This window comes from Pseudomonas syringae group sp. 243L2 (genome assembly GCF_032587875.1).
In the GTDB taxonomy this organism is placed as follows: domain Bacteria; phylum Pseudomonadota; class Gammaproteobacteria; order Pseudomonadales; family Pseudomonadaceae; genus Aquipseudomonas; species Aquipseudomonas amygdali.
Window position 1 is genome coordinate 1 of record NZ_JAWHPL010000010.1, and the last position, 57,671, is coordinate 57,671.

Genomic DNA, 57,671 nt, shown 5'->3' on the forward strand with positions numbered 1-57,671 from the left:
CAGGGGGTGAATGAGCGGCTGGATCGGCCGGATCTGGTGGCTGGGCGGTATGGGGCCAAGTACAAGGCAGCTGAAAAAACAGCGCCTGAAAAACGGAGCAGTGACCAGAAGGTAATAATCGATGATTCTGACACTTATCTTTATCGGCGCGACACCACTGACCCTAAAACCCACAGCCTTCTCATCCCTTTTTACTGGGGCTATCGAGCAGCACCTGAGGATATAAAACGCGATGATGCGGGCGACCCGCTCAGAATGCGCAATCAGTTTCAAGACATCAACGGCAACCGTCTGGATCGTCATTTTGCCAAGGGCGGTGGTTTTTTCGCCAACGCGACAAACAATTTACAAGAAATGTATGGAGAAGGCTTCGAGCCAAACTTCAAAACTCATTCAGTAGAATTCTTGAGTGCGGATAACTCTTTATACTTTGGAAAAGCGCCTTCAAGGCACTACTTTGTGCTGGCAGCGCATCGTTTGGCGATGCTGGTCCGCGAGATTCGCCGCCTATCGCCCGATGAAACCATCACCATCATGGGCCATAGCCAAGGCACGCTTATAACGTTATTGGCGCAAGCGTTGTTAGTCGATGAAGGCCAGCGTTGCGCGGACACTGTGATCATGGTTGACTCACCCTACAGTGTGCTGCCAGACGTAACACCCAAAGACCATGACACCCTCTCAACGCTGATCAATATCGTCAGCGCGGTTACAAAAAACCCTCACACACAGCCGCCATTGTCAGACCTGAGAAACCCCGCTACCTATGCAGGCAGAAGTGGGCCTAAATGGTCGCCCGCTCAAGGTACCCGAAAGAATAAGCTAGGTAACTTGACCGTCTTCCCCGAACGAGATAATCGCGGCAAAGTGTATCTCTACTTCTGTCCTGATGACACCACCGTGGCGCTGGACGATGTGCAGGGCATCGGCACATATGGCGTACCTGACGCTTTGCCGGATGGGCGAATGGCTATGATGATCCTGCAGGCAAGACGCTTTTATCAGCGGATGTGGACAAAACGCCATCGCGACGGAGAGCCGGTTTTGGTAGGCAAGACACCTCAGCCCGAGTTTCTGCGTGCGGAGGGCGAGAGCCGTTACCCAGGCGGTTCTTTCTTTGTCGGGCTTGTCTCTCAGGCACCCGTATCAGAAGGGCAAGAACGCCTGATCAATGCAGAGGCATTGAATCCCCCTCACGAACCGCAGATGTTTGGCGGCGAAGCAATCAAAGGGACACCCACGACCGCTGGCCGAGATAGGCCTGACGATGTCGGGAAAAGCGTTGCACTCGGCAAAGATGCGGCCACGTTTCTCTGGATACAGATGCCTGGTGAGTATGACCCGTACAAGATTGATAAGGAGCAAGCTCTGGCACGTTATAACAGCCTGTCCAATGACCCCGAAGAACATACCAGATCGGTACGCATCTCCAACAATCGTCGAAGCTTTCAGCGAGAAGAAACACCGTCCGAAGTCCGTAAACGTATGGAACACGACAACAGTACATGGGGAGACAACTCCTATCACTCCGGTTTGCTACGGAGTCCGGAGAATCACCGTTGGGTCACTGCAATGGACATAGCGATTGGCCAATGCAAAAGCCTGGACGACCCAGCAATGTGTGAATTGCTGGTGGCTATTGGGGACTGGCGAATGGATGCAAAAAAATTTCTCAATACAACCGAATCCCCAGCGTGGGGCCGTCTCAGTCCACGTGCCCAAGCATTGGTAAAGGCCAGTCATCAGTACTATCAAAAAGGTATATTTCCACCCTATGGAGTGGTCCCTCTGTCCCCACCGGCCTTGGTCAAGAATGTATTGAATAAAGGGGCAAAGCAGTGACGGACACCAAACAAAAATCTTCACTTCGCCCGTCACTAAGACCCTACCTCTGGACGATCGGACTAACGCTGGTGCTGTGGCTCGGCTTTGTCATCATTGTTTATTTGAAAGCACAGGAAACCGACGTGGAACTTCGTGATATACATTCAGTGGTACGCTGGAGTATTACAGGGATTTTGGCTGCTGCACTATTGGCGTACAGCGGGCATTGGTGGGGCAACGCGGTCGCTCATGAAAAAGCTGAACTGGCCGCTTATAAATCCGAAGTGATCACTCAGAATGCAGAACAGGAGGCTGCTCGACAGCGAACCTATTCACTGGAGATAAGAGGTGCCGGAATTGGCATCTATGAAGATCATCAGTCTGAAATCTGGGATTTCGTAAAAAAGAAAAACAATAATTTTGTCTCTATCTTTTCACGGGATCCCAAGGATTATGACCCCTCACTCGACGCTAGAGAGATCAGCGCAGATATAAAATTACAAGTCGCTTTCAAACATTCAGCGTCTGAATCCGTAGCCTATTGGCCGATTCCAGTCTTCGCGCTTGGCCCACCTAATCCATATGAAAAACCCTACAGAGCCGCAAACCTGATCAACGCCGGTCGCAATGCTGCTACTCTCGGCGTCACGCTATTCCTATGGCAGGACGATGAGAGCACGAGCAATGCTCAAGCCATGATTGAGCGACTTTTCAAGTTCTTCAACGATAATCCGCAGGTCCCACAAGCATTGATCGCAAGTCAGGACGGCGACGTCACACGAAATATTTATCGTAAACGTGGTACCCCCGGCCTGCCCAAAAATGCTCAGGTCGTACCGACCGTGTTCGAAAGCATGACAGGCCTACTTGTCACCCGTTCGGATCGTGTAGACCGGTATATTCGTCCTTATGCGATAAGCGAAAAAGAAGACAATCAAAACAAAAATACCGATCTGGGCAAACTTTGGGCTTTTTATTGGAGCCGTGATAAAGCATTTTCAGACTGGTACGAAAGCGCGGAGAGCGCCAAGGGGATTGAAAGCCCCTACGCTCCAGGCACCATGTCCACCGCCTACTGGCAAGCCCAGCTCCCTACCCTCTGGAAAACCATCAGCAATCGCGGCCCTGGCAACTTCGAGCCTTCCCCGTGGCTGCCGATTCGCTGGGGTCAGCATCAGGTCAAGGAGTTCGACGCTGCTCCAGTGCTCGGCTATCTGCATCGCCCGATCAAGGCGCCCATGCAGGATGAAAACGGCAAGCGCTTGAAACCTGCTTTGCAAGCCAAAGCCTTGCAAGCCGCATGGGTGCAGGCGTTGGATACCTTGCCCGACGGTCAGAAACCTGTACGGGTGTTCTACGACAGCACCAACAACCCGGAAGCGGAAATCGCTCTGAACAACGCCCTCCACGACCTGAACAAGGACGGACACGGTCTTGAGCTGGGCAATGTCGAAGAGGGCTACGACATTGGCCGCCGTCTGGGCAATACCGGGGTCAGTGGTGCGCTGGTCGAGATCAATCTGGCAACCATCGCCAGTTACAAGGATGGCGGCGTCAGCGCTGTGATCTACGCCGGCACCGATGGCAGCCTGACCGTACAAATGGTCCGCCCGCCCGATGAAGCCCGCAAGGCGAAGAACAGCCAGAACCGCGGCGCAGACCCGTTCACCTTTGGCTCGCCAACCGGCGGGGCACCTGCAGAGTGAGTTATCCCGTCTGTCTGGGCGACGCCACCAGCAGTGGTGGCCGAGTGGTGTCCTGCCAATTGGCAGGCACCCACACCCTCAACGGCAAGCCTCCAGCCGTGCTGGGTGACAAAGCCACCTGCCCGCTTCATGCCGGTGAATTTGCCTTTATCGAAGGCCACCCCACACGAAAGCTGAACGGTATTCCGGTGGTTCTGCACGGCCACCGACTGGCGTGCGGCTGCCAAGGTGTGGCCAGCCATGCCATGAACGTGCGAGTGGTCTAAGGATTTTATTTGTGATCAGGCCATACAACGAAGGCACAGTAAAACGATATTGAATTTCGTGACTTTAAAGAGGTGGGTACAACCATGCTCTACACGCAAAATCTGACCATCGCGCCTGTGCCCTATTCGGCTATGGGGTTTGAGAAAATCGGGAGTCGAGCCAGCTAGCGTGAACACAGGGCTATGAACTCCCCGACTAGATCGTCGGGAAGTTGATGATCCTCCTTGAAGCCTTAAGCAGCAGTAAGTCACCGAGAAAAAGTAATCGTTCAGATCGCTCAGTACCGCCGAAAACTCATACTGCATACAACCTTCAGGAGGATGTTAAACCCAGCGATCAGGATAGTCGAAGCTGCCCAATAGCCTGGAATTCGTGCCGCGCCCCGCCTGTCATGGCCTCATCAAATACCCCGCCAGCCCCTCCACCCGTTCAATCCACCGCAAAACACTCGGATACGCCCCCAGCTCCACACCGCCTTCCGGTGCCAGCACCACATACGGATAAACCGCACACTCGGCAATCGTAGGCCGCCCCATTGCCAGCCAGTCATGCTGTTCAAGGTGTTTGTCGAGTAGCCCCAACACAACAGACGATTTCTGCAGGGCCTCGGCCTTGTTCAGCGCAGCGCCGAATTTCTGCACCAGTCGCGCCGCGCAAAGGCTGTGCTGGATCTCGTTGCCGGCGAACGACAGCCATTGGGCGATTTCGGCCTGGCCTTGAGGGTGAGCGGGCCACCACGCCAGGCCGCCATATTCGCCAGCGAGGTAAATCAGAATGGCCTGCGAGTCGCGCAGGACGACCGGACCATCTTGTAGAACAGGTAATTCGCCCAGAGGATTGAGGTCAGACAGTGGTGGCTTTTTATGCTCGCCGTTCAGAAAGTCCACCGCGACCACTTCAAGCTCGATATGGGCCAGGGCAGCGAACAGGCGGACTTTGTAGCAGTTGCCGGAGGCTTGCAGATCGTACAGTTTCATTGTGTGTCTCCATCGACGAGTTGATTGAATTCCAGAACGTTGCCATCGGGGTCGCGGATGAACAGTGCAATTCGTCGCGGGCCGATGGGGTGCGGCCCTTCAGTGACGACAATCCCCTGCGCGTCGAGCCAGCGCTCTAGCGCCTGCAAGTCATCGACGATAAACGCCGGGTGCGTCATGCCGGGTAGTTTCAGCGGGGCATCCAGCAACACGTTGTGAGCACGGGGCACGCGAACGCCATTGAAGATCAGGTTGATGCGCACGCCGTCCGGGCTGAGCATCTCGTTGGCTTCGTAACGTGGAAAACGCGCACTCTCGACAAAACCAAGGGCCTGATAGAAGGCCAGTGCGCGGTTTTGGTCGCTGACGCGAATACCGATGTGGTCGTATGCGAGAATCCGGGCGGGGTTGGGTTGCAGACTCATTAGGTTGAAACTCCGGTTGGAAGCAGTTTCGCAAGTGTCGGCCACGACAGCGTTTTCACCTATGCTGCGGACCTGACAAGACCTATGCACTAATCGCACAAATCAGAAGGTGGCAATGGACAGGCTCAAGGCAATGGCCAATTTCGTGCGGATCGTCGACAGCGGCAGTCTGAGTTCGGCGGCGGATGTCACCGGGCAATCGGTTGCGTCGCTGGTCCGCTCGCTGGCCGCTCTGGAAAGTCATCTGGGCGTACGCCTGTTGAACCGCAGCACGCGACGCATGGCTCTGACCGATGAGGGCGAGGAGTATTTGCGCTGGGCCCGGCGCATGCTCGCGGACTTCGATGATATGGAACAGCGCCTTGATGGCCGCGACGGAATCGTACGCGGCCTTCTTCGGGTGACGGCACCTGTCGAGTTCGGGCAGCGTTATATCGCCCCGTTGGTAAACGCCTTTCTCTGCGAGCATCAGAACATCAACGTCGAGCTGAACCTCAATGACCAGATCGTGCCTCTGCTTGACGAGCGCCTTGATCTGGCGTTGCGCATCGGCCATCTCCCGGACTCGGCGATGGTCGCGCGCAGGATCGGGGCGACCCGGCTGGTGAGCTGCGCAAGCCCGGGCTACCTGCGCACCGCCCCGCTGCTGGACACCCCGAAATCCCTGCCTGAGCACGCGTGCATTACGCTGGCTTCGCACGGCCGGCAGTGGTACTTCCGGCATCAGGGCAAAGAGTTGATACAGGACATTATCCCCAGACTGGTCTGTAATCAGGTCCGCGCCGCCAGCCTGGCCTGCGTGCAGGGTCTGGGCGTGACCCGGCTGATGCATTATCAGGTTGCAGACGAACTGGCTGACGGTCGCCTGATCAGGGTACTCAACGACTTCGAAACGGCAGATCTGCCGATTCAACTGGTTTATCCGCACGCCTTGCAGCTCTCGCCACGGGTCAAGGCATTCGTCGAATGGGCAATTCCACAGCTGGAAAAATGCCTGCCTGATCCCTCTCTTCAAGACCGATAGCGCTGCCAAAAGCTCATCTGATGTACGGCACAGAGGCACCTGTGCTCGCAGTGGAAATGTGAAAATTTTGTTAACTATTTGTTCGCAGTGTCTTTTTCTGACAGAAACAACCTGCCACAATAATGCGAACAGTTATCAACATTATTATCATCCAGCCATGGACGGCTTCAGGGAGTGTCGGGTTCATGCCGGGCCAGCAATCGCAAAGCCGTTTTCTTTTTACCCCTGCCCTGCTGACAATGGGCATCTGGATCGCAACTTCTCACGCTGCCTACGGCGCTGAAACGCAAGCCACAGAAGCGTCATCGGCGACGACAATGGAGCTGGGCGCGACGCAAATCAGCAGCGACCAACTTGGCTCTACTACCGAAGACAGTCAGTCCTACACCACGGGCCCGATGCAGACAGCGACCAAATTGCCGCTGACCATCCGCGAAACCCCGCAGGCTGTGACCGTCGTCACTCGTCAGCGCATGGACGACCAGGCCATGACCAGCATCAACGACGTGGTGAAATACACCCCGGGTCTGTTTTTGGACCAATCCAGCGGACCGGGCCGGCAAACCTACACCTCTCGCGGTTTCGACATCGACAACATCATGTACGACGGCCTGCCCGCCTCCTACTCGGGCTACACGGCAGGCGTTCACCCCAACCTGGCCATGTTCGATCATGTCGAGGTGATCAGAGGCGCTACAGGCCTGGCGACAGGGTCTGGTAACCCTTCAGCGGCGATCAATATGATGCGCAAACGTCCTACCGCCGTTCCACAAGTCACCCTCACCGGCACGGTCGGGAGCTGGGACGACTACCGCGGCGTATTCGATGCCTCCGGACCACTGAACGATAGCCGCACGGTACGCGGCCGAATAGTCGGTTCCTACCAGGATGCCAACAGTTTCCGCGACAAGGAAAAAAGCGATCACGGCGTTTTCTACGGGGTGGTCGAGGCCGATCTGAACGATGCCACGACCGCCACTCTGGGCTTGTCTCGTCAGGAAGATCAGACCAATTACTTCTGGGGCGGTCTGCCCCTCGACACTGACGGCCATCACCTGAACCTGCCGCGCTCGACCTATTCCGGCTCGGATTGGGAAAACAAGAAAATCCGCATAGACACCGTGTTCGGTGAGCTGGAGCACCGTTTCGACAACGACTGGAAACTACGCGTAGCAGGCTCGAGCTCGTCGCTGGACGGTCTGTTTTCAGGTACTTACCTGTCGCGCTACAACGGCCCGCTGGAAACGACGGCCTATCAGTCCAAGCCTGAGGAGCAGCAGACTGCGTTCGATGTCTACGCCAGCGGACCGGTCGAAGCGTTTGGGCGCACCCATGAAGTGGTGGTCGGCACCAGCAGGCGCGTGTACGACAAGACCAGCAAGGAATACAGCCCCTACGACACAGGACTGCCGATTGGCGCGCCGAAGCCGGACTTCGTCCGCGATGGCAAGACGCATAGCATCGCCACTCAGGACGCGATTTACCTCACTACACGTCTGAGCCTGGCCGACCCGCTGACCCTGATCCTCGGCGGCCGTCTGGACTGGTACGACTACGACGATCGCTCTGGCGATGAAGACTACAAGGTCACCCGCAATCTGACCCGCTACGCTGGGCTGATCTACAAGCTGGATGAACACCATTCCCTGTACACCAGCTACACCGATGTCTTCCAGCCACAGAGCGCGCAAAGCTTGTCTGGCAAGGTGCTAGACCCCGTCGTGGGCGAAAACTATGAAGTCGGCATCAAGGGCGAATATTTCAACGGCGCCCTCAATGCCAGCCTGGCAGTGTTCCGGATCGACCAGAAAAACCTCAAGACCGAGTCACCGACCCAGGCGGGCTGCGCGGTCCTGACCTGTTACGACGCAGCCGGTCTGGTACGCAGTCAGGGCATCGAGATGGAACTGCAAGGCGCGCTGACCGAGAACTGGCAAGTCGGCGCAGGCTACACCTATGCCCGCACCCACTACCTCAAGGACACCGATCCGGCGAACAAGAACCAGCAATTCAACACCGACACACCTGAGCACCTGTTCAAGGTATCGACCGTCTACCGCCTGCAAGGCGCACTGGAAAAGATGCGCGTCGGCGGCAACGTCTACTGGCAGAGCCGCATGTACAACGACATCGCGCTCACCGATGGAAGCTATCGCCTGGAACAAGGCAGCTACGCCGTTGCTGATCTGATGGCGGGGTATCAAGTGAGCAAGAACCTCGACTTGCAACTGAACGCCAACAACATCTTTGACCGCACCTACTACACGGCGATTGGCGCAAGCTCGGTATGGGGCTCTACCGACGTCTACGGCAACCCACGCAGCTATGCGTTGACGGCCAAGTACAGCTTTTGAGCCTGAGCCACGCTGCTATCAGGCATGCTCGGTAGCAGCGTGGTTACGTCTCACACCCCAAACACCTTCGCCATACCGCCCACCCCTTTGGCCGTCAGCTTCAGTGCTCTGGAGTCCAGATGGCGGCTTACCCAGCCGCGCGTGAGCATCAGCTCCAGCAGCGCCGCCCCCAGAGCGCCACCAATGTGCGGGGCGCGTTCGCTCCAGTCCAGGCAGGCGTAGGCCAGACGTCTGCGTTGCTGACGTACTGCGTCTACGTCGATGCCCAGCGCATTCAGTGATTCGACACCCCGCTCACTGATCACATAGTCCTTGCCCTGCTCATTTAACCAGCCGGCCTTCAGTAAGGCATCGTGTAACTTGACGGCGACTTCACCGGCGCAGTGGTCGTAACAGGTTCGAGCCTGTCGCAAGGCCGAAGGCGTGTTGGGTTTGAAGGGCACGGCGCTGTGTTGAGTCAGTAACAGCAAGGCTTCCAGCGCTTGCGCCACCTGCGCATTGGCCAGTCGATAGTAACGATGCCGGCCCTGTACGAGCATTTCCACCAGCCCCTGCTCACGCAAACGCGCGAAATGGCCGCTGGCACTCGATGCGCCTATATCGGCCAGCGCCGCCAGCTCGGTCGCGGTTCGTGCGCGCCCGTCCAGTAGCGCGCAAAGCATTCGGGATCGTGCTGGGTCAGCAATGGCACCCGCCACTGCCGCCAGCGAGAGGTCTGCTGCTTCAACATCCATAGTTCAGCCATCCCTGAAGTGTTCTCGTAGGCGGTCATCATACTGCTGCCAAACCACTTGAAGGGATTCACCCATGCATCAATCGAGTTTTTTTGGCAGAAAAGTCGTCGCTGCTACATTTCTGATGGCTGTGTTTGGCTGGGGCATCGGCTTTTACGGTCCGCCGATATTCATGTATGCCGTGATTCAGAGAACCGGCTGGTCGACCGCGCTGTGCTCGGCTGCGGTCACGGTGCATTTTCTGGCAGGTACGTTGGTCGTGGTCAACCTGCCTGCGTTGTACAAAAGGTATGGCCTCCCGTGGATTACGGTTTCAGGGGCGGCAACCCTTGCTGTCGGTGTGTACGGCTGGTCGATCGCCAATCAGCCCTGGCAATTGTTCATCGCCGCGGCGCTGAGCGGATTCGGTTGGGTAACCATGGGCGCGGCAGCGGTCAACGCTACCATCTCGCCATGGTTTGTCAGCAAGCGTCCTGGCGCATTGGCGATGGCCTATAACGGCGCGAGCATCGGCGGTGTAGTCTTTTCATCGGGCTGGGTGTACCTGATTGACCGGTTCGGGTTCAGCCTTGCTGCGGTCGTGGTGGGTGTGCTTTCAACAGGTGTGATCGCGCTCCTCGCTTTCGGTGTGTTCCGCTTCAGGCCTGAACATCTGGGTCAGCACCCCGACGACATTCTCCAGATAACCACTGAGCTGCCTCCATTCCAGGACACTGCGCCCATAACGTTACGGAGTAACCGACCATTCCTCACGCTGGCGGCAGCCATGTCGCTCGGGCTGTTCGCACAGATTGGCCTGATCAGCCAATTATTCCTGCTGCTGATTGATCACGTCACACAGCAGACCGCAGGTATGGCCATGGGTGTCGCTACCTGCAGCGCTATCTTCGGCAGGTCTCTGTCCAGCAGGCTGTTAGCGCCAGGCACCTGTCGACGCCACATCGCCTGCCTGAGTTACGCCTGCCAGTGCCTGGGCTGTGTGGTGCTGATGTTTATAGGCACAAGCTCTGCCCTGTTATGGGCCGGCATGATTCTTTTCGGTGTGGGTATCGGCAATGCGACATCACTGCCTCCGCTAATTGCCCAAGCGGAATTTCCCAGGCATCAGGTTGCGCGCGTGGTGACGTTGATCGTCGCCATCGCTCAAGGCTGCTACGCCTTTGCGCCAGCACTCTTCGGTGGTGTCCGGACTTTATTCAACGGGCCTGACAGCGACCTGATAGCGCTGGCACTTGCTGCCAGTATTCAGGCGGCAGCGATACTTGTCCTCATCAGCATGCGGCCACATGGAAAACCGTAGCCAATGCCAAAAACAGAGTGATCACTCTGCTTTTAAAAAAGAATATTAATTTCTATAAAATAGTAAAAAACACTAATTTATTGCCTTAAATATGAATTTTATGGGATTAAATCAAAGTTAAATCCGTATAGTTGATACGTGAATTTACATACCATCAAATATATAAAATTGCATTCGTGTATTTTACCGTTCAGCAATTTTCTGCTTGTCACGCACGTTTTGAAGAACCTGTCGGCCGCCCCGAGCTGCCGACTTGCCTGTCTGCCTGTTTCATATTTCTATTTGGAGACTCTCCCGATGGCCAGCCCCCTGCTGCCTGTTGTTGCCACTTTACTGATGTCCCTCGCCGCCCTGCCGGTGTCTGCCGCTGACAGGCAGAACCCGCTGCCATCCACGTCGAGCGAGCGCCGCGCAGAGGTCGACGCTCAGCGTGAGCAGATCACCGGTGCCGACGCTGCCGTACAGAAAACGCCCAATGGCGCGCAAACGGTGGTGGATGCGCCGATCGACACTGCTGACGCCCCTGCCGGCAATGAAGACCACTGAGTGACCCACTGACTGCAACCGATCAACCTATGAATGACGTAAGGAATAACTCCGTGTCCATGATCAAACAAGGCCTGGGCCTGAGCCTGTTGGCGCTCGGTATCGCCCAGGCAGGCAGCGTGTTCGCTGTGACGCCGATGACAGGCAATGAAGTCGAAGCGCGCGTAGGCGCAATGCTGGACAACATGACGCAATCGGAAAAAATCAATTTCTCGCGCGTTGACGACGGCCGGATGATTCCGAAGCTGGACAAGTTCAACCTGCAGGGTACGGTCGCCTATGATTCGGCGATGGGCGTGCTGGTCGGCGGCAAGACGTTCGGTGCGCAGTACCCTTCCCCGTCAGCACTCGCAGCCACCTGGAGCATCAATCGGGCCAAGGAATTCGGTCTGGCTATCGGCTACGAAACCCGGATAGCGGGCGGGCAGCAAATGCTCTCGCCAGCCATCAACCTCTACCGTACGCCTTTCAACGGGCGAGCGGCTGAGTACATGAGCGGCGAAGACCCGTTTCTCGGTGCCGTATTGGCGCCTGCCGTGACCAACGGCATTCAGGTTCAGGGCGTCCAGGCGGCCGCCAAGCATTACCTGATGAACGAGCAGGAAGCGAACCGTCATTATCTGGATGTGAAGATTGACGAGCGAGCGATGCAAGAACTGTATCTGCCTGGCTTCGAGTCACTGGTCAAGAACGCCAATATCGCCTCGATCATGTGCGGCTACAACAAGATCAACGGCGAATACGCGTGTGAAAACCATCACCTCATCACCGACATCCTGAAAGGCCAATGGGGCTTTCAAGGTAACGTCATGAGCGATTTCAACTCGGTTCAGGACGCCTTCAAGGGTGCGTGGGCGGGTACCGATATCGACATGCCCAGCGGACTCCAGTTTACTGAAGCCAAACTGCTGCCTTATGTCTGGAATGGTCAACTGCATCAGAACGTGATCGACGACAAGGTGCGCAGAAACCTGAGAGCACTGGTCAGCTACGGCTTTGACAAAGGGATCAACAAGGCGCAGCCACTGGAGCATCGTGAGTACGGGCAACTGGCCGCATTGAACGTGGCCAGAGAGTCGATAGTTCTGCTGCGCAACCAGCCGGTAGACGGAAACAAGCCTCTGCTGCCACTGTCCAGAAACGCAAAGATAGCGGTCATTGGTGATCTGGCCATGCAGCCCCCGACCGCGCCGTTCGGTACGGCTTATTCGGCACCCGCAAGCTATGTCACTGAACTGAGCGGCCTCAAGCAACTGGCGTCGAATACATCCAACGTGGAATACCTTTCACAGATGAGCCTGAACCCGAAGTCGTCGGTCTGGTATCAGCCCGCTAAAGACCAACAGGCCATCAGCAATACCGGTGTAAAAGCCGAGTATTACGCCAATACCTCGCTGTCCGGCGACCCGGTTGCAACCCGCGTCGAACCCGGCATCAATCTGGACTGGATTACCAACACCAACCAGACCGATAACGGCACCAGCACAGTCAACGGCTATACCCCGTCAGCAGGCTCGTTCTCGGCGCGCTTCACCGGCAAGATCAAACCGACGATCAGCGGCCCTCAGGTGTTCAAGGTACGGGCGGACGGTGCCTATAAACTCTGGATCAATGACGAGCTGGTGCTTGAGGATGAGGGCTCGCAAGTCTCGTTCGACCTGATTCCAGTGGTGCCGCGCACTGTCAAAACGGCCAGTCTCAAGGCCGGTACCGAGTACAACGTGCGCCTGGAATATCGCCGGCTTAAAGGCAACTTCACTCCGGTGCTGGGTGGCATGAACGGTGTGCAGATGAGCTGGGCAGCGTTGCGTCCACCGAAGAACCTGGGGGATTACGACGCTGTCGTGGTAGCCGCCGGCAATAACTTCGAATACGAGGGTGAGTCGCTTGATCGGCCGTTCGAACTGCCGCAATTCCAGTCCGAGTTGATCAGCTTCATTCAGAAAGCCAACCCCAAAACCATCGTCGTACTGCACGGTGGCGGTGGTATGGATATGCAGCCCTGGGCTGACAAGGTAGCTGCGTCTCTGCACGCATGGTATCCGGGGCAACAGGGTGGTCAGGCACTGGCCGAAATTCTGTATGGCAAGGTCAACCCGTCGGGCAAGCTTCCGATCACCCTGGACAAGAAGGCGCAGGACAACCCCAGCTATGCTTCCTACTCGAACCCGGTGCCGTACTATTTCAGCAGCGCCAACCCTCCAGTTGAAATGACCTACAGCGAAGGCCTGTACCTGGGCTATCGCGGTTACGACAAGAAGCACACCAAACCGCTCTATCCATTCGGTTTCGGGCTTTCCTATACCACGTACGAGTACAGTGATCTGAAACTGTCGAGCAACGTATTGGCTCCGGGCGCGACCATTCAGGCCTCTTTCAAGGTCACCAATACTGGCGACAAGGCAGGTTTTGAAGTTGCTCAGCTTTATGTGCAGCCATCCAGGCCTCAGGTTGATCGCCCGGAGAAAGAGTTGAAGGGCTTTACCAAGGTTTACCTGAAGCCAGGCGAAAGCAAAACCGTCACGATTGCACTGGACTCGCGTTCTTTCGCTTATTACTCACCCGATTCGGTGAGCTGGAACGTCGACCCTGGCAAGTTCAAGGTCCTGGTGGGCAAGGACTCGGAAAACCTGGCACTCGACCGCACGGTAGTAGCGCTTTATCCGGAGCAACTGACCACACGAGATTCAAACCCCCTTCCAGTCCCCCTGCGCAAGGCAGTACAAGTCAAGGCAGAGCAGGCTTACTAAGCAACAGCCATTCTGAGTAGCGGTAATCGGTGGTCGATGCGACCACCGATTACTCTCATGCGATTGATCGTTGATCAGCGCCCTGCCAGTTCCTGCGCCAGTCGTTCGAGAAACCTGGCAAATGCGCTGTCTATCTGCACGTCTGCTGGCGATCGAAGCCACTGAATCTGCATGCCATCCATCATCGCAACTATCTCAAGGCTGATTTGCCTGACATCAACGTCCTGGCGAATTTCACCTGCCTGAGCCAGCACATTCAGATGCGTCTGAAGATGACTGTGCACAATCTGGAAACGCTCACTGAACCAGCGGTGTGCAGGGTGCGTGACCGACAGACTTTCAGTGTTGATGATCATCAGCGCCTGGCTGACGGAGGCGTCTTCGATGCTGAAACTCATGACCTGCTTCAGAAAGGCCATGAACCCCTCCAGCGAAGCGACTTGCCCGGCGTCCTGCAACCTGGCAGCAACGTACTGATCCCTATGTTCAAGAACAGCTTGCAACAACACCAGTTTGGTCGGGAAATGATGCAGCAATCCGACCTGAGAGAGACCTGCAACCTTGGCAATGTTAGACAACGAGGCCCCCGCATAGCCATCCCGGGCGAAGATGGTCATGGCTGCCTGAATGATCTCTGCCTTGCGCACCTCCCCTTTGGGAAGACGTCGCTTCACCGCAGGCTGCTTGACTGTGGCGGGTGTATCAGAACTGTTTGAATTCACGGACATACGAAGGGCACTGTTCGCACAACGAAAGGATAAATCGTAGCATGCGACCGGAAGAAACCCGGAAAAAAGGCCTGAGCACCGATATTGACGCCCTTTAAAGAAACCCGCACGCATGCCGATGCATACCGAAGCCCGACTGTATGTCGATAGCCATAGAGAGACATATCCAAAGTACGGCACCTGACACCCGGACGCTGAGGGGCACTGGCAAGCGTCGACCTCGACAGTGAGATTGCAGTGCGAAAAGCAGCCACGGGCAGCTGCCCGACCATGCAGACAATTAACGTGTGAGCCGGAGGCGCTCTGAAATACCTGACAAGAGAAGAGCTGGAAGCACAGGTCGTGCACCTGCGCGCAGCACTTGAAGAAGCCGGTATCGACGCCGGGCCGGAAAACGGCGCAGCAGCACTGCCCAGCCGGGAGGCGCGCAAGCGTGCGGCTTTTGACAGCGCGTTGGACTTTGCCATGATCCTCACGGATCCAGACGGCATCATTACCGACTGGAATCCGGGTGCAGAACAGGTGTTAGGCTGGTCCGCTGCACAAATGGTCGGGCAGGATGCGGAGTGTTTCTTCACGCCGGAGGACCGCGCCTGCGGCCGGATCGAACATGAAATGCAACTCGCTCTGAGCGTCGGCCGAGCGTCGGACGAACGCTCGCACCTGCGCAAGGATGGTCAGCTGTTCTGGGCGTCTGGCGAAATGATGCCGCTGTATGACGAGGAAAATACTCACCTTGGCTTCGTCAAGATCCTGCGCGACCGCACCCGGGAGCATCTGGTGGCACGCGCAACCGAAGAAGCCCAGGAACGTTACCGGTTGGCCGCCAAGGCTACCAATGACGCAATATGGGATTGGGATTTTACCGCCAACCACGTGCTCTGGAATGACGCACTGGAACAGGCATACGGCCACCCCCTGGCGACACTGGACACCTCCGGTAACTGGTGGATAGCCCAGATCCATCCCGATGACCAGACACGCATTTACCACTCTATCCATGCATTGATTGACGGCAGCGGCACTGCCTGGACCGATGAATACCGTTTTCGCCGATTCGATGGTACTTATGCCAATGTTCTGGACCGTGGTCATGTGATACGCAACAACGAGGGCAAAGCCGTACGCATGATCGGCGCGATGCTCGACATGTCACAGATGCAACAGGCAGAAAACGCGCTGCGCCAGAGCGAAGAGCGCTCCAGAGCCATGCTGGAGACCATCGAAGCAGCGTTCGCCATCATTCAGGTCAAGTTCGATGCAGACGACAGCCCGGTAGACTACCGGTTCATCGAGGTCAATCCTGCCTTTGAACGTCAGGCCGGTGTCGATTTGCGTGGCAAGTGGGTGACCGAGTTTGCTCCAGACCTGGAGCGTTTCTGGTTTGAAGCTTATGGCCATGTCGCCAAAACCGGCGAACCTGCCAATTTCGAGAATTACGCCAAGGCGTTCGAGCGCTGGTTTGAAGTCAGAGCGGTGCGTGTCGGTGAACCGGCTGATCGACAGATTGCAGTCATCTTCAGTGACGTGACGGAAAGACGCAACGCCGAGGAGCGATTGCGCACCAGCGAAGCCGTCGCACGCGCGAACGTCGACCGCGTTCAGCTCGCCCTCGCCGCGGGTGCGATTATCGGTACCTGGCATTGGGACTTGACGGCCGACCGCTTTACCGTCGACGAAGCCTTCGCCAAGGCGTTTGGTCTTGACCCCGCTCTGGGCTTCGATGGTTTGAGTCTGGAACAGGTCATTGCCACTGTTCATCCCGAAGACAAACAAGGCTTGATCGATGCGATCAACGCGGTCATCACCAGTGGGCGTGTTTATGCCCACCAGTATCGGGTCCGCCGTGCCGACGGCCTCTACTACTGGATCGAGGCGAACGGCCGCGTCGACCGTGCCGATGACGGCACTCCACTGAGCTTCCCGGGCGTGCTCATCAACGTCGATGAACGACGTGCTGTGGCGGCCGAGCGCGACCGGGCCACTGCAGCGCTGCGCTCGCTCAACGACACGCTTGAACAGCGCGTGGCAGCACGCACCGCGGAACTGATGCAGGCTGAAGAAAAGCTGCGTCAGTCGCAGAAAATGGAAGCTGTGGGGCAACTGACTGGCGGTCTCGCCCATGATTTCAACAACCTGCTGGCGGGCATTTCCGGTGCTCTGGAATTGATGAACACCCGTATTGCACAGGGGCGCTGGAACGATGTAGACAAATACATCGTCACCGCACAGGGCGCTGCCAAGCGCGCCGCGGCCTTGACGCACAGGCTTCTGGCCTTCTCCCGACGCCAGACACTGGACCCACAGCCGACCGACGTGAACAGGCTGATGAAAGGCATGACAGACCTTATCCAGCGCACGGTAGGCCCCAGCATCGTGGTCGAAACCATTGGCACCATAGGTCTATGGCCAACGCTGGTCGATGCAAGCCAGCTGGAGAACGCGCTGCTGAATCTGTGTATCAACGCCCGCGACGCGATGCCGGACGGCGGGCGCATCACGATCGAGGCCGACAACCAATGGATAGAAGGTGATGTGGCGCGGATGCACGATATGCCTGAGGGTCACTATCTGTCGCTGTGCGTGACCGATACCGGCACAGGCATGACGCCCGATGTCATCGCCAAGGCATTCGACCCTTTCTTCACCACCAAGCCCATTGGTCAGGGCACCGGTCTTGGTCTGTCGATGATTTACGGGTTCGCCAATCAGTCCGGCGGTCGGGTGCGCATTCAGTCGCAGGTGGGCAAAGGAACCTCGATATCCCTGTATCTGCCACGTTACGACGGTACAGCGACAAGAGACGAGAGCGATGTGCACCAGGCGCCGTTCGAGTTTACCCAGTCTGGAGAGACCATTCTGATCGTGGACGACGAACCGACGGTACGCATGCTGCTCACCGACGCGCTCGGGGATCTGGGTTATACCCTGATCGAGGCGGCCGACAGCCTGGCCGGCCTCAAACTGCTGCGCTCGGACGTGCATATCGATCTGCTCATCACCGACGTGGGCTTGCCCGGTGGCATGAACGGGCGACAGATGGCCGACGCGGGACGCGAAGTACGTCCGCATCTGAAAACCCTGTTCATCACCGGTTATGCAGAAAACGCTGCCATTGGTGACGAGCAGCTCGGGCCAGGCATGCGGGTACTGACCAAGCCGTTTGCGATTGATGCTCTGGCTGCCCGAGTCCAGGAGTTGATGAGCGCCTGATGCAACCGGCTCGTTGCGATCCTGCTTCGGGCCTTCAACATTGAGCGCTGCGCGAACCCGGTGCTAACATGCGCGACCGCCATGCAGGCAAGGGAATAACCGGGTCATGAGCAGTATCCGCGAGCGCAACAAAGAACTCATCCTGCGCGCTGCCAGCGAAGAATTCGCCGACAAGGGCTTCGCCGCCAGCAAGACCAGCGATATCGCGGCCAAGGCCGGTGTCCCCAAGCCCAACGTCTATTACTACTTCAAATCCAAGGAAAACCTCTATCGCGAGGTGCTGGAAAGCATCATCGAGCCCATCCTGCAAGCATCGACGCCGTTCAATCCTCAAGGTGTACCGGCCGACGTACTGAGCAGCTACATCCGTTCGAAGATCCAGATTTCCCGTGACCTGCCCTTCGCCTCAAAAGTGTTCGCCAGCGAGATCATGCACGGCGCCCCGCACCTTACGTCAGAGCAGATCGAACAGCTCAATGGGCAGGCGCGGCACAATATCGAATGCATTCAAGCCTGGATCGACAGCGGGCAGATCGCCCCGCTCGATCCCCATCACCTGATGTTCACCATCTGGGCCGCGACCCAGACCTACGCAGATTTCGACTGGCAGATCGCAACCGTTACCGGCAAGGCGAAACTGGAGGACGCTGATTACGAGGCCGCGACCCGGACCATTCTCAGGCTGGTGCTCAAGGGTTGCGAGCCGGACAGCTGAACCCCACCCCGCTTTGCTGCAGACGCAAAAAACCCGCCGAAGCGGGTGGTTTTGCAACATGACCATTCCAACATCCTGTCAGTAGCCTCCTGGCAATGGTCGATCTTCCCTGATCGCTGCGGCGTTCCTTCGCTGCAGCTGTTGAATTGGATCCTACATTCACTGAGGGTCCGTCGATAGAGCCAATCGCGTCTGTTGCTGTAAGCCTTTCGCCATAGCGATGTACGCCGTTAAAAAGTGTGACCGGCCGCTCATGTTTGGTCAGGATGCGCCGAGATGCTTAAAAGGCTCTGAATCGCGCGTTGCGCGGATCGGAGTCATCAGAAGAAAAAAAATAATGCATGGGATGCCAATCATGAGTATGCGCAGTTTGTCCATCAGTCGCCGTCTGTGGCTGATTCTTGTCGTTTCAGTGCTGATGCTCTTCGTCCTGTCGGCGACGCTGCTCAGGCAGCTGCATAACGACCTGTATCAGGCCAAGGCCGAGAAAACCATGCATGTGGTGCAGACTGCCAGCGGCATCCTCTCGTTTTATCAGGGGCTTGAAGCTGCAGGCGGCATGACACGCGAGGCTGCGCAACAGCAGGCCTTGAAAGAGATAAAGAGCCTGCGTTACAGCCAGAGCGACTACTTCTGGATCAACGACCTGCGCCCGGTGATGATCATGCACCCCACCAACCCCAAACTTGAAGGCCAGGACATATCGACCATCAAGGACCCGGACGGCTTTGCGGTGTTCAACGAAATGGTCACGCTGGTCAAAGCCCAGGGTGCCGGGATGGTGAATTACCGCTGGCCCAAGCCCGGTGCCAGCGAGCCGGTGAAAAAAACTTCTTACGTGCAGCTTTTTCAGCCCTGGGGCTGGATTCTGGGGTCGGGCGTATACGTCGATGACGTAGCGGCAGAGTTCAAGGCACAGCTATGGAACGCTGGCATCTTCATCGCGGGCATCGTGCTGGTCATGGTCCTGCTACTGGTCATGATTGTGCGCAGTATCGTGCGACCGCTGAGAGCGGCGGTCGGTGCAATGGCCAGCATCGCCAGTGGCGAAAGTGACCTGACCCGTACGCTGGAAACCCACGGCAAGGATGAAATCACCGAGCTGGGCGTTCACTTCAACGCCTTTGTCGCCAAGCTGCGCAATGTCGTCGGCCAGTTGCAGAATTCGGCAGTAGCGCTGGGCCAGGCCTCAACGGATCTGGGCAGCAATGCCGGGCAGGCGCAGAAACGCAGCGAGCAGCAGTCCCAACAAATGGACCTGGTTGCCACCGCGATCAACGAAGTAACCTATGGCGTACAAGACGTGGCCAAGAACGCCGAGCAGGCCGCCAACGAAATGCGTGATGCCGAGTCACAGGCGCAGCAGGGTCAGGTCAACATCGATAACAGCCTGCGCCAGATCGGGCACCTGTCCGCCACCATCGACCAAGCCGTTGAAGTGATGCAGAGTCTGGCCAGCGAGAGCACGCAGATCGGCAGCGTACTGGAAGTCATCAGTTCGATTGCCGAGCAGACCAACCTGCTGGCACTGAACGCCGCCATCGAAGCGGCACGCGCAGGTGAACAGGGTCGTGGCTTTGCCGTAGTGGCTGACGAAGTACGTCTGCTGGCCCAACGCACCCAGAAGTCGACTGCAGAAATCCAGGCCATGATCGAACGCCTGCAAAAGCATTCCGACGCGGCGGTCAAGGTAATCGGCGACAGCAGCCGTTCCTCGCAACTGACTATCGAGCAGGCCAACCAGGCAGGCCAGAGCCTGACGTCCATCAGTCAGGCGCTACGCAACCTCAATAGCCTGAACACCTCCATTGCCAGCGCTACTCTGCAACAGACGCATGTGGTAGACGACATCAACCAGAACGTGACCCAGGCCGCGCAACTGTCCCAAAGCACTGCACTCGCCGCTGAACAATCGACTTCGGCCAGCCTGCACCTGCGCGACTTGAGCGAAGAACTGAACGGGCTGCTGAAGCAGTTCCGGGTTTAAATCTGCATTGCGATGGGGTGCACGGAACCTAGTGCGCCTCTTGTTGCCTGACACCTGCTTAATCAATCGCTCATTTAGCTGCTTATTTATTGCAGGGGGTCACATGCGCACACTGGAATTGGCAGGCAGAACTGTACCAGTGCTGGGTCAGGGCACCTGGCACATGGGTGAAAAAGGGCACCTGCGCTCGGCAGAAATTGCTGGCCTTTGCCTGGGTATCGAACAGGGCCTGACCCTGATCGACACCGCCGAGATGTACGCCGACGGCGCTGCCGAAGAGATCGTCGGGCAAGCCATCGCCGGGCAACGCGACAAGGTATTCGTGGTCAGCAAGGTCTACCCGCACAATGCCAGCCGTAGCGGTATCCCGGCTGCATGCGAAGCAAGCCTGCGCCGGATGAACACCGACTACATCGACCTTTATCTGCTGCACTGGCCGGGTCAGTACCCACTGACCGAAACCGTCGAAGCCTTCGAACGCCTGCAAGAAGCCGGAAAAATCGGCGCCTGGGGTGTTTCCAACTTTGATGTCCCGGACATGATCGAGCTGAACAACCCGCGTTGCGCGACCAATCAGGTGCTGTACAACCCGGAACAACGCGGCATCGAGTTCGACCTGATGCTGTGGAGCGCTGATCGCCACCTGCCATTGATGGCGTACTGCCCGATTGGCCAGGCCGGCGATCTGCTTTACCACCCTGCCCTGCACGAAATCGCCAAACGCCATGACGCAACACCGGCGCAGATTTCCCTGGCGTGGGTGCTGCGTCAGGACAACATGATCGCCATTCCCAAGGCGACCAACCCGGAGCATATTCGTCTGAACATCGCTGCCGAGCAGATTCGCCTCACCGAGCGCGACCTGGCCGACATTGACCTGGCCTGGCCAGCGCCGACTCGCAAAGTACCGCTGGCAATGGTCTGACCGGTTTCGATGCAGTCGCAGCTGTCGATTGACTGAACGGCCGCCAATGCGGCCGTCTCTTCATGTGACAGATGACACACCTGGCAACAAGCTGTCACAAATATGAAATAACGCCTTGTCATCATGCGGCCTTCGCCTCCCTGCCCGGGCCAGGCCGCACGTGGACAGCCATGAACCACAGTATTGCTCACCACCATCAGGACTCCGACCTTTTCGGTCTGCTCTACGGCTTCCGTTTTCGCCACGCTGAAAGTGGCCAGGAAATCGGCTCGGCCGCCGCGCTGGATTACCTGCAAAACCCTCCGGAAGAGAACGACTTCATCTGGCTGCACCTGAACCTGTCGCACGCAGCCTGCGAGCGCTGGATGAAAACCCATCTGGACCTTCCGGAAGAGTTTTTCGAGGCCCTGCACGAAGGCTCGCGCTCTACCCGAATCGAGCACGTCGACGCCACGTTGCTGGCGGTAGTCAACGATGTGGTGTTCGATTTCAACAGGCTCTCGACCGACATCTCGACCTTGTGGGTCTGCGCCCGCCAGCGCTTGCTGATTACCGCCCGGCTGCAGCCACTGCGCTCGGTAGACAAGTTGCGCTCAGCGGTCAAGCGCGGCGAACAGTTCGATTCACCGCTGGAACTGCTCGCTCACCTGCTCAGTGACCAAGGCGAAGTGCTGACCCAGTTTCTGCGCAAGACCAGCGTCAACGTCGACCGCATTGAGGACCAGTTGCTTTCACAGCGACTGAGCAACAATCGCTCCGAACTCGGTGCCATGCGCCGTGTGCTGGTGCGACTGCAACGCCTGCTGGCGCTGGAACCGGGCTCTTTGATGCGCCTGTTGCACAAGCCTCCGCAATGGCTGCGCGAGCAGGATGTCCAGGCGCTGCGCCAGTCCATTGAAGAGTCCTCGCTGGTGATCAACGACCTCACGGCACTGGGCGAGCGCATCAAACTGTTGCAGGAAGAGATTGCCGCCAACCTCAATGAACAGAGCAGCAGAACCCTGTTTACCCTGACCGTGGTAACGGTTCTGGCATTGCCGATCAACATTGTCGCGGGCTTTTTCGGCATGAACGTGGGGGGTGTACCACTGGCGTCCGACCCTGAAGGCTTCTGGATTCTGGTGGCACTGGTCGCGACGTTTACGCTGGTCGCGGGACGCTGGGCATTTCGCAAACGTGGCGATTATTGACCCGGCCTGCCGGTTGTCAGAAATCTGGCGCAAAAGGCCACTGATTACTCGCATGTCGCATCTCTGTCACATTTTGCAATGACCATGTCAATATTCTTTCAATCAGGATTGCGAACATGGCTATAAACGCACTTTCTCCCGATGCGACGGGCCGGGCGGGCCTGTCGGCAACTCACTTCGGGCGCAAACCGGGTCGACTGACCATGGTCATTTTCTTCGCGATACTCATCGCCGGCCTGCTATTTACTGGCTACAGCCTCAAGCAGGATGTCGATGACATGGGCACGGTGGTTACCACCTGGACCCCGTTCGTGCTGCTGGGCGTGGCGTTGCTGATTGCACTGGGGTTTGAGTTCGTCAACGGTTTCCATGACACCGCCAACGCAGTCGCAACCGTGATCTATACCCACTCCCTGCCACCCGGCTTCGCGGTGGTCTGGTCGGGGTTCTTCAACTTTCTCGGCGTGATGCTCTCCAGCGGTGCAGTAGCGTTCGGCATCATCGCACTGCTGCCGGTGGAGCTGATTCTGCAAACCGGCTCATCGGCAGGCTTCGCCATGATCTTCGCCCTGCTGATCGCGGCGATCATCTGGAACCTGGGCACCTGGTGGCTGGGCTTGCCAGCGTCCTCGTCGCATACGCTGATCGGCTCGATCATCGGTGTCGGCATCGCCAACGCCTTGATGCACGGACGGGACGGCACCAGTGGCGTGGACTGGTCTCAGGCGACCAAAATAGGCTACTCACTGTTACTGTCGCCGCTAGTGGGTTTCGGCTGTGCCGCCTTGCTGTTGCTGGCCATGCGCATGTTCATCAAGAACCGCGCGCTGTACAAGGCACCAGAAGGCAATGCACCGCCACCGCTGTGGATTCGCGCCATGCTGATTGTGACCTGCACTGGCGTTTCATTCGCTCATGGCTCCAACGACGGGCAGAAAGGCATGGGGCTGATCATGCTGATTCTGGTCGGTACCCTGCCGATGGCCTATGCGCTCAACCGCACCATGCCGGCCGATCAGGCCACTCAGTTCGGCGCGGTGGCAGAGGTCACCCAGCAGGCACTGATGCGCAGTGCTCCCCTGCCTGCCCCGGCTGACTCGCGCCAGACCCTGTCGGATTATCTGGTCAGCAAACAGGCAGGCCCCGACCTGATCCCTGCGCTGGCGGTCATGACCGGCAAGATCGGCAATCAGGTCGCCAGTTACGGCTCGCTCTCGAAGGTGCCTGCGGAAGCGGTGACCAACGTTCGAAACGACATGTACCTGACCTCGGAAACCATTCGGGTGATGGATAAGAACAAGGTAGGCAATTTCGACGCCGATACCCAGACCAAGCTCGATGCGTTCAAGGGGCAGATCGACAGCGCGACGCGTTTTATTCCGACCTGGGTCAAGATTGTGGTCGCTATCGCCTTGGGGCTGGGCACGATGGTCGGCTGGAAACGCATCGTCGTGACGGTAGGTGAGCGCATAGGCAAGACGCACATGACCTACGCACAAGGCGCGTCGGCAGAAGTCGTGGCGATGTTCACCATCGGCGCGGCGGACGTGTACGGGCTGCCAGTATCAACCACCCACGTGCTGTCATCCGGGGTAGCGGGGTCGATGGTCGCCAACGGTTCAGGCCTGCAAATGCGCACCTTACGCAACTTGGCCACCGCCTGGGTGTTGACCCTGCCGGCTGCCATCCTGCTTTCGGGTTCGCTGTACTGGGTGTTCAGCAAACTGTTTTGAGGTCTTCGGCGAGCGGTGCCTGCTGCCATCAAGTCTTGATGCAGGTCGCAAAGAGGACGCGGAGCGTCCAGAAAGGCATGCGACGCGGAGCGTCGCACGATAGTTGCGATGATCGTTCCGCACGCTCCAGCGTGTGAATGCAGGTCGCGACGCGGAGCGCCGCACGATAGTTGCGATGATCGTTCCGCACGCTCCAGCGTGGGAATGCAGGTCGCGACGCGGAGCGCCGCACGATAGTTGCGATTATCGTTCCGCACGCTCCAGCGTAGGAATGCAGGTCGCGACGCGGTGTGCCGCACGATAGTTGCGATCATCGTTCCTCACGCTTCAGCGTAGGAATGCAGGTCGCGACGCGGAGCGCCGCACGATAGTTGCGATGATCGTTCCGCACGCTCCAGCGTAGGAATGCAGGTCTCGACGCGGAGCGTCGCACGATAGTTGCGATTATCGTTCCGCACGCTCCAGCGTGTGAATGCAGGTCGCGACGCGGAGCGCCGCACGATAGTTGCGATTATCGTTCCGCACGCTCCAGCGTAGGAATGCAGGTCGCGACGCGGTGTGCCGCACGATAGTTGCGATTATCGTTCCGCACGCTCCAGCGTGGGAATGCAGGTCGCGACGCTCTGCGTCGCACAATAGGGGTGGCGAGATTATCGTGCCTCGGGGCCCGGTGGTTCATCACCCTCTACGCTGGTATCGATACTCACCACCACCGACATGCCCGGCCGTAAATGCTCGAGCATTGGCTGATCGGCATCGACCACGATGCGCACCGGGATGCGCTGGGAAATCTTCACAAAGTTGCCGGTCGCGTTATCGGCAGGCAGCAGGCTGAATTCAGAACCTGCGGCAGGCGAAATTCGTTGTACGTGGCCGTGCATCTCGTGACCGTCGAGCGCATCGACGGTAAAGCTTACCGGCTGGCCAAGGCGCACATGGGCCATCTGGGTTTCTTTCATGTTGGCAACGATCCAGCGCTGCTCGGGTACCAGCGCCATCAATTGTGCACCCGAGTTGACGTAGGCACCCAGGCGCACGCCGATCTGCCCCAACTGCCCGTCACGCGGGGCGACAATGCGGGTGTTGTCCAGGTCGATGCGCGCCAGTTCGATGGCCGCCTGAGCATTGGCCACTGAAGCTTCCAGTGAGCCACGGTTGACGATCACCGTTTGCAGATCCTCGCGGGCGATCTGCAATACCGCCCTGGCTTCAGCGACCGCGGCATTTGCCTGCGCATCGGCAGCACGGGTCACATCAAGCTCGCTTTTCGATACCGAGCCATCGGTCACCAGTGCCTGATTGCGGCGCAGATCGGCAGCACTCTTGCGGCTCTGGGCGATGCTGTTCTGCAGTTCAGCCTGGCGCTGGCCGATGGTCGCTTCGGCACTGCGTCGCTGTTGCAGGTTATTGGCCAGCGAGGCTTTCTGTACCGCCAGTTGCGCAATGGCCTGATCCAGGCGCTGGCGATAAATACGATCATCCAGACGCACCAGCAAGTCGCCGGCCTTGACGAACTGGAAGTCCTGAACCGGCACTTCGTAAACATACCCGCTCAACTGCGGCCCGATCAGCGTGGTCTGGCCCTTTACCTGGGCGTTCTCGGTGCTCTCGATCGGACTTGCGAACGGTGGCAGTTGCCAGGCGTATAGCACAACCAGCACCCCGACCAGCGCGACGGCAGCGAAAATCACCGAAGACACGACTCGCTTGCGGGTCGAGCGCGGCTTGCTGGTCACCGGCGACGTCAACGGTGCAGGTGGCGGCGCGCTGCGGGTTGCTTCTGTATCTGAGGTCGTGGATTCGTTCATGAAGATTTAACGCCGGAATTGGATACGGAAGGCGAAGCGGCAGGTGCTACAGGTGCCAACGCCAAAGGTTGAGTGGTCATTTTCAGCCACAGGACCCGGGCTGAAATCCAGATCATGGTCAGTACGGCAATCAGGGCGATCAGCATGAACACATCGTTGTAGGCCAGCACATTGGCTTCTCGGGTCGCAGCCGTAGCCATCGCGCGCATGCCTTGAGTATTGCGCAGCGACGGGTCGGCAATCACTGAACTGTAACTGGCGCTGTAGCTCTGCAATCGCGCCTGAACCAGCGGGTCGATAAGGGTCAAGTGCTCAACGATGTGACTGGAGTGAAACTTCTCGCGCACGATCTGAAAAGTGCCCAGTGCAGCAGACCCGATCAGGCCGCCAATGTTTTGTGTGATCCCGAACAACACCGAAAAACTCACCATGTTGCGCGGGTTGGCCAGTACACCACTGATCCCCAGCACCAGCGTCGGACCGAGAAAAAACGTACCGCCGAATGCCAGCAGGAATTGACTGAGGTACATGTTCGACTGACGGGTCAGATTGGTCGAATGACTGTCCATCCAGGCACCGATTGCCATCATCGCCAGAGAAATCAGCAATGGCTTGATCAGGTGCGCAGGGTTGATGGTCAGCGCACTGACCGCCAACCCGGCCACACTGCCCAGCAACATCACCATGTACAGCGTGTGCAGCTGCTGACTGCCCATGTTCAGCGCCTGAAGAAAGCCTACGGCGCCCACTGACTGCTCGGACAGCACCACGCGAAACAGGATAACGGCCAGCCCTAGACGCAGAATCGCCCCGCTGCCGAGCCAGCGCGTGATCAGCAACGGATTGCTTCGGTTATGCTCGATGGCCAGTCCGGCGCAGATCAGCACAATGGAGGCCGCCGACGCCAGACCTATCCACTGCGCTTCCAGCCACCATTCAATGCGCCCCAGCGAGAGAACGGCACAGAGCAGCGCAAAACCACCAGCCAACAGGCCGAAGGTCAGGAAATCCAGCTTTTCGAACGCCTTGAAACGATCACCCGGTGGCAGCTTGAGCAGCAGTACGCAACCCAGCGAGAGTAGCGCCATACCCAGTTCAAACAGGTACAAACCGCGCCACTGGGCGATCTGCAACAAGTCTTCTGACACCAGCCGGGCCAGCGGCGTCGCCAGCTGGGCAGTGCCAAGCCCGAGCACCAGCGCCTTGAGCCGCCATTTCTGCGGAAACGCCTGAATCATGTAATACAGCCCAAGGGTACTGAGCGCAGCACCGACCATGCCGTGCGCCGCACGCACGGCGATGGCCGAGTCAATATCGTTGACGAACAGGTGCGCCAGCGTCACCAGTGCATAAAGCACTAGAAACAGTTCGGTGAACGCGCGCAAACCGAACTGCTGACGAAACTTCACCAGCAGCAGGTTCATCGACACATTGGTCATGATGTACGCAGCCGGCAACCAGGCGATGTCCTGCGACGTCGCACCCAGCGCACCCTGCAAATACGGCAGGTTGGCAACCACCAGCGCGTTGCCTAGTCCGCCAGTCAGCGCGACGATCACCCCCACCAGCGCAAATGCCCAGCGCCGCGCATCGGAATGCAGAGGCGTCGAAGGCGAGCCGGGCATGGTTGGACGCTCATGGGCGGCCCACTCGCGCGGGGCATATTTATCAGTCATAGAGAACGGTCATGGAGACTTTCATGGGTGCACCCGAGGAATTCCCTTTTGTGACACTAATGACAGTCATAATACTCATCAGCCAGGCAATGATTCACCCCGGTCAGCCCGGCGCATTAAACTCAGTCTCGCCGCAAACGCTCTAAATAGTGGCTTTGTAAAACTTCAGGCTATGCTTAAACGCAGTTTTGCTTTGCACATTTGCGCTGCTAGGATCTTCTGCGACGCTCCAACAAGACTCGAACAAGAAGAAAGCGCAACCGAACAAGGAGTTCAGAATGAGTTCACAGGTTTCATCGGCCCGCCCGGTTCGGCAACCCTCCAGCCGGGATTCGATCGTTGTCGAGGTGCGTAACCACATGGGTCACCTGACCCTCAATCGCCCCGAAGGCCTGAACGCAATCGATCTGGATATGGTCCGCACACTTCGCCAGCAGCTTGACCTCTGGGCTGACGACCCGTCTGTTCATGCAGTGGTTCTGCGCGGCGCAGGTAGCAAAGCATTCTGCGCTGGCGGCGATATCCGTTCACTGTACGAAAGCCATCAGAACGGCCAGGACCTGCACTACACATTCTTTGCCGAAGAGTATGAGCTGGACCTGACCATTCACCGTTACCGCAAACCGATACTGGCCCTGATGGACGGTCTGGTGCTGGGCGGCGGCATGGGCCTGGTCCAGGGCGCTGACCTGCGCGTGGTAACCGAACGCAGCCGGCTAAGCATGCCGGAAGTCGCCATTGGCTACTTTCCGGATGTCGGTGGCAGTTATTTCCTGTCGCGTCTTCCAGGCGAGCTGGGCACCTGGCTGGGCGTGACCGGGTCCCAGATCGGCGCTGCCGATGCCTTGTACTGCGGGCTTGCCAACTGGTCGATGAACAGCGAAATGCTGCCGCGCCTCGACCATATGCTCGACCACCTGAAATGGAAATCGACGCCGCTCAAGGACCTGCAGGGTGCCCTCGCCAAGCTGGCGACCCAGCGCCTGCCCTACCCGCCTCTGGAAACCCTGCGCCCGGCGATTGATCATTTTTTCGGCTTGCCGGATATCCCCAGCATACTCGAGCAGTTGCAAGAGGTGGTCATCGGCGACACCCGCGAGTGGGCGCTGGATACCGTCGGCCGCATGAAGCGTCACTCGCCGCTGGCGATGGCCGTGACCCTGGAAATGCTCCGTCGTGGCCGTCACTTGCCACTACAGGAATGCTTTGCCATGGAACTGCACCTGGACCGCCAATGGTTCGAGCGTGGCGACCTGATTGAGGGCATACGCGCCCTGATAATCGATAAAGACAAGAAGCCGCAATGGAAACACGCCAGCGCGCAGGACGTCAGCAGCGCGCATGTGCAGGGTTTCTTCAGCGGTCTGGAGAATTAAGTCGTGCACGACCTTGAATTGACCGAAGAACAGGTAATGATTCGCGACATGGCGCGCGACTTTGCCCGCAACGAAATCGCCCCGCACGCCCAGGCCTGGGAAAAGGCTGGCTGGATCGATGATGCGCTGGTCGCCAAACTTGGCGAGCTGGGCCTTTTAGGCATGGTGGTGCCGGAGCAATGGGGCGGCACTTACATCGACTACGTCGCCTATGCGCTGGCGGTTGAAGAGATCTCCGCTGCCGACGCAGCTACCGGCACGCTGATGAGCGTACACAGCTCAGTCGGCTGCGGGCCGGTGCTCAATTACGGGACTGATGAGCAGAAACACACCTGGCTGGAAAAGCTCGCCACCGGTCGGGCGATAGGCTGCTTTTGCCTGACCGAACCGCATGCGGGCTCCGAAGCACATAACCTGCGCACTCGTGCCGAGTTGCAAGGTGATGAGTGGGTCATCAATGGTGCCAAACAGTTCGTCAGCAACGGCAAACGCGCACAACTGGCCATTGTGTTTGCCGTGACCGACCCGCAGCTTGGTAAAAAGGGCCTGTCAGCGTTTCTGGTACCCACCGAAAACCCGGGGTTCGTGGTTGACCGCAGCGAACACAAGATGGGCATCCGGGCGTCCGACACCTGCGCCGTCACCTTGAACAACTGCCGAATCCCGGCGGCCAACCTGCTGGGCGAGCGCGGCAAGGGGCTGTCCATTGCCCTCTCCAATCTGGAAGGTGGCCGTATCGGCATCGCGGCGCAGGCCCTGGGCATCGCCCGCGCCGCGTTTGAGGCCGCGCTGGCCTATGCGCGTGAACGCGTGCAGTTCGACAAGCCGATCATCGAGCACCAGAGCATCGCCAACCTGTTGGCCGATATGCACACCCGCATCAATGCCTCGCGGCTGTTGATTCTGCATGCCGCGCGCCTGCGCAGCGCCGGGCAGCCCTGCCTGTCCGAAGCCTCGCAAGCCAAGCTGTTCGCTTCGGAGATGGCCGAGTGGGTGTGTTCCAAAGCCATCCAGATTCATGGCGGCTATGGCTACCTGGAAGACTACCCTGTCGAAAGGTACTACCGCGACGCGCGCATCACCCAGATCTACGAAGGCTCCAGTGAGATCCAGCGTCTGCTGATTGCCCGCGAACTGCGTCACTACCTGGTCTGATAAACGCGACTGCCCCGGCGATGCCTGTCGCCGGGGCATGCTGTCAGCGCGTCATGAATCGCTCCCGCCCAAGCAGTGTCACCAGCAACGCGACCGAGTCGGCGTTTTTAAGCGTGATGTCGATACGCTTGCGAACATCGTCGTAAAACACGTCTCGAGCCTCATCAAGGGTCTTCTTACCCGCTATCCGCAGAATCGTCTGCTTACCATTACCGTCCGTTCGCCTCAAGTCGCGCCACACGTCTTCATCCAGCTGCCTGAACAGTTTGTCGCGGTCAGTGTGGTAGGACAGGGTCTTCTGCTGTTGATAGGTCAGCTCGTTTCTGATGCGCAGTCGATACTCCGATGCATCATCCAGCAAATCAACAAACGGCGCCTGAGATTCGAGATAGGCAATGTCGTCAGTCTTGAGCACCAGGTGAGATAACTCATGAATCAGGATCGTGGCGCGATAATGCGGACCATGCTTGAATTCACCCGAGCGAATGACGTTGAGCTTGAAACGGTAGGTAGGCAAACGAAAGAACTGCTCAGTCAGAAAAACCCGCCTTAATGGGTCAGCTTCGAAGATAAACGCACTGGCGGACTCGTTGCCCACCCGGTTAATGCCGACCACGTAACGCTTGGAGTCGATAGGCGACATCGAAGGGCTCATCAACTCCTCGTAAATCTTGGTAACGGCCTTTTTGGTGACTTTATACACATGCTCATCCGGGACCTTCTGAGCAAAAAAATCAGCCAGTATCTTTTCCGTCCGTGGATCTGGCTTTCCGTCCGGCAATCGCCTGGTCAGGTTGGCCAGGCAGTTTTCCAGATAATGCTGAGCCTGAACATATGCATCTTCGATGGCCTGGGCCATTTCTCGATAGGAATGTCGAATCTCGGACATACCTCGAGCATTGATGACTATCAGGTCGTCAACCAGATCATCAATGACGCTGCCTTCAATACGGGTAAGCGCACCACCGCCACCTTTTAGTCCGCCCTGAATATCGAGTTTCCATTGCTGATCGGCATCAAGACTGACCGAGGGGCCAATCTTCTTGCCCGCAATAATGAACCAACCGTCCTCATCGGACTGCAATTCATAGGTCTTACCACCAATGGCTGCATACTTTCTATCGGTGGCCGGATCGCGGTAGACACTTAACAGCTCATCCCTTTGCAGCGTGTCCAAGGCGATCTCATGAGCTTCGAATTCGCGCAGGCGGTCCCTTATCTGCTGCGTCAGTGAGCTATTGCTCCAGGAAAACCCGGACTCATTGGGCTCATCTTCCAGTTGCAAAAGCGTGTCGGACAGAGCAGCGTCGTCCGGTAACGTGCTGGTCTCGTCAACCGTACGTGATGTGAATGCCGAAGAGTTCTGCCCGGAAGAGATCATTACGCTCAAGGCAGCCATGAACTCCGACAGGGCCTTGCCCCAGTGCTGCCCCCCGGCCGAGATGACCGACAGATTCAATAGCGCCTGCCCCTGGATGATACCAACCAATGCACCCAGACGCCCCGGCATCAGTGCCATGACTTGCTCGGCCCCCAGAGTGAACAGGTACCGGGAAGCAGCGCGGCGCTGTTCGGCATTAGTGACGCTGTGCTGTTGCACTTGTAACTTCAGGGTATCCAGAGCGCCCTCGAACATCAGCAGCAGACAGTTACCGTTATAGGGATCGATTTGCACGGTCACCGGTGCAGGAGTATCAAAGGGCACGTCAAAAGAAAATTCTGCACTGAAAGGTAGATGCGGCTCCACGAAGCCACCTTTGTCATAGACTTTGCGCAGATGGGGATCAACACGATCCAGAATGTACGCTTGAAGATAGGTAGAGGTATGGATGTCCCTCAACAGCGCAGCCTGGTCCGGGTACTCCTTGAAAACAAATTCGTCGTGCAGTGGCGCGTAAAGCACCCACGGTCCCGATTGGCTTTCATGCGGCCCCATCAGATACGTATTGAGTACGAGGGTCGGCTCCCAGCCTTCCTTGGCAGGGAGCAACTGCAGGGGGCTGAATACCATCTTGCAGCCGTTGACGGGAAGGCGTGCAATGGCATCAGGCATATCAAGAACGTTTTCGATAACCGTATAAGCTTGCTCGGACAACTCATTCTTGAGCCTGAGCGCAAACGCTCGCAGTATATCCAGCGAAGGGATCTGATCGACGAACAGTTTGCGTCGCTTAAGGTAATCAGGAGCAGTCGCGGCAAGGATCGGCTCGAGCATGCTCCGGTAACCCGCAGCGATGTCCAGCGACCTCACCAGATCACGAACGTAAGCCGGAGTGAGCGACGCGTTCAGTGGCTTATCGTCCGCTGATGAGAGAAGGATGACCCCGTCCTGCCTGGACAGGAAACGGTCGATGGCATATTCCACAAGGGTTTCGCTGACTGATTGTGTGGCCGCCGGTATCGACTGGGGTGTCTGCCCCGGTGCGACCGGGACGGGAATGTAATGCGCCATTGTCACCCGGACGCTTTCAGGGTCAGGGCGAGGCTCGGTGAAATCGGTGTTGAACCTGCTTTTCAGTCGCTCGCAGGAGTAGTCATAGAGACTGGGTATATCAAACAAAAAATCTTTCTGGCCGACACAGGTCACATAGAACCGCTGCAGGGCATTCACCAGCGTAATCTGATCAGTCCCCGACGCTTCGCTGACCCATGAAGGGACGATGGCTTTGTAGATGATGAACTGGATGGCAACGCCCAGATAGCCAAGAGCCTGGCGATTTCGGTCATCGCGCTCTCCTGCACTCAGCAGGTTGACGAAAAGTTCTGACGGTACCCGCCAAGTCACGGCCTGCTGATAAAGATACGCCACGGTGCTTCGCTGACGTTCCACCTCGCCACGTTGTAACGTTTCGATGAAATGCTCTTCAATGCGTTGCAGTTTTACCTTGAGATCCAGCGTGCCAGTCCGGGTACGATGATCAAGCAGCCTCTGCCTGTCCGGCTCGGCAAGAACCCCCGACAAGTGCGAAACCAGTTCGAAACCTGTCAACCGCGCAGCAACATAGTCTTTCAGTGCCTGCAGGGTTTCGAAACTTACAAGTCCCTTGCTCAGTACCCACAGAGCGGGCGAGCTGTGAGCAAGCCTGTTATTGATCACGAACGCGTTGGGCACCTGGATTGCAGGTGATTCAGGATCGAACTGAACAGAAACGGTGAACGCATCGACCTGTGACTCACCCAGCGCCTCCCTGAGACCAGGCAGTGGCCGGTCCAGTAATTGCTGAACGCTCTCGATGACCGACTCGGGAAGCAAACCTGTACGCTTTTCAACAAGCAATTCCAGGCGCAGTGCATACTCGCGGACCAGGCCGGATATCACACCGGGGCGCTCGCTGCTATCCAGCTGACGAACCGTACGTGAATAGAATTGGCTGATTTGCTCTTCGAAGCGGCGAGGAAACTCCTCCTGTACACAGACCAGTATGTGTTCGAGCAATGCCAACGGCAGGCGTTGCAATGGCCGATTCAGAACCGGAGTTATCAGCCCTGCCACCACCACGCTGTCTGACAGGGGGTCCTGCGTGTAGCCGCAAACGCGGTCAAGCGCCAACGAAAGTAGCCGCACAGGCACCGCATCCATGGCAGCCGGCAAGATCCAAAGGGTCCGGGCATCCAGAGGTGGTCCTCCAATTACAGCCAGGTAACGGTTCAGCGCGTGACGCATGCAGCCCTCTACACCGGCATGCAGAACATCAACGCGCTCAAGCAACACATCAAGCTTCTTCAGTTTGCCAATCCAGTTGTAAGAAGGCTCGGAAACAAGCTTCGGATGCTCCCCCACGCTAGCCTGGATCGAGGCTCCCCAGGTTTGGCCAAAGGGCAGCACTTCCGGACGCCAGCGCCCTGAGTCGTGGAGGTTTGATAGCCGGCCATCCAGGAGTCCGCGAATATCCAGTGCATCATCAACCCGAACCGGATTTTTTTCGTATTGGATCGGTGGCAGGCCCAGGACATAACGCAGATTGCGCTTTTGCAGAGCGATCACAGAGTCAGCGAATTCACTGAAAAACACGTTGGCGAACGCATCCTGATACGACTCGACCTTACCCTTCTCTTTAATGGCAAGGTGATCGTTCAAGGATGAATAAAACAGCAGCTCGGCACGTGAGGGGTCGCTCAGTACGTGCGCTATTGCACGAGCCGGATCATCAAAGCGCAAGAAGCCCGACAGCGAGAAGTAGAGAAACGCACTCGACGGCTGTTCTGCGGGAAAATCAATCAGGAACACGCCCACCAGCTTGACAGGCTCCTGTCCCGCAACGGTGACTGACAACCGTTGAACGCGTATCGACTGTGCATTCCCAGGTTGCGAGGGTAACAGGCTGAGCAAACAGCGATACTCTGCCTCAGTCATCGTGCCATATGCCCGGCTCGATAAAAGATGCTGAAGAAAACACTCAGCGAGCGCATGACCAATAAAGTCTCTTACTGTACGGCCGTCCTGTCGTTTTGACATCCAGTAGTCAGACAGCAATTGCTCGTATGCATCGCGGACTCCCGAAACCACGTCAGCCAGCGCCAGCTCGAAAAGCTCGCTCTGCGCTTGCGGCAAGACAAGGCCCCGCGCATCCAGAAATTGCCGTATCAGACCCGTCGGAAGAACGTTCAGGGAAAATGCCTGCACAGCAGCATCAGCCAGATACTGAGTGCCCACTACCGATGACACCACCGGATTGGCTCCGGGGTCAGTGCCCAGAATCTGCACCACCTGACTGAAAACGTCGACGCTGTCTGCGACGCCTCTCTGCACTAACGCCGTCTGCAAGGCCTTGCCTGCCGCAGCTCGCAGGTCCGGCAGCTCCTGCAACTGGACCAACAGGCGTTCCAGATGCCCGGCCTGCTGGCGCATGATCGCCAGCGTACGCGCTTCGAAGAGCGAGCCCTCGACACGCTCTGCCTCGATAGTCGATATATCGCTGACGTCGCCAAACCGCTGCTGCAAGGCAATTAGCAGCGAAGTGCGGCTCTCGAATCGCTCGACCCCGAAGGTCAGGGTACTCAAAAACACTGGCGCGACACCTGGCGTGGGGTCGCTGATTAACAAGGCACCCGCAAGTTCGGCGTTATCGGGCGAATTGTCGCCTATGATCAGCCGATCAGCTCTTGGACGGGGTGCATCGCTGTTGGGCTCGACACTTACTCCGACCAATAATTGCAGCCACTTGCCGTCTTCACTGCTGATGCGCGAGCTGCCGACTGCGTCATGAATGTCCTGTGTGAATCGGCTGCGCAGAGAGTCGCTGAAAAAATAGGGAAGTACTGTTGGCATGTGCTGTTTCCTTTGAATAGCCCTCATCGCTCACTGCGCCGGGGCACGTGGCAGAGGAAAAGGAAACAGCTTATTGAGGTAGCACGACGCGCCTGCGTTACATAAAGCAATGGGTCCGCAGGCGCACGTCGCTCACATCAATTAACGGAAGGCTGGACGTTCTTTTCAACCCATGCAGCGAAGGCGTTGATGAACTTCTCCAGAAATGGCCGTGTCTTGTCGGACAGTGCGCCCGCTTCATCGAAAAAGCTTCCAGCGCCACCCAGGTATGCCTCAGGCTGCTGAAGGCACAGCACGTCCAGAAATACTAGAGACTGGCGCAGGTGATGGTTGGCACCAAAGCCACCGACAGCACCCGGAGAAGCGCTTATGACCGCGCCGGGTTTGCCGCTGAAAGCGCTTTTGCCGTAAGGACGCGAGCCCACATCAATGGCATTTTTCAGGGCACCCGGCACCGAACGGTTGTATTCCGGTGTTACAAAAAGCACGCCGTCGGCAGCGCCCAACTGGTCGCGAAATGCACTGTAGGCTGGCGGCGGAGAAGCGCCATCAATGTCTTCGTTATACAGAGGCAAATCGCCAATTTCGACGATATTCAGTTTAAGGCTGGCAGGTGCCAGCTCCGCGAGGGCAAGCGCAATTTTTCGGTTGATGGAGTCTTTTCGCAGACTGCCGACCAATACGGCAATGGTATGAACCTGGCTCATGAAAATATCCGTCATCTGATTAATAGGGAAGATCAGGTATACAACAACAGCCGCCTTTAGACGACCATTGCCCTGGTCAATTCCCCGACGCGCCACAACCGCCCGGATTATTTTTTTCCTGCCGGCAAACTCACCTATAGATCAGTGGTCTACTAGCCTCGATGGATTCGTAAACCAGCAGTTATATTCAGTTTCAGAGGTTACAGAGCAAATGGCTTCAGTTCTCGTCGGACAATTTCATGCCAGAGACGCCGAAGGTCGCGTCTACCCGGTCCATGAATTCCAGGAATCGCAGCCGGGTGAGGTGCAGGGCGGGCAGCCGGTAATCACTTACAGACTGGCAATTGGTGACCGGGTCAAGCATCTGGGTGGTGAAGACTTTCAACTGGTGCAATCGGGCGTAAAAATCACCCGTACACCGTCGTAATACAGGCAGAACTCCCGCTCGAGCTGCCGCTGCCAGCGGGAAGTTGCTAGTCAGAAAAGATCAGATACCAGAAAATCGCCGTTTCACGTGTGTTGGGATCTATGCCTCTATAGCGCATATGATCCACCCCGCCTACCACGTATCCACAACGCTCATACAACCTGCAGGCACCCAGGTTATTGTTCTGGGTTTCCAGAACGATGCCGGGCAGATTGCGCTTGCGGCTCCAGAATTGAGCGACATCGAGCAATGAGCGCGCGACCCCATGACGACGCGCCGACTCGTCTACCGCCAATTCATCGATGTAGGCGAACCCGCTCCAGTGAGTGCTCATCACGATATGGCCAACCGGGCGGTCATCCAGCCAGGCCACCATCACCGAACTCGTGGCGGCATCGCGATGATCGGCAAACTCTTGAGAATCGATACCATAATTCTTGCTGTACGGCTCGACCAACTCAACCTGCCATGAATCAACGCTTTCGCCGATACGCGGTTGGGCATAGCCAAGCACTGTAAACGTGAATTCGCTATTGAGAATGTAGTCCTCGAAGCATTCGTCTGCGATCCGAATGCTCAAGGCAGGGTTTGCCAGGTTCATGTCACCACTCGCTGGTTGCTGTCAGGAGGACGTCTGCGCTGCGGCTTCCAGCATTTGTACCCACAAAGCAGGTGCACCGGATGCCTTGGCAATGGTGCTCATACGGACTTCATGCTCGGCCAGTTCACTTTCCGAAGCACGAATGATGCGGCAAGGTTTGCGATCGGCAGGCAAACGGCGGATTTCGCTGCCTCGGTTGCCAGAGCCTTCACCGGAGCCGTTGCCGTCAGAGGCATTACCAGCCAGCGACAGGCTGGTCTGCCCGCCGGTCATCGCCAGGTAGACGTCGGCCAGAATTTCAGAGTCGAGCAGTGCGCCGTGCAGCTCGCGGCCCGAGTTGTCGACGCCGTAGCGCTTGCACAGGGCATCCAGACTGTTGCGCTGCCCCGGATGGCGCTCGCGGGCCATCATCAGGGTGTCGAGGATCGAACAGTGCTGGGTGATATCAGCCCTGTCCTGCGAACCCATCAAGGCAAATTCGTTGTTGATGAAGCCAACATCGAACGCTGCGTTGTGAATGATCAGTTGCGCGCCTTTGATGAATTCGAAAAATTCATCGGCGACTTCGGCAAACCGGGGCTTGCCGACCAGAAATTCGTTGGTGATACCGTGAACACCAATCGCGCCTTCGTCACTTTCGCGATCAGGTTGCAGGTAAACGTGAAAATGCCGACCGGTCAGGCGCCGGCCAATCAACTCGACACAACCGATCTCGATGATCCGGTGACCATCTGTCACCGGCATACCGGTGGTTTCGGTATCGAGAACGATTGATCTGTTATCCAGGTTTTGTAATGCCATTGACTGTCGCCTCATCTACAGGCCGCGATTCTAACACGCCATGGAAGCTGCGAGCCTGTCGGATCCATCCGCAATTGAAAGGGATAAACGTCAGCAGGCGCTGCAGGGATACAACGGATGCGGCGATTTTACCCGGAACTCGCACGCCTCCCGAGTTGCACCATGAGTTGCGATAAAGGCAACAGAGTTCCGAGTTTGCGATGATTGCTGACGCGTCTGCCGCGTGTCCATACTCGACCCATCGGCAACAGGAGATCGATATGAGCCTTCTCTGGCAGCGCCTTCGCGATCAAGCCCGGCAACTGACCGAGCGCAACCCGGTACTCGGCGATTATGCGACAAGCCACCTGCTGGTCTATTCGACTTTCGAGGATGCGCTCGCTGCGAACCTTGCCCGACAGATGCAGGCCCAAGCGAGTAACGTGGCGCTGGAAGACTGGTTCAAGGCGATCATAAAGGCCAGGCCGTCCATCGCTCAGGCAGCAGCTGCCGATATCAACCATCTGGAAACAGTCAATCCTGCCTGCCCGGATCACCTCACGGCCTTTCTAACCTTCCGTGGCATACAGGCCGTTCAGGCATACCGCATCGCCCATGCACTGTGGGCTGAGGGCGATGAGCAAAGCGCGGTGCTAGTACAGAACTGGGCGGCCAACACCTGGAGCATCGACATTCACCCGGCGGCGCGGCTCGGAAAATCCCTGTTTGTCGACCATGGCATCGGCCTTGTTATCGGGGAAACCGCTGTAGTCGAAGATCAAGTGAGCCTCTGGCACGGTGTCACGCTGGGCAGCACCCTCAACGAAGCAGGCGACCGACACCCGAAAATCCGCAGAGGCGCACTGATTTGCGCCGGAGCAACCGTTCTGGGGAACATCGAAGTAGGGGCCAATGCCATCGTGGCGGCCAACTCGGTCGTACTCAAAGCTGTGGGCGCTGGAACGGTCGTCGCTGGCACACCGGCAAAGGTGGTGGGTAATGCCCCTGCTTTTCTGGCGACCTTTACGACAAAATCCAAAGGCTAATCAGGAGCTATTACCATGACAGCCGTCGCTCAATTTGCGCAGGGTATCGATCATCCTCTTGTCACCGTGCGTAATCATGCCGAGGCTCTGGAGCTGTATCGCAGAATGGGCTTCGCGCCGTCGCCGGTCAGCTACCACCCTTGGGGAACCGTCACCTCGTTGATGATGTTTCCCAGTAACTTTATCGAATTGATCGGCGTTGAAGATGCTTCGAAATTCGGCACCCACTCGGTAAACGGTTTCTGCTTCGGACGTCAGCTGGGTCAATTCCTCGACCGCGGCGAAGAAGGCGTTTCGCTGGTGGCGCTGCACAGTAAAGATGCCGACAATGACCACGCGCGTATGGCGGCTGCAGGGCTTGAAAGCCAGGGCCGTATTGATTTTCGTCGAAAAATGACGCTCCCCGATGGTCGCGACGATGAAGCCGTTGTTTCGTTGGCGCTCTTCATCGACCCGGAACTCCCGGACGCCTCCAACTTTATCTGCCATCAGCATCGTCCTGAACTGATCTGGGTGCGCGGCTGGCAGAACCACCCCAATGGCGCAGACGGGATTCTGGCAATCACTTATCTGGCAGACCCCAAACGGCTTGAACCCCGCTGGCGAGCTATCTATGGCGATGCAGTGAAATACAACGGTACTGTGCTGGAAGCTGATACCCGATGCGGCTTATTGCGAGCGATTGACGCCGCTACAGCTGCCCTGGAATTTCCGGGCGTCGAACTACCTGCAATTACCAGGGAGCGCCCCCATGCGATTTCCATCCGGCTGCGCACCACGAGCCTCAACGATCTGCGCGCAATACTGGCGCGTAATGACGTGGCTCATCATGAAATACGGGGTCATGAAATACCGGACCGCGTCCTTGTGGCGCCGCACGCGGCAGGCAATGTCATCCTCGATTTCGTACAGAGTATTTGACTGAACGTCGACTGACGACTATCAGCTTTTTATGCCACGCACTTCGTCAACACCACGGTTGGCGAGCTGGTCGGCACGCTCGTTGCCGGGATGGCCGATATGGCCTCGTACCCACTGCCATTTCACATTATGCCGGCTGACCTGTTCATCGAGCAGCTGCCACAGATCGGCATTTTTGACCGGCTCCTTGGCCGCGGTTTTCCAGCCGCGTTTCTTCCAGTTGACCATCCACTCGGTAATGCCTTTCATCACGTACTGAGAATCGGTCACCAGCGTCACTTCGCAGGGACGCTTGAGCTCTTCGAGCCCGCGAATGGCACCCGTCAGCTCCATGCGGTTGTTGGTGGTGTTGGCCTCGCCACCCCACAGCTCTTTTTCGACACCCTTGCACACCAGCAGGGCACCCCACCCGCCCGGGCCAGGATTGCCCTTGCAGGCACCGTCGGTGAAGAGTTCAACGCTATCGCTCATTACGACCTTTCCAGAATGATGGGCTTCATGTGCAGCAGGGCATTGCTCAGGAATGATCCTGAGTGTTGCGACTGACCTTGGCCATCGGCATGGGAATCAGCTTGCCGATAGGGTCGCGGCGTACCTGACGTACAGGCCTCAGGCCTACCACCAGTTTACGCGCCACCAGAAGGTAGAAGCCGCCACCGGGGCTCTGACGTCCTTCGCCGAGGCTTTCGAGCCCAGCAAGACGTGACTGCCATGCCGCTGAAGCAAGGGGCGGACGATAGCATCCGAAGCGCCGTTTCTCCAGCGCGAAGCCCAGCAGGTTCAGCCAGTCGGCGACCCGCGAGGATGAGATGCAGCGCGCCTTGCGCAGCGCATCCCGAGCGAACACGTGACGCATGCCCCAGGCGCTCCAGGGGTTGATGCCGATAATCAGCAAGTGCCCGCCCGGCCGAACACTGCTGGCTGCTTCACGAAGTAGCCCGTGGGGCGACAGGCAGAAATCCAGGCCGTGTTGCAGTACCACGACATCCGCCGCGTGTTCGCTCAATGGCCAGGCCTGCTCTTCGCAGACAATCTCGACGCCCGGCAATGGTGCTCCGAGCCGCACATTGCGTTGCACCTGCGGGGCAATCGGCGGCGCTTGCGCCGACGGGCCGTAATGCACCAGATAGCCGCCGAAATACCGCCCCAGCTCTTCGTCGAGAATGCGCCGTTCCTCTTCGAGCAGAAGCTGCCCCAGCGGCCCGGAAAGCCATTCACGGGCAGCGCGGATCAATGCAAGCCACTCAGGATCAGCCTGAGCGAACGCTTCATCGGTCATGAGTTCTCCTCCAGAGGTGCTCGCTTACAGCGGCAACAGACCCTAAGATGCACCATTGTCCGCCGCTATGCGAACTGCGCCATGATACAGATCCACGCCCTTCCTGCTTTCAATGACAACTACATATGGTTGTTACAAGACCTTTCGAGCCAGCAATGCGCTGTGGTCGATCCTGGCGACGCGAAACCGGTGCTGGGCTGGCTGGCGGAGCATCCTGACTACCAGCTGGCCGATATCCTCATCACCCACCACCACAATGATCATGTCGGCGGCGTGGCGGAACTCAAGCAGGCGACCCGGGCACGCGTACTCGGCCCTGCGGCAGAGACTATTCCGGCACGCGATATCGCACTGGTCGACCATGACCGACTGACAGTGCTCGGTCTCGAGTTTGTGGTGCATGCAGTTCCCGGCCACACGCTCGGTCATATCGCCTTCTACCATGAAGACGCTACAACGCCCTTGCTGTTCAGCGGCGACACGCTGTTCGCAGCAGGCTGTGGACGTCTGTTCGAGGGTACGCCAGAGCAGATGCATGACTCCCTCGAGCGTCTGGCCAAACTGCCGGACAGCACGCTGATTTATTGCGCCCACGAATACACGCTGAGTAATCTGCGCTTCGCCCAGGCCGTCGAGCCCGATAATCAGGATATTGCCCAACGCCTCGCCGAAGTCACCCGCTGGCGTAGTGAAAATCGCATCAGCCTTCCTTCAAACCTGGCTCTGGAAAAACGCACCAACCCGTTCCTGCGAACCCGGGAAACATCTGTTAAAGAAAAAGCGGACGAACGGAGCGGCGGGCAAAACACCTCGCAGAGTGCGGTCTTTGCCAGCTTGAGGGCATGGAAAGATAAGTTCTGACCCGACCATAAAACCGCAATAAAATTCTGAAAGGTTGACCGACGGCAGGCTGCTTCCTAGAATCGCCCGACATTTTCGTCTGGATGTACCCCCCGAACAATGTCGTCATCTATCAGCAAGCCTTCACATTCGGACGCATTGACTCGGTTGGCTCAGGCCATGGCTGTCACCGCGAGTGCGCTTCTGGCCGGTTGCCAGAGCACTGCCAGCGTCGACCCGGTCAGCAGTCATCGCACGCCTAATCTGGCCGCCGGCATCAAGCAAAAACCGATTTTCCTGTCTCACAAGCCCGTCACTCCCCTCGCCCCGCCACAAGATGTGTGGGAGCGCATGCGTCAGGGCTTTCAACTGCAACAAGGCAATGATCAGAACCCCCGCATCGATCAACAGCGCCTGTGGTTCGCCAACAACCCTTCCTTTCTGGAAAACGCTGGCGAGCGCGGCAGCCTGTACATGCACTACATCGTCGAGCGCCTTGAAGAACGCAACATGCCGCTGGAACTGGCGCTGCTGCCGGTCATCGAAAGCGCCTACAACCCGATGGCCGTTTCACGCAGCCAGGCTGTAGGTCTATGGCAGTTCATCCCCTCGACCGGGCGTTATTTCAATCTGCGTCAGACCAGCTTTTACGACGGACGTCGTGATATCCAGGCCTCGACTGTTGCCGCACTGGATTACCTGACACGCCTCCATGACATGTTCAACGGCGACTGGTTGCTGGCCCTGGCGGCCTACAACGCGGGCGAAGGCACAGTGAGCCGTGCCATCGAGCGCAATGACAAGCTCAACCTGCCGACCGACTACTGGAACCTGCCACTTCCGCAGGAAACACGGGACTATGTGCCCAAGCTGCTGGCCTTGTCCCAGGTAGTACTGTCGCCGGAAGCCTATGGCGTCAACCTCAATCCGATCGCCAACCAGCCCTATTTCGAAGTCGTCGAACTCAACAAGCGCGTCGATCTGTCCAAAGTGGCCAGCGCTGCCGATATTGACGAAGATGAGCTTATCCAGCTCAACCCTGCCTACAAGAAGCGCCTGACGGTCGATGGGCCTCAGCATCTGCTGGTGCCAACGTCCAAGGCGCAACTGCTGACGGCCAGCCTGCTGACCATGAAACAGGAAGAGCTGGTCGCCTGGCAGCCTTACCGCGTACGCAAGGGCGATACTCTGGAAAGCCTGGCGAGTCGCTATCAGGTCACGGTCAGCTCGCTCAAGGGCAATAACAAGCTGTCCGGCAACCGCCTGAAGGTCGGTCAATCACTGAGCATACCGGTCAAGCCGGGCATGCAGAATTCACAGCCCGTGTTCGAAGCGTTGGCCAGCAACGACAAGCCGTCACGTACCCGAAGTTACAAGGTGCGCAGCGGTGACAACCTGACCACCATCGCGCAAGCCAACAAGGTGGATGTCGAAGACCTGCAACGCTGGAACAAGCTGACCGGCAAGAAGCTCAAGGTCGGCCAGACGCTGGTCATGCAGGACACCAGCAAATCCAGCAGTAAAACGGTCGCCAGCGCCAAAGACGGCGAAAAGAAATCCATGCAGTACAAGATCCAGAAAGGCGACTCGATGTACCTCGTCGCCAAGCGCTTTAACGTCGAGATGCAACATCTCAAGCGCTGGAATCCACGTAGCGGGCAGGCCCTCAAACCCGGTCAGACCCTGACCGTTTACCTGCCGCACTGATGGCCGCGGCCACTTGCCCTTCGATAACCTTGGGGCGGGTGGCCGATGCAGCCCCGGCGGCGCAGTCACCTGCAGTCTTTTTCCAGCTGGAACAAGCTGTTACTGTTAGCGACCCGAAAGCCCAAGTCGCCTGGATCGTGATACGTCCCTTCCTGCTAACCATCAGCCTGGCCTTGAGCTTCTGCGCCAACGCAGCCATCACAGAAAGTCATGGCTATGCGCAGTTTGGTGTTCTCAAGTACCCGGCCAGCTTTACTCATTTCGACTGGGTCAATCCCGAGGCGCCGAAAGGGGGCACCTTGAGAATGATGGCGTTTGGTACGTTCGACACGCTCAATCCTTACACATTCAAGGGCAGCAGCCCGGTCTCGACCGGAAACTTCCTGCAATACGGCGTCAATGAACTGAACGAGCCGTTGATGGTGGGCACAGGGCAGTACGACCCGTCCGGCGATGAACCGACCTCCAGCTACGGGCTGATCGCCCAGTCCGTGGAATACAGCGAGGACCGCAGCTGGGTGGTGTTCAACCTGCGCCCACAGGCGCGCTTTCACGATGGCAAGCCCATCACCGCCTACGACGTGGCGTTTTCCTACCGAACGCTGCTCAAGGACGGTCATCCTCAATACCGCACCGCCTTGCAGGAAGTGCAGCGCGTCGACATCCTCAACCGTCATCGCATCCGGTTTGTCTTCAAGCGCTCGGGCAATCCGCTGCTGATCCTGCGCTTGGGCGAACTGCCGGTGTTGCCGCAACATTACTGGAAGGGCAGGGATTTCAAGGCGACCACCTTCGAGCCGCCGCTGGGCAGTGGCCCTTACCGCATCACCCGCGTGCAGCCGGGTCGGCAACTGGTGTTCGAGCGGGTCAAGGATTACTGGGGCAAGGACCTGCCGGTCAACCGCGGCAAATACAATTTCGACCGGGTAGAAGTCGAGTTCTACCGTGACAGCGATGTGGCGTTCGAAGCTTTCAAGGCCGGCGAATTCGATATCTACATCGAGCATCAGGCCAAGAACTGGGCCAATGGCTATAACTTCCCGGCAGTCGCAAACGGTCAGGTAATCAAGGCGCAGATCCCGCACCGCATACCGACCCAGACCCAAGGCCTGTTCATGAACACGAGGCGCGCGGCCTTCGCCGATATCCGCGTACGCGAAGCACTGGGGCTACTGTTCAATTTCGAATGGACCAACCGCACACTGTTCAGCGACGCTTATGAGCGTTCGACCAGCTATTACCCCAACAGCGAGTTTTCAGCGACGGGCCTGCCGAGCGGGGCTGAATGGTTATTGCTGGCGCCTTATCGCGATCAGTTGCCCGCCAGTCTGTTTACCCAGCCATTTGCCCCATCGAAAACCGATGGCGGCGGCATCCCGCGCGACACTCTGCGCAAGGCCTTGAAACTGCTTGCCGATGCTGGCTGGACGCTGTCGGACAAGGGCTTGCTCAACGCCGACAAGCAACCGCTGCGCTTCGAGATCCTGCTGGTCAACCCCAACCTCGAACGCATCCTGCAGCCCTACATTGAAGACCTGCGACGCCTGGGTATCGATGCAGGGCTGCGCACCGTCGATCGCGCCCAGTACAAACAACGCCTGGACCGTTTCGACTTCGACATGATTCTCATGACCCTGCAACAGACGCTGAGCCCTGGTCTTGAGCAGTGGCAATATTTTCATTCAAGCCAGGCCGCGATCAACGGCAGCAAGAACTACGCCGGCATTGCCAACCCGGTGGTCGACGCCCTGCTGAACAAACTGCTCGGCGCGCAAACCCGCGATGAACAGGTCGCGGCTGCGCGAGCGCTGGACCGCGTGCTGCTGGCTCAGCACTACAGCATTCCCAACTGGTATCTGAACAATCATCGGCTTGCCTATCGCAACCGATTCGCCATGGTCACCACCCCGCCCTACACCCTGGGGCTGCGTGCGTGGTGGCTCAAGACTCTGGAGAAGCCCCGATGAACCCATTGCATTCCCTGCGCGCGCAAGCGGCCGGCCTGCTGTTGGCCAGCCTCGCCTGCACGGTACAGGCTGCGCCTCAGCATGGCGTGACGCTGTACGACGAGCCGCCCAAGTACCCGGCCGACTTCAAGCACTTCGACTACGTGAACCCGGATGCGCCCAAGGGTGGCACGTTCCGCCAGGCAGGCTTCGGCGGTTTCGACAGCCTCAACCCGTTCATCAACAAGGGCGTGCCGGCAGATGACATCGGCCTGATCTACGACACCCTGGCCCGTGCAAGCCTGGATGAACCGTTCAGTGAGTACGGGCTGGTTGCCGGTAAAATCGAGAAAGCCCCGGACAACAGCTGGGTACGCTTCTACCTGCGCCCGGAAGCGCGCTTTCATGACGGCCACCCGATGCGTGCAGAAGACGTGGAGTTCAGCTTCAAGACACTGATGGAGCACGGGTCGCCCATGTACAAGGGTTACTACGCCGACGTCGATCAGGTGGTCGTCGAAGACCCGCTGCGTGTGCTGTTCAAATTCAAGCACAAGGGCAATCGGGAGATGCCGCTGATTCTTGGCCAGTTACCCGTGCTGCCCAAACATTTCTGGGCAGATCGCGACTTCAGCAAGGGCAACCTGGACTTCCCGCTGGGCAGCGGGCCGTACAAGGTCGCCGATGTAAAAGCCGGGCGCTCGGTGCGCTATGAACGGGTCAAGGATTACTGGGCCAAGGACCTGCCGATCAATAAGGGCTTCTACAACTTCGATGTGCTGACCACCGACTACTATCGCGACAACACCGTCGCGCTGGAAGCGGGCAAAGCCGGGCAGTTCGATTATTGGGTGGAAACCAGCGCCAAGAACTGGGCAACTGCATATGACACGCCAGCAGTCCGGGATGGCAGGCTGATCAAGGAAGAGCTGCCCAATGGCAATCCGACGGGCATGCAGGGTTTTGTCTTCAACCTGCGCAAGCCGGTGTTTCAAGACGTCAGGGTCCGTGAGGCGCTGACTCTGCTGCTGGACTTCGAGTGGACCAACAAACAGCTGTTCAACGGCTCGTACAGCCGCACCAAAAGCTATTTCGACAACTCGGAAATGGCCGCCAGCGGTCTGCCGTCTGCCGAAGAACTGAAAATCCTTGAACCGTTGCGCGGCAAGATCCCGGATAGAGTGTTCACCGAACCCTTCACGCTGCCGGTAACCGATGGCAGTGGCATGATTCGTCCACAGCAACGCCGGGCCTTCCAGCTGTTGCAGGAAGCGGGCTGGAAGATCGTCGACGACAAGATGGTCGATGCACAGGGCAACCCGGTGAAGCTGGAGTTTCTGATCGCCCAGACCGAGTTCGAGCGCATTCTGTTGCCTTACAAACGTAACCTGAGTGACCTGGGCATCGAGCTGGTGATTCGCCGCGCCGACGTGTCGCAATACATCAACCGCCTGCGCTCGCGGGACTACGACATGATCGTCACTGGCTATCCGCAGTCCAGCTCACCCGGTAACGAGCAGCGCGTGTATTTCGACTCATCCAGCGCCGACAACCCGGGCAGCCGCAACTTCATGGGCCTCAAGGACCCGGCGGTAGACACGCTGGTCAACGGGCTGATCAACGCCGACTCCCGGGAAAGCCTGATCACTTATACCAAAGCGCTGGACCGCGTATTACTGTGGGGTTTTTACGTTGTACCCAACTGGCACATCAAAACCTGGCGGGTGGCTTACTGGAATCACATCGACCATCCCAAGGCCAAGGCGCTTTCCGATATCGGCCTGATGACCTGGTGGGCGAAGCCGAATGTCAAACCCGCCACCGCGACCCCGTCAGCCACTGATCAGGCCAAGCCTGCGAACGCGGAGCAATAACATGCTGGCTTATATTCTGCGACGGCTACTGCTGATCATCCCTACCCTGCTCGGCATTCTGATCATCAACTTCGTCATCATTCAGGCCGCACCCGGTGGACCGGTCGAGCAGATGATCGCCAAGATCGAAGGCTTCGATGGCGCTACCAGCCGAATTGCGGGTGGCGGTGCCGAGGTCTCGGTGGCGGGCTCCAACTACCGTGGCGCGCAGGGCCTGGACCCGGCACTGATCAAAGAAATCGAACGCATGTACGGATTCGATAAATCGGCACCGGAACGCCTGTGGATCATGATCAAGAACTACGCCACGCTGGATTTCGGCGACAGCTTCTTTCGCGATGCCAAGGTGATCGACCTGATCGTCGAGAAGATGCCGGTCTCCATCTCTCTGGGGTTATGGAGCACGCTGATCATGTACCTGGTGTCGATCCCGCTTGGGATCGCCAAAGCCACTCGCCACGGCAGCCAGTTCGACGTGTGGACCAGCTCGGCGATCATCGTCGGCTACGCCATCCCGGCGTTTCTGTTCGCGATTCTGCTGATCGTGGTGTTTGCCGGTGGCAGCTACTTCAACTGGTTCCCGCTGCGCGGGCTGACTTCGAACAACTATGACGAACTGAGCACCCTGGGCAAGGTCTTCGACTACTTCTGGCATCTGGTGCTGCCGGTCACCGCGCTGGTGATCGGCAACTTCGCCACCATGACCCTGCTGACCAAGAACAGCTTTCTCGACGAAATCAGCAAGCAATATGTCACCACCGCCAAAGCCAAGGGCCTGAGCAACCACAAGGTGCTCTACGGCCATGTGTTTCGCAACGCGATGCTGCTAGTGATCGCCGGCTTCCCGTCGGCGTTCATCGGTATCTTCTTCACCGGCTCGCTGCTGGTGGAAGTGATCTTTTCGCTGGACGGCCTGGGCCTGATGAGTTTTGAAGCCGCTATCAACCGCGACTACCCGGTGGTGTTCGGCACCCTGTTCATCTTCACCCTGCTGGGGTTGGTGGTGAAGCTGATCGGCGACATCACCTACACCCTGGTAGACCCGCGCATCGACTTCGAAAGCAGGAAGCATTGATATGAAGCTGTCTCCTCTCAATCGCCGTCGCTTCGAACGCTTCAAAGCCAACCGGCGCGGCTGGTGGTCACTGTGGCTGTTCCTCATCCTGTTCGGCCTGAGCCTGGGCGCCGAACTGATCGCCAACGATAAACCGCTCGCCGTGCGCTACGACGGTCACTGGTACTTCCCGGTGCTGGAGCGTTACCCGGAGACCACCTTCGGCGGCGAATTCCCGCTGGAAGCCAATTACAAGAGCCCGTACATCAAGGAATTGCTCGCGGCGAAGGATGGCTGGACCCTGTGGGCGCCCATCCCGTTCAGTTACCAGAGCATCAACTACGACCTGAAAGTCCCCGCCCCTGCGCCACCGTCCCGGGAAAACCTGCTGGGCACCGACGATCAGGGCCGTGATGTGTTGGCACGAGTGATCTACGGCTTCAGGATTTCCGTGCTGTTCGCCCTGACCCTGACCATCCTCAGCTCGATCATCGGCGTCATCGCAGGTGCCCTGCAGGGTTTCTATGGCGGCTGGGTCGACCTGCTGGGCCAGCGTTTTCTGGAGGTGTGGTCGGGCCTGCCCGTGCTGTATCTATTGATCATTCTCGCCAGCTTCGTGCAACCCAACTTCTGGTGGCTGCTGGGCATCATGCTGCTGTTCTCCTGGATGAATCTGGTGGACGTAGTGCGTGCCGAGTTCCTGCGTGGCCGGAATCTGGAATATGTAAGAGCCGCGCGAGCGCTGGGCATGGAGAACGGCGCGATCATGTTCCGCCATATCCTGCCCAACGCCATGGTATCGACCATGACCTTCATGCCGTTCATCCTCACCGGGGCCATCGGCACCTTGACTGCACTGGACTTCCTGGGCTTCGGCCTGCCCGCCGGATCACCTTCGCTGGGCGAACTGGTAGCGCAGGGCAAATCCAACCTGCAGGCACCCTGGCTGGGCATCAGCGCGTTCGCTGTGCTGGCCATTATGCTGAGCCTGCTGGTGTTCATCGGCGAATCCGCCCGCGATGCTTTCGACCCAAGGAAATAAGATGAGCAATGACAATCTGATCGAAATCCGCGATCTGGCGGTCGAGTTCGTGACGGGCGACTCACGGCAACGGGTGGTCGAAAACATCAGCTTTGACATCCGTCGGGGTGAAACCCTCGCACTGGTCGGCGAAAGCGGCTCGGGCAAATCAGTTACAGCGCATTCGATCCTGCGCCTGCTGCCCTACCCCATTGCCAGTCATCCGAGCGGCACTGTCCGCTACGGCGGTGAAGACCTGCTGAAAGTGGAAGAGAAAAAGCTGCGCTCGATCCGTGGCAACCGTATCGCCATGATCTTCCAGGAACCGATGACCTCGCTGAACCCGCTGCACTCGGTCGAAAAACAAATCAACGAGGTACTGGGCCTGCACAAGGGCCTGACCGGCAAGGACGCCACCAAACGCACGCTGGAGCTTCTTGAGCTGGTAGGTATCCCAGAGCCACACAAACGGCTCAAAGCCTTGCCACACGAGCTTTCAGGCGGCCAACGCCAGCGTGTAATGATAGCGATGGCACTGGCCAACGAGCCGGAGCTGCTGATTGCCGACGAACCGACTACTGCACTGGACGTCACGGTACAGCTGAAAATTCTTGAATTGCTCAAGCAATTGCAGGCTCGCCTGGGCATGGCATTGCTGCTTATCAGCCACGATTTGAACGTGGTGAGGCAAATAGCCAACCGAGTATGTGTCATGCAGCGCGGTTGCATCGTCGAACAGGCATCGTGCGAGGAATTGTTCCGTTCGCCGCAACACCCTTACACCAAAGTGTTGCTCAGCGCAGAGCCCAGCGGCGGTCCTTCGACCAACCCGGCCGGCGCCCCGCTGCTTGAAGTCGAGGACCTGAAAGTCTGGTTCCCGATCAAAAAGGGCCTGCTCAAGCGCACGGTCGACCACGTCAAGGCGGTGGACGGCATACGCTTCAGCCTGCCGCAAGGGCAAACACTGGGCATCGTGGGTGAAAGCGGGTCGGGCAAATCGACGCTGGGGCTGGCGATTCTTCGGCTGATCGGCAGCCAGGGCACCATACGTTTCAAGGGCAACGCGCTAGAATCTCTGTCGCAACAGCAGATCCGTCCGCTGCGCAGGCAGATGCAGGTGGTGTTCCAGGACCCGTTTGGTAGTTTGAGCCCGCGTATGTCAGTGGGTGAAATAGTTGGCGAAGGCTTGCGAATCCATGGCATGGGCACGGCCGCCGAGCAACAGACGGCGATCATCGAAGCACTCAGGGAGGTTGGTCTGGATCCGGATACCCGGCACCGCTACCCTCACGAGTTCTCCGGTGGCCAACGGCAGAGGATCGCCATTGCACGTGCGCTGGTATTGAAACCGGCGCTTATCTTGCTGGACGAGCCGACGTCAGCCCTCGACCGGACCGTACAGCGTCAGGTCGTCGAGCTGCTTCGCTCGCTGCAAGCCAAGTACAATCTGACGTATTTGTTCATCAGCCATGACCTGGCTGTCGTCAAAGCGCTGAGCCACCAGCTGATGGTGGTCAAGCAAGGCCAAGTGGTCGAACAGGGTGCAGCGCAGGACATCTTCGCCGCACCGCAACATCCTTATACACAGCAGCTGCTGGAAGCCGCCTTTTTGGCGCCGGTAGCTGTCGATTAACCTGAAGAGGAACAACACATGGGTTTTCTCGCCGGTAAGCGCGTCCTGATCGTCGGTGTCGCCAGTAAACTGTCCATCGCATCCGGCATTGCTGCCGCCATGCATCGTGAAGGTGCAGAGCTTGCTTTCACCTACCAGAACGACAAGCTCAAGGGCCGTGTCGAAGAGTTCGCCGCAGGCTGGGGCTCAGGTCCTGAGCTGTGCTTCCCTTGCGATGTGGCCAGCGACGAAGAGATCACCAAGGTCTTTGAAGAGCTGAGCAAGAAGTGGGACGGCCTGGACGTGATCGTTCACTCGGTCGGCTTTGCTCCGGGTGACCAGCTCGACGGCGACTTCACCGACGCTACCACTCGCGAAGGTTTCCGCATCGCTCATGACATCAGCGCCTACAGCTTCGTGGCCCTGGCCAAGGCTGGTCGCGAAATGATGAAGGGCCGCAATGGCAGCCTGCTGACCCTGTCGTACCTGGGCGCAGAGCGCACCATGCCCAACTACAACGTCATGGGCATGGCCAAGGCCAGCCTGGAAGCCGGCGTTCGTTACCTGGCCGGCAGCCTCGGCCCGGAAGGTACTCGCGTCAATGCTGTATCGGCCGGCCCGATCCGCACACTGGCGGCTTCGGGTATCAAGAACTTCCGCAAAATGCTGGCTGCCAACGAGGCACAGACTCCTTTGCGCCGCAACGTGACCATCGACGAAGTCGGCAATGCCGGTGCGTTCCTGTGCTCTGACCTGGCGTCGGGCATCAGTGGTGAGATCATGTACGTCGACGGCGGTTTCAACACCACCGCGATGGGCAGCATGGAAGAGTAAGACGGCAAGCGCCGCTCCTCGCGAGCGGCATTTTTCCGACAGGCAACTTTCCTGCACTCAAAAAGAAGGCCGCTCAGTGAGCGGCCTTCTTTTTTGTGCGGGTTTCGAGCTTAGAACTTCTCGATCTTCGCCTTGCTTTCCAGCTGTGCACGGTACGCAGCGAAATCCTGCTGACCCGCACGCGACGCGAGGAAGCGACGGTATTGCGCTTTTTCCGCGTCAGTCGGCGCAGCAGCCTGATTCACGCCATTGAGGCGCACAATCACGAAGCTGCCATCGGCTGCAGTAATGCTGGCAAATTCCGGCTTGCCCTTGCCATCAGGCTTGGGCATGCGGAACAGCGTCTGCAGTACTTGAGGATCAACGCCTTCCTGACTGCGAGTGACTGCTTCCATCGATTTCCAGTCACGTCCATCCTGCTTCGCAGCCAGCGGGATCTTGCCATCACGCAGCCCGGCCAGCAGAGCCTCGCCCTTGGCCTTGGCAGCGGCCGTGGCGTGCTCCTTGACCAGTTGAGTGCGAATCGAGCTGGCAACGCTCTCAAGCGGCAACTGCTGAGGTTGCAGATGCTCTTTGGAGCGCACCACCACGACGGTCTCCGGATCCAGCTCCAGCGTGTTGCTGTTGGAGCCTTCTTCCAGCACTTCCGGGCTGAACGCAGCCTGGATAACCGCACGGTTGGCTGTAATACCCTCACCGCCTTCACGACCGAATGGCGCAGTGGTCTGAACCTTCAGGCCCAGGTCCTGTGCCGGTTGAGACAGATCGGACGATTCAAACGCAGAATCTTCCAGCTGCTTGGTCACTTCGACAAATTTCTGCTCGACCAGCTGCGATTTCAAATCCGTGGTCAGTTTGTCTTTCAGACTGGCGAAGGTCGGCACCGATGGAGCCTCGACGCCCAGCAACTTGATCAGGTGCCAGCCGAAGTCGGTACGCACAGGCTGCGATACCTGGTCCTTGTTCAAGGCATACAATGTGTCTTCGAACGCAGGGTCATAGACACCCTTGCCTGCGTAACCAAGATCACCGCCCTTGCTGGACGAACCAGGGTCCTGCGAATATTCCTTGGCCAGCGCCGCAAAATCTTCACCCTTGGCCAGACGCTGTTGAATTTCTTCAATCTTCGCCTTGGCCTGCTCGTCGTTCAGTTTGTCGTTCACCTCGATCAGGATGTGCGCAGCACGACGCTGTTCGGACAGATTGGCGATTTCCTTCTGATAAGCCGCCTGCAAGTCCTCATCCTTGACCTGCACCTTGTCGAAGAAAGACGACTTCTTCAATTCGATGTAATCAAGCACAACCTGCTCAGGGCTCATGAACTCCTTGGCATGCTGGTCGTAGTGAGCCTTGACTTCGTCGTCCGTCACTTTGACCGCCGTGGTATCGGCGGGCAGGGTCAGCGACGCGAAATCACGGGTCTGCTTTTCCAGACGGGCAAAAGCGTCAACCTGTGCATCGGTTACGAAAGCACTGCCGGCAACCCCCGCACGCACCTGACCGATGAGCATTTCCTGGCCAAGCATCTGGCGGAACTGCAGACGGCTGTAACCCAGCTGGCGAATGACCTGATCGAAACGGTCAGCACTGAACTTGCCATCGACCTGAAACTCAGGCGTCTGCAAAAGCTGCTGATCCAGTGCCGCGTCGGAAAACGAGAATTTCGCATCCGTTGCACCTTGCAGCAGCAGCTTGCGGTCGATCAGGCCTTTGAGGGCTGATTCACGCAACAGCTTTTCATCCAGCATCGCAGGATCGAAATCCTTGCCCAACTGCTGCGCGAGCTGCTGAGCCAACTGACGCCGCTGCATGTCGACGGCCTGGCTCAACTCATTCTGAGAGATGTCCTCGCCGTTCACTTCAGCCGCGTTCTGCTTATTGCTGGTAGCGGTAAACAACGCCTCGATGCCGGTGAAGGCCATCAAAGCGATGATGATTCCGATAATTGTCTTGGCAATCCAGCCTTGTGAATTGTCCCTGATGTTCTGCAGCATTGCGTCCCCCAAAACGGTTGAACTGACTAACCAACCGCGGAGCGTGGGTAGAAAGCGGATAGAAGAAAGGCGCATCCGAGGATGCGCCTTCTCGTAACTGACGGAGCGGTAGGGCTCGAACCCCTCGGTGTTGCAACCGAATGCACCACCGCTCCGCTACTGGATCAGGACAGACCCGACCCAGCGGGCAAAGGCATCGAGAGGCTTAGTTGACAGCTTCTTTGAGGGCTTTACCAGCTTTGAAACCTGGTTTTTTAGCAGCAGCGATTTCCAGCGTCTTACCAGTCTGAGGGTTGCGACCGATGCGAGCAGGACGATCAGTCACGGAGAACGTACCAAAGCCAACCAAAACAACCGAGTCGCCAGCCTTCAGAGCGCCAGTGACGGATTCGATCACTGCGTCCAGCGCACGGCCAGCAGCAGCTTTCGGGATATCAGCAGATGCAGCGATAGCATCAATCAGTTCCGACTTGTTCACTCTAAGTCCCCTTATCTCTATATTGAGTATGTTTCTAAGTTTTAGGTGTTAAGCAAAACGAGCGCTGGAAGGCTTGCTGGTGCTTGCTTTAAAGAGCCGCTTTATAACAAGGGCTCTAAAAAGCTGTCAAGGAAGCCTACCCAGTCTTAATGCGTGCTAATTCTGTCCTTAGAGTCAGACTCGCGTTTTTCTTCCTTTGCGACCAGATCTGTAGCCACGTCCGGCAACGGCTCCGGCGCGTATTGCAGCGCAATTTGCAGGACTTCGTCAATCCATTTAACGGGCTTGATTTGCAGATCCTGCTTGATATTGTCAGGAATCTCCTTCAAATCACGCACGTTTTCTTCCGGAATGATCACCGTCTTGATTCCGCCGCGATGCGCAGCCAGAAGTTTTTCCTTCAGACCACCAATCGCCAGCACCTGCCCGCGCAAGGTAATCTCGCCCGTCATTGCCACATCGGCACGTACCGGGATCTGTGTAAGCGCTGATACCAGAGCAGTACACATGCCTACGCCAGCGCTTGGTCCATCCTTGGGCGTCGCGCCTTCCGGCATGTGGATATGCGTGTCGTGTTTCTCGTGGAAATCGGCTGGAATGCCCAGACTACGGGCACGACTGCGCACCACGGTCTGCGCGGCTGTAATGGATTCGACCATGACATCACCCAGCGAACCGGTCTTGATCAACTGGCCCTTGCCCGATACAACCGCAGCCTCGATGGTCAGCAATTCACCGCCCACCTGAGTCCACGCCAGGCCTGTGACCTGACCGATCTGATCCTGTTGCTCGGCCAGTCCGTAGCGGAATTTGCGCACACCCAGGAAGTGTTCGAGCATCTCGGCAGTAACCTGCACGGAGAAGCGTTTTTCCATGGCGTGTTCTTTGACCGCCTTGCGGCAAACCTTGGCAATCTGGCGCTCTAGACCGCGTACGCCCGCTTCACGGGTGTAGTAGCGAATGATGTCGCGGATTGCTTCCTCGTCGAACTGGATCTCGCCTTTCTTCAAGCCATTGGCCTGAATCTGCTTGGGCGAGAGGTATTTGACGGCGATGTTGATCTTTTCGTCTTCGGTGTAACCCGGCAGGCGAATGACTTCCATCCGGTCCAGCAAGGCTGGCGGAATATTCATCGAGTTCGACGTGCACAGGAACATTACGTCGGAAAGATCGTAGTCGACTTCGAGGTAGTGATCATTGAAGTTATGGTTCTGCTCGGGGTCCAGAACCTCAAGCAATGCCGACGCCGGATCGCCGCGCATGTCACTGCCCATCTTGTCGATTTCATCAAGCAGGAACAGCGGGTTGCGGACGCCCACCTTTGTCATCTTTTGTATCAATCTTCCTGGCATCGAACCGATGTAAGTCCGGCGATGACCACGAATTTCAGCCTCGTCACGCACCCCGCCCAGCGCCATTCGCACAAACTTGCGATTGGTTGCATTGGCGATAGATTCTGCAAGGGAAGTTTTACCCACACCTGGAGGCCCTACCAGACACAGCACAGGGCCACGAATCTTCTTCACGCGCTTTTGCACGGCGAGGTATTCGAGAATGCGTTCCTTGACCTCATCCAGACCATAATGGTCGGCATCGAGGATCGCTTCGGCGCGCGCAAGGTCCAGACGCACCTTGCTCTGAGCCTTCCACGGCACCTGAACCAGCCAGTCGATGTAGGAGCGCACCACAGTCGCCTCGGCCGACATCGGCGACATCTGCTTGAGCTTGTTCAGCTCGGCAGTCGCTTTGGTCAGAGCATCCTTGGGCAGCCCGGCAGCGTCGATGCGCTTTTTCAGCTCTTCAATTTCGTTATGGCCTTCGTCGCCATCGCCCAGTTCTTTCTGAATGGCCTTCATCTGCTCATTCAGGTAGTACTCGCGCTGGCTGCGCTCCATTTGTTTTTTCACACGACCGCGAATGCGCTTTTCAACCTGCAGCAGGTCGATTTCGGCATCCAGCAAGGCCAGCACGTGCTCAACACGGGCCGACAGGTCGATAATCTCGAGAATTTCCTGCTTCTGCTCGATCTTGAGCGCCATGTGCGCTGCCATGGTGTCAACCAGGCGACCGGGCTCATCGATGCTGTTGAGCGACGAGAGGACTTCTGCGGGGACTTTCTTGCCAAGCTGCACATACTGCTCGAACTGAGCCAGCAGGCTGCGCACAAATACTTCGGACTCGCGATCCGGCGCATCGACTTCGTCGATCAACGCGACGTCGGCGCGGTAATGGCCATCGACTTCGATGAAACGCTCTACCGAACCACGCTGCTCACCTTCGACCAGCACCTTGACGGTGCCATCAGGCAGCTTGAGCAGCTGCAATACGGTGGCAATAGTGCCGACGTTGTACAACGCCTTTTCATCAGGATCGTCGTCAGCCGGGTTTCTTTGCGCGAGCAGCAGAATCTGCTTGTCGCCCGTCATTGCCGCTTCAAGGGCTTCGATAGACTTCTCGCGCCCCACGAACAGCGGGATAACCATGTGCGGATAAACCACGACATCACGCAATGGCAAGAGAGGCAATTCAATAGTGGTCTTCATGATTTCGCCTCTACGGCGGCCAATTGGCCGGGACAGATGGAATTAGCTTGAAGCCAAGATGGGGGTAGCGTCCAAAAAAAACAAGCTCTAGAGCCACGACCCGCCAAGATCAATTTCTTCATACAAGACGAATGAACGGCTGAAAAATGCAAAAGGGGGCCAAAAAGGCCCCCTTCCGTATTACTTCACACGCCCATACACCTGCGTGTGTTACGCGTCAGGGGCAACCTTGACAGGCGGCTCACTGTTTTCGTAGATCAGCAGCGGCTTGGACGTACCATCGATAACGCTCTCATCGATCACCACCTTGCTCACGTCACTTTGC

General features: G+C 57.7%; 43 protein-coding genes (1 of these 43 running past the window's edge). 27 read left to right on the top strand and 16 right to left on the bottom strand.

Going from position 1 to position 57,671, the window contains the following annotated elements:
- The 3 genes from RYB66_RS03940 to RYB66_RS03950 form a co-directional block, all read left to right on the top strand.
- Window positions 1-1,842: DUF3274 domain-containing protein (locus RYB66_RS03940; protein WP_316893869.1), on the top strand; the 1,842-nt coding region annotated here is incomplete at its 5' end.
- The gene (locus RYB66_RS03945; protein ID WP_183134516.1) at window positions 1,839-3,530 is read left to right on the top strand and encodes a DUF2875 family protein; all 1,692 of its coding nucleotides are present in this window, start codon (window positions 1,839-1,841) and stop codon (window positions 3,528-3,530) included. The genes RYB66_RS03940 and RYB66_RS03945, both read left to right, overlap by 4 nt.
- Window positions 3,527-3,796 carry a PAAR domain-containing protein gene (locus tag RYB66_RS03950; protein ID WP_003424462.1) on the top strand — a complete coding sequence of 90 codons (270 nt, stop codon included), beginning with the start codon at window positions 3,527-3,529 and terminating at the stop codon, window positions 3,794-3,796. The genes RYB66_RS03945 and RYB66_RS03950 overlap by 4 nt, the downstream gene beginning before the upstream one ends.
- A 390-nt stretch (window positions 3,797-4,186) precedes the next feature.
- Here the strand turns inward: RYB66_RS03950 and RYB66_RS03955 are convergent, their stop codons facing one another.
- Both RYB66_RS03955 and RYB66_RS03960 read right to left on the bottom strand, forming a co-directional pair.
- The gene (locus RYB66_RS03955) at window positions 4,187-4,774 is read right to left on the bottom strand and encodes a glutathione S-transferase (RefSeq protein WP_005782283.1); all 588 of its coding nucleotides are present in this window, start codon (window positions 4,772-4,774) and stop codon (window positions 4,187-4,189) included.
- A complete protein-coding gene (locus RYB66_RS03960) occupies window positions 4,771-5,199 on the bottom strand; it encodes a VOC family protein (protein WP_005731427.1) in 429 nt (142 codons plus the stop codon). Before RYB66_RS03960 ends, RYB66_RS03955 begins: the two co-directional genes overlap by 4 nt.
- Window positions 5,200-5,314: 115 nt before the next feature.
- Here RYB66_RS03960 and RYB66_RS03965 point away from each other — a divergent pair, with 115 nt between their 5' ends.
- Entirely contained in the window at window positions 5,315-6,223 is a 909-nt protein-coding gene (locus tag RYB66_RS03965) for a LysR family transcriptional regulator (protein WP_005744282.1), read from the top strand.
- 185 nt (window positions 6,224-6,408) lie between these two features.
- The gene (locus RYB66_RS03970) at window positions 6,409-8,577 is read left to right on the top strand and encodes a TonB-dependent siderophore receptor (protein ID WP_316893872.1); all 2,169 of its coding nucleotides are present in this window, start codon (window positions 6,409-6,411) and stop codon (window positions 8,575-8,577) included.
- Window positions 8,578-8,627: 50 nt separating this feature from the next.
- Here RYB66_RS03970 and RYB66_RS03975 read toward each other — a convergent pair whose 3' ends face one another.
- Window positions 8,628-9,311, bottom strand: coding sequence for an ArsR/SmtB family transcription factor (locus RYB66_RS03975; RefSeq protein ID WP_117139958.1), 684 nt, complete (start codon window positions 9,309-9,311; stop codon window positions 8,628-8,630).
- A gap of 73 nt (window positions 9,312-9,384) precedes the next feature.
- Here RYB66_RS03975 and RYB66_RS03980 point away from each other — a divergent pair, with 73 nt between their 5' ends.
- The 3 genes from RYB66_RS03980 (at window position 9,385) to RYB66_RS03990 (ending at window position 13,907) form a co-directional block, all read left to right on the top strand.
- On the top strand, window positions 9,385-10,611 hold the full coding sequence (locus RYB66_RS03980) for an MFS transporter (RefSeq protein ID WP_316886884.1): 1,227 nt from the start codon (window positions 9,385-9,387) through the stop codon (window positions 10,609-10,611).
- 297 nt (window positions 10,612-10,908) lie between these two features.
- Complete coding sequence (locus tag RYB66_RS03985) at window positions 10,909-11,157, top strand: hypothetical protein (protein ID WP_002552767.1); 249 nt, start codon at window positions 10,909-10,911, stop codon at window positions 11,155-11,157.
- A 59-nt stretch (window positions 11,158-11,216) separates the two neighbouring features.
- A complete protein-coding gene (locus tag RYB66_RS03990; RefSeq protein ID WP_316886895.1) occupies window positions 11,217-13,907 on the top strand; it encodes a beta-glucosidase in 2,691 nt (896 codons plus the stop codon).
- 74 nt (window positions 13,908-13,981) lie between these two features.
- Here RYB66_RS03990 and RYB66_RS03995 read toward each other — a convergent pair whose 3' ends face one another.
- Window positions 13,982-14,635, bottom strand: coding sequence for a TetR/AcrR family transcriptional regulator (locus tag RYB66_RS03995; RefSeq protein WP_039847339.1), 654 nt, complete (start codon window positions 14,633-14,635; stop codon window positions 13,982-13,984).
- A 342-nt stretch (window positions 14,636-14,977) separates the two neighbouring features.
- On the opposite strand from RYB66_RS03995, the gene RYB66_RS04000 reads away from it, so the two are divergent.
- From RYB66_RS04000 to RYB66_RS04025, 6 genes are all read left to right on the top strand, one after another.
- Window positions 14,978-17,848, top strand: a complete 2,871-nt coding sequence (locus RYB66_RS04000) for a PAS domain-containing protein (protein ID WP_316893874.1) — start codon at window positions 14,978-14,980, stop codon at window positions 17,846-17,848.
- 106 nt (window positions 17,849-17,954) lie between these two features.
- Entirely contained in the window at window positions 17,955-18,563 is a 609-nt protein-coding gene (locus RYB66_RS04005) for a TetR/AcrR family transcriptional regulator (RefSeq protein WP_005744274.1), read from the top strand.
- Window positions 18,564-18,918: 355 nt separating this feature from the next.
- A complete protein-coding gene (locus RYB66_RS04010; RefSeq protein WP_316893876.1) occupies window positions 18,919-20,550 on the top strand; it encodes a methyl-accepting chemotaxis protein in 1,632 nt (543 codons plus the stop codon).
- 103 nt (window positions 20,551-20,653) lie between these two features.
- A complete protein-coding gene (locus tag RYB66_RS04015) occupies window positions 20,654-21,475 on the top strand; it encodes an aldo/keto reductase (RefSeq protein WP_004660705.1) in 822 nt (273 codons plus the stop codon).
- 170 nt (window positions 21,476-21,645) lie between these two features.
- A complete protein-coding gene (locus RYB66_RS04020; protein ID WP_002552763.1) occupies window positions 21,646-22,665 on the top strand; it encodes a transporter in 1,020 nt (339 codons plus the stop codon).
- Between the two features lie 116 nt (window positions 22,666-22,781).
- On the top strand, window positions 22,782-24,398 hold the full coding sequence (locus tag RYB66_RS04025) for an inorganic phosphate transporter (protein WP_005744270.1): 1,617 nt from the start codon (window positions 22,782-22,784) through the stop codon (window positions 24,396-24,398).
- A gap of 650 nt (window positions 24,399-25,048) precedes the next feature.
- On the opposite strand, the gene RYB66_RS04030 is transcribed toward RYB66_RS04025, so the two are convergent.
- A complete protein-coding gene (locus tag RYB66_RS04030) occupies window positions 25,049-26,206 on the bottom strand; it encodes an HlyD family secretion protein (RefSeq protein WP_054996511.1) in 1,158 nt (385 codons plus the stop codon).
- Window positions 26,203-27,882 carry an MFS transporter gene (locus RYB66_RS04035; RefSeq protein WP_316893880.1) on the bottom strand — a complete coding sequence of 560 codons (1,680 nt, stop codon included), beginning with the start codon at window positions 27,880-27,882 and terminating at the stop codon, window positions 26,203-26,205. Before RYB66_RS04035 ends, RYB66_RS04030 begins: the two co-directional genes overlap by 4 nt.
- A 278-nt stretch (window positions 27,883-28,160) precedes the next feature.
- Here RYB66_RS04035 and RYB66_RS04040 point away from each other — a divergent pair, with 278 nt between their 5' ends.
- Both RYB66_RS04040 and RYB66_RS04045 read left to right on the top strand, forming a co-directional pair.
- Window positions 28,161-29,258, top strand: coding sequence for an enoyl-CoA hydratase/isomerase family protein (locus RYB66_RS04040; protein ID WP_316893882.1), 1,098 nt, complete (start codon window positions 28,161-28,163; stop codon window positions 29,256-29,258).
- Between the two features lie 3 nt (window positions 29,259-29,261).
- Window positions 29,262-30,413, top strand: a complete 1,152-nt coding sequence (locus RYB66_RS04045) for an acyl-CoA dehydrogenase family protein (RefSeq protein WP_004664374.1) — start codon at window positions 29,262-29,264, stop codon at window positions 30,411-30,413.
- A 43-nt stretch (window positions 30,414-30,456) separates the two neighbouring features.
- Here RYB66_RS04045 and RYB66_RS04050 read toward each other — a convergent pair whose 3' ends face one another.
- Window positions 30,457-35,682, bottom strand: coding sequence for a dermonecrotic toxin domain-containing protein (locus tag RYB66_RS04050; protein WP_410478400.1), 5,226 nt, complete (start codon window positions 35,680-35,682; stop codon window positions 30,457-30,459).
- A gap of 137 nt (window positions 35,683-35,819) precedes the next feature.
- The gene (locus RYB66_RS04060; RefSeq protein ID WP_004660698.1) at window positions 35,820-36,389 is read right to left on the bottom strand and encodes an NADPH-dependent FMN reductase; all 570 of its coding nucleotides are present in this window, start codon (window positions 36,387-36,389) and stop codon (window positions 35,820-35,822) included.
- 211 nt (window positions 36,390-36,600) lie between these two features.
- Here RYB66_RS04060 and RYB66_RS04065 point away from each other — a divergent pair, with 211 nt between their 5' ends.
- A complete protein-coding gene (locus tag RYB66_RS04065; RefSeq protein WP_005743892.1) occupies window positions 36,601-36,816 on the top strand; it encodes a hypothetical protein in 216 nt (71 codons plus the stop codon).
- A 46-nt stretch (window positions 36,817-36,862) separates the two neighbouring features.
- Here the strand turns inward: RYB66_RS04065 and RYB66_RS04070 are convergent, their stop codons facing one another.
- Together RYB66_RS04070 and dnaQ are read right to left on the bottom strand one after the other, a co-directional pair.
- A complete protein-coding gene (locus tag RYB66_RS04070; protein WP_002552752.1) occupies window positions 36,863-37,417 on the bottom strand; it encodes a GNAT family N-acetyltransferase in 555 nt (184 codons plus the stop codon).
- 21 nt (window positions 37,418-37,438) lie between these two features.
- Window positions 37,439-38,218, bottom strand: coding sequence for a DNA polymerase III subunit epsilon (gene dnaQ / locus RYB66_RS04075; protein WP_002552751.1), 780 nt, complete (start codon window positions 38,216-38,218; stop codon window positions 37,439-37,441).
- Window positions 38,219-38,478: 260 nt separating this feature from the next.
- Here dnaQ and epsC point away from each other — a divergent pair, with 260 nt between their 5' ends.
- Both epsC and RYB66_RS04085 read left to right on the top strand, forming a co-directional pair.
- Window positions 38,479-39,243, top strand: coding sequence for a serine O-acetyltransferase EpsC (gene epsC, locus RYB66_RS04080; protein WP_316893887.1), 765 nt, complete (start codon window positions 38,479-38,481; stop codon window positions 39,241-39,243).
- A 15-nt stretch (window positions 39,244-39,258) separates the two neighbouring features.
- Window positions 39,259-40,164 (top strand): VOC family protein, encoded by a 906-nt coding sequence (locus RYB66_RS04085; RefSeq protein WP_316893889.1) that lies wholly within the window; start codon window positions 39,259-39,261, stop codon window positions 40,162-40,164.
- Between the two features lie 21 nt (window positions 40,165-40,185).
- Here the strand turns inward: RYB66_RS04085 and rnhA are convergent, their stop codons facing one another.
- Window positions 40,186-40,635 carry a ribonuclease HI gene (gene rnhA, locus RYB66_RS04090; RefSeq protein WP_002552748.1) on the bottom strand — a complete coding sequence of 150 codons (450 nt, stop codon included), beginning with the start codon at window positions 40,633-40,635 and terminating at the stop codon, window positions 40,186-40,188.
- Between the two features lie 46 nt (window positions 40,636-40,681).
- Window positions 40,682-41,443, bottom strand: coding sequence for a methyltransferase domain-containing protein (locus RYB66_RS04095; protein ID WP_316886887.1), 762 nt, complete (start codon window positions 41,441-41,443; stop codon window positions 40,682-40,684).
- Between the two features lie 81 nt (window positions 41,444-41,524).
- Between RYB66_RS04095 and gloB the strand changes: the two genes are divergently transcribed.
- From gloB to fabI, 8 genes are all read left to right on the top strand, one after another.
- Window positions 41,525-42,304, top strand: a complete 780-nt coding sequence (gene gloB, locus RYB66_RS04100; RefSeq protein WP_005782266.1) for a hydroxyacylglutathione hydrolase — start codon at window positions 41,525-41,527, stop codon at window positions 42,302-42,304.
- A 99-nt stretch (window positions 42,305-42,403) separates the two neighbouring features.
- On the top strand, window positions 42,404-43,990 hold the full coding sequence (locus RYB66_RS04105) for a lytic transglycosylase domain-containing protein (protein WP_002552745.1): 1,587 nt from the start codon (window positions 42,404-42,406) through the stop codon (window positions 43,988-43,990).
- 137 nt (window positions 43,991-44,127) lie between these two features.
- Window positions 44,128-45,957: an extracellular solute-binding protein gene (locus RYB66_RS04110; protein ID WP_316893998.1), complete on the top strand. Its 1,830-nt coding sequence runs from the start codon at window positions 44,128-44,130 to the stop codon at window positions 45,955-45,957.
- A complete protein-coding gene (locus RYB66_RS04115) occupies window positions 45,954-47,810 on the top strand; it encodes an extracellular solute-binding protein (protein ID WP_230017999.1) in 1,857 nt (618 codons plus the stop codon). Before RYB66_RS04110 ends, RYB66_RS04115 begins: the two co-directional genes overlap by 4 nt.
- Before the next feature lies 1 nt (window position 47,811).
- Window positions 47,812-48,885 carry a microcin C ABC transporter permease YejB gene (locus RYB66_RS04120; protein ID WP_002552742.1) on the top strand — a complete coding sequence of 358 codons (1,074 nt, stop codon included), beginning with the start codon at window positions 47,812-47,814 and terminating at the stop codon, window positions 48,883-48,885.
- Window position 48,886: 1 nt separating this feature from the next.
- A complete protein-coding gene (locus tag RYB66_RS04125) occupies window positions 48,887-49,906 on the top strand; it encodes an ABC transporter permease (RefSeq protein WP_002552741.1) in 1,020 nt (339 codons plus the stop codon).
- Window position 49,907: 1 nt separating this feature from the next.
- Window positions 49,908-51,518 (top strand): ABC transporter ATP-binding protein, encoded by a 1,611-nt coding sequence (locus RYB66_RS04130; protein ID WP_005743883.1) that lies wholly within the window; start codon window positions 49,908-49,910, stop codon window positions 51,516-51,518.
- An 18-nt stretch (window positions 51,519-51,536) separates the two neighbouring features.
- Window positions 51,537-52,331, top strand: a complete 795-nt coding sequence (gene fabI / locus RYB66_RS04135) for an enoyl-ACP reductase FabI (RefSeq protein WP_004660733.1) — start codon at window positions 51,537-51,539, stop codon at window positions 52,329-52,331.
- 110 nt (window positions 52,332-52,441) lie between these two features.
- Here fabI and RYB66_RS04140 read toward each other — a convergent pair whose 3' ends face one another.
- From RYB66_RS04140 to clpX, 4 genes are all read right to left on the bottom strand, one after another.
- Window positions 52,442-54,325 carry a SurA N-terminal domain-containing protein gene (locus tag RYB66_RS04140; protein ID WP_004667782.1) on the bottom strand — a complete coding sequence of 628 codons (1,884 nt, stop codon included), beginning with the start codon at window positions 54,323-54,325 and terminating at the stop codon, window positions 52,442-52,444.
- Between the two features lie 205 nt (window positions 54,326-54,530).
- Window positions 54,531-54,803, bottom strand: coding sequence for an HU family DNA-binding protein (locus RYB66_RS04145; RefSeq protein WP_002552737.1), 273 nt, complete (start codon window positions 54,801-54,803; stop codon window positions 54,531-54,533).
- Window positions 54,804-54,949: 146 nt separating this feature from the next.
- Window positions 54,950-57,346, bottom strand: coding sequence for an endopeptidase La (gene lon / locus RYB66_RS04150; protein ID WP_002552736.1), 2,397 nt, complete (start codon window positions 57,344-57,346; stop codon window positions 54,950-54,952).
- 210 nt (window positions 57,347-57,556) lie between these two features.
- Window positions 57,557-57,671 carry the 3' end of an ATP-dependent Clp protease ATP-binding subunit ClpX gene (clpX, locus tag RYB66_RS04155; protein WP_316893891.1) on the bottom strand. Its footprint extends 1,169 nt past the window's final position, so 115 of the gene's 1,284 nt are visible here — the last part of the coding sequence; the start codon falls outside the window, past its right edge — the gene reads right to left on this strand; the stop codon is at window positions 57,557-57,559.

What these genes read in the sequence shown, in the direction of transcription:
- RYB66_RS03955 (WP_005782283.1), bottom strand. Translation starts at nt 4,774, where the DNA reads ATGAAACTGTACGATCTGCAAGCCTCCGGCAACTGCTACAAAGTCCGC.
- RYB66_RS03960 (WP_005731427.1), bottom strand. Translation starts at nt 5,199, where the DNA reads ATGAGTCTGCAACCCAACCCCGCCCGGATTCTCGCATACGACCACATC.
- RYB66_RS03965 (WP_005744282.1), top strand. Translation starts at nt 5,315, where the DNA reads ATGGACAGGCTCAAGGCAATGGCCAATTTCGTGCGGATCGTCGACAGC.
- RYB66_RS03970 (WP_316893872.1), top strand. Translation starts at nt 6,409, where the DNA reads ATGCCGGGCCAGCAATCGCAAAGCCGTTTTCTTTTTACCCCTGCCCTG.
- RYB66_RS03975 (WP_117139958.1), bottom strand. Translation starts at nt 9,311, where the DNA reads ATGGATGTTGAAGCAGCAGACCTCTCGCTGGCGGCAGTGGCGGGTGCC.
- RYB66_RS03980 (WP_316886884.1), top strand. Translation starts at nt 9,385, where the DNA reads ATGCATCAATCGAGTTTTTTTGGCAGAAAAGTCGTCGCTGCTACATTT.
- RYB66_RS03985 (WP_002552767.1), top strand. Translation starts at nt 10,909, where the DNA reads ATGGCCAGCCCCCTGCTGCCTGTTGTTGCCACTTTACTGATGTCCCTC.
- RYB66_RS03990 (WP_316886895.1), top strand. Translation starts at nt 11,217, where the DNA reads ATGATCAAACAAGGCCTGGGCCTGAGCCTGTTGGCGCTCGGTATCGCC.
- RYB66_RS03995 (WP_039847339.1), bottom strand. Translation starts at nt 14,635, where the DNA reads ATGTCCGTGAATTCAAACAGTTCTGATACACCCGCCACAGTCAAGCAG.
- RYB66_RS04005 (WP_005744274.1), top strand. Translation starts at nt 17,955, where the DNA reads ATGAGCAGTATCCGCGAGCGCAACAAAGAACTCATCCTGCGCGCTGCC.
- RYB66_RS04010 (WP_316893876.1), top strand. Translation starts at nt 18,919, where the DNA reads ATGAGTATGCGCAGTTTGTCCATCAGTCGCCGTCTGTGGCTGATTCTT.
- RYB66_RS04015 (WP_004660705.1), top strand. Translation starts at nt 20,654, where the DNA reads ATGCGCACACTGGAATTGGCAGGCAGAACTGTACCAGTGCTGGGTCAG.
- RYB66_RS04020 (WP_002552763.1), top strand. Translation starts at nt 21,646, where the DNA reads ATGAACCACAGTATTGCTCACCACCATCAGGACTCCGACCTTTTCGGT.
- RYB66_RS04025 (WP_005744270.1), top strand. Translation starts at nt 22,782, where the DNA reads ATGGCTATAAACGCACTTTCTCCCGATGCGACGGGCCGGGCGGGCCTG.
- RYB66_RS04030 (WP_054996511.1), bottom strand. Translation starts at nt 26,206, where the DNA reads ATGAACGAATCCACGACCTCAGATACAGAAGCAACCCGCAGCGCGCCG.
- RYB66_RS04035 (WP_316893880.1), bottom strand. Translation starts at nt 27,882, where the DNA reads ATGACTGATAAATATGCCCCGCGCGAGTGGGCCGCCCATGAGCGTCCA.
- RYB66_RS04040 (WP_316893882.1), top strand. Translation starts at nt 28,161, where the DNA reads ATGAGTTCACAGGTTTCATCGGCCCGCCCGGTTCGGCAACCCTCCAGC.
- RYB66_RS04050 (WP_410478400.1), bottom strand. Translation starts at nt 35,682, where the DNA reads ATGCCAACAGTACTTCCCTATTTTTTCAGCGACTCTCTGCGCAGCCGA.
- RYB66_RS04060 (WP_004660698.1), bottom strand. Translation starts at nt 36,389, where the DNA reads ATGAGCCAGGTTCATACCATTGCCGTATTGGTCGGCAGTCTGCGAAAA.
- RYB66_RS04065 (WP_005743892.1), top strand. Translation starts at nt 36,601, where the DNA reads ATGGCTTCAGTTCTCGTCGGACAATTTCATGCCAGAGACGCCGAAGGT.
- RYB66_RS04070 (WP_002552752.1), bottom strand. Translation starts at nt 37,417, where the DNA reads ATGAACCTGGCAAACCCTGCCTTGAGCATTCGGATCGCAGACGAATGC.
- dnaQ (WP_002552751.1), bottom strand. Translation starts at nt 38,218, where the DNA reads ATGGCATTACAAAACCTGGATAACAGATCAATCGTTCTCGATACCGAA.
- epsC (WP_316893887.1), top strand. Translation starts at nt 38,479, where the DNA reads ATGAGCCTTCTCTGGCAGCGCCTTCGCGATCAAGCCCGGCAACTGACC.
- RYB66_RS04085 (WP_316893889.1), top strand. Translation starts at nt 39,259, where the DNA reads ATGACAGCCGTCGCTCAATTTGCGCAGGGTATCGATCATCCTCTTGTC.
- rnhA (WP_002552748.1), bottom strand. Translation starts at nt 40,635, where the DNA reads ATGAGCGATAGCGTTGAACTCTTCACCGACGGTGCCTGCAAGGGCAAT.
- RYB66_RS04095 (WP_316886887.1), bottom strand. Translation starts at nt 41,443, where the DNA reads ATGACCGATGAAGCGTTCGCTCAGGCTGATCCTGAGTGGCTTGCATTG.
- gloB (WP_005782266.1), top strand. Translation starts at nt 41,525, where the DNA reads ATGATACAGATCCACGCCCTTCCTGCTTTCAATGACAACTACATATGG.
- RYB66_RS04105 (WP_002552745.1), top strand. Translation starts at nt 42,404, where the DNA reads ATGTCGTCATCTATCAGCAAGCCTTCACATTCGGACGCATTGACTCGG.
- RYB66_RS04115 (WP_230017999.1), top strand. Translation starts at nt 45,954, where the DNA reads ATGAACCCATTGCATTCCCTGCGCGCGCAAGCGGCCGGCCTGCTGTTG.
- RYB66_RS04120 (WP_002552742.1), top strand. Translation starts at nt 47,812, where the DNA reads ATGCTGGCTTATATTCTGCGACGGCTACTGCTGATCATCCCTACCCTG.
- RYB66_RS04125 (WP_002552741.1), top strand. Translation starts at nt 48,887, where the DNA reads ATGAAGCTGTCTCCTCTCAATCGCCGTCGCTTCGAACGCTTCAAAGCC.
- RYB66_RS04130 (WP_005743883.1), top strand. Translation starts at nt 49,908, where the DNA reads ATGAGCAATGACAATCTGATCGAAATCCGCGATCTGGCGGTCGAGTTC.
- fabI (WP_004660733.1), top strand. Translation starts at nt 51,537, where the DNA reads ATGGGTTTTCTCGCCGGTAAGCGCGTCCTGATCGTCGGTGTCGCCAGT.
- RYB66_RS04140 (WP_004667782.1), bottom strand. Translation starts at nt 54,325, where the DNA reads ATGCTGCAGAACATCAGGGACAATTCACAAGGCTGGATTGCCAAGACA.
- lon (WP_002552736.1), bottom strand. Translation starts at nt 57,346, where the DNA reads ATGAAGACCACTATTGAATTGCCTCTCTTGCCATTGCGTGATGTCGTG.